51 protein-coding genes, 3 tRNA genes and 1 pseudogene (2 of these 55 cut by a window edge) are annotated in these 57671 nt (G+C 53.7%); 21 read left to right on the forward strand and 34 right to left on the reverse strand.

Translation table 11 applies throughout. The annotated features are described in order from the left end of the window. From sucD to sdhC, 8 genes are all read right to left on the reverse strand, one after another. Nucleotides 1-556, reverse strand: partial view of a succinate--CoA ligase subunit alpha gene (gene sucD, locus AC07P6_RS21410; protein ID WP_110277304.1) — the 5' portion only. 314 nt of this gene lie to the left of the window's left edge; the window shows 556 of its 870 coding nt (coding positions 1-556); it begins with the start codon at nt 554-556; the stop codon falls past the left edge of the window. Beyond that, entirely contained in the window at nt 556-1722 is a 1167-nt protein-coding gene (sucC, locus tag AC07P6_RS21415; RefSeq protein WP_110277305.1) for an ADP-forming succinate--CoA ligase subunit beta, read from the reverse strand. Before sucC ends, sucD begins: the two co-directional genes overlap by 1 nt. 104 nt (nt 1723-1826) lie before the next feature. Continuing rightward, complete coding sequence (odhB, locus tag AC07P6_RS21420) at nt 1827-3056, reverse strand: 2-oxoglutarate dehydrogenase complex dihydrolipoyllysine-residue succinyltransferase (protein WP_182237246.1); 1230 nt, start codon at nt 3054-3056, stop codon at nt 1827-1829. A 14-nt stretch (nt 3057-3070) separates the two neighbouring features. Then, nucleotides 3071-5878: a 2-oxoglutarate dehydrogenase E1 component gene (gene sucA / locus AC07P6_RS21425; protein WP_110277307.1), complete on the reverse strand. Its 2808-nt coding sequence runs from the start codon at nt 5876-5878 to the stop codon at nt 3071-3073. Nucleotides 5879-6232: 354 nt separating this feature from the next. Next, nucleotides 6233-6949, reverse strand: a complete 717-nt coding sequence (gene sdhB / locus AC07P6_RS21430) for a succinate dehydrogenase iron-sulfur subunit SdhB (protein WP_110277308.1) — start codon at nt 6947-6949, stop codon at nt 6233-6235. 15 nt (nt 6950-6964) lie between these two features. Then, nucleotides 6965-8731 (reverse strand): succinate dehydrogenase flavoprotein subunit, encoded by a 1767-nt coding sequence (gene sdhA / locus AC07P6_RS21435; RefSeq protein ID WP_110277309.1) that lies wholly within the window; start codon nt 8729-8731, stop codon nt 6965-6967. Further along, a complete protein-coding gene (gene sdhD / locus AC07P6_RS21440) occupies nt 8731-9078 on the reverse strand; it encodes a succinate dehydrogenase membrane anchor subunit (RefSeq protein WP_041144632.1) in 348 nt (115 codons plus the stop codon). Before sdhD ends, sdhA begins: the two co-directional genes overlap by 1 nt. Next, nucleotides 9072-9476, reverse strand: coding sequence for a succinate dehydrogenase cytochrome b556 subunit (gene sdhC / locus AC07P6_RS21445; protein WP_004130523.1), 405 nt, complete (start codon nt 9474-9476; stop codon nt 9072-9074). Before sdhC ends, sdhD begins: the two co-directional genes overlap by 7 nt. A gap of 322 nt (nt 9477-9798) precedes the next feature. Between sdhC and AC07P6_RS21450 the strand changes: the two genes are divergently transcribed. Next, nucleotides 9799-9903, forward strand: coding sequence for a hypothetical protein (locus AC07P6_RS21450; protein WP_420915780.1), 105 nt, complete (start codon nt 9799-9801; stop codon nt 9901-9903). Between the two features lie 211 nt (nt 9904-10114). Continuing rightward, nucleotides 10115-11398 (forward strand): citrate synthase, encoded by a 1284-nt coding sequence (gene gltA, locus AC07P6_RS21455; RefSeq protein ID WP_110277311.1) that lies wholly within the window; start codon nt 10115-10117, stop codon nt 11396-11398. Nucleotides 11399-11524: 126 nt separating this feature from the next. On the opposite strand, the gene nei is transcribed toward gltA, so the two are convergent. From nei to AC07P6_RS21495, 8 genes are read right to left on the reverse strand one after another with little or no spacing between them, the layout of a single operon-like run. Continuing rightward, nucleotides 11525-12316 (reverse strand): endonuclease VIII, encoded by a 792-nt coding sequence (gene nei, locus AC07P6_RS21460; protein ID WP_478314569.1) that lies wholly within the window; start codon nt 12314-12316, stop codon nt 11525-11527. A gap of 16 nt (nt 12317-12332) precedes the next feature. Next, nucleotides 12333-12977 carry a pyroglutamyl-peptidase I gene (gene pcp / locus AC07P6_RS21465; protein ID WP_304257069.1) on the reverse strand — a complete coding sequence of 215 codons (645 nt, stop codon included), beginning with the start codon at nt 12975-12977 and terminating at the stop codon, nt 12333-12335. Nucleotides 12978-12986: 9 nt separating this feature from the next. Further along, complete coding sequence (locus AC07P6_RS21470) at nt 12987-13982, reverse strand: DUF979 domain-containing protein (RefSeq protein ID WP_142512013.1); 996 nt, start codon at nt 13980-13982, stop codon at nt 12987-12989. Next, entirely contained in the window at nt 13979-14704 is a 726-nt protein-coding gene (locus AC07P6_RS21475; protein ID WP_112214482.1) for a DUF969 domain-containing protein, read from the reverse strand. Before AC07P6_RS21475 ends, AC07P6_RS21470 begins: the two co-directional genes overlap by 4 nt. A gap of 59 nt (nt 14705-14763) precedes the next feature. Further along, nucleotides 14764-15510: a 5-oxoprolinase subunit PxpA gene (pxpA, locus tag AC07P6_RS21480; RefSeq protein WP_304257065.1), complete on the reverse strand. Its 747-nt coding sequence runs from the start codon at nt 15508-15510 to the stop codon at nt 14764-14766. Continuing rightward, nucleotides 15500-16432, reverse strand: coding sequence for a 5-oxoprolinase subunit PxpC (gene pxpC / locus AC07P6_RS21485; protein ID WP_478314571.1), 933 nt, complete (start codon nt 16430-16432; stop codon nt 15500-15502). The genes pxpA and pxpC overlap by 11 nt, the downstream gene beginning before the upstream one ends. Further along, nucleotides 16426-17082 (reverse strand): 5-oxoprolinase subunit PxpB, encoded by a 657-nt coding sequence (pxpB, locus tag AC07P6_RS21490; RefSeq protein WP_110277318.1) that lies wholly within the window; start codon nt 17080-17082, stop codon nt 16426-16428. The genes pxpC and pxpB overlap by 7 nt, the downstream gene beginning before the upstream one ends. Nucleotides 17083-17097: 15 nt before the next feature. Then, a complete protein-coding gene (locus AC07P6_RS21495) occupies nt 17098-17841 on the reverse strand; it encodes a type 2 GTP cyclohydrolase I (RefSeq protein WP_110277319.1) in 744 nt (247 codons plus the stop codon). Nucleotides 17842-18111: 270 nt separating this feature from the next. Between AC07P6_RS21495 and dtpD the strand changes: the two genes are divergently transcribed. Beyond that, complete coding sequence (dtpD, locus tag AC07P6_RS21500) at nt 18112-19593, forward strand: dipeptide permease DtpD (RefSeq protein WP_478314573.1); 1482 nt, start codon at nt 18112-18114, stop codon at nt 19591-19593. Here dtpD and phrB read toward each other — a convergent pair. From phrB to AC07P6_RS21515, 3 genes and pseudogenes are all read right to left on the reverse strand, one after another. Further along, nucleotides 19562-21004, reverse strand: coding sequence for a deoxyribodipyrimidine photo-lyase (gene phrB / locus AC07P6_RS21505; RefSeq protein ID WP_478314575.1), 1443 nt, complete (start codon nt 21002-21004; stop codon nt 19562-19564). The two genes, dtpD and phrB, sit on opposite strands and share 32 nt — an antisense overlap. 24 nt (nt 21005-21028) lie before the next feature. Then, nucleotides 21029-21487 (reverse strand): annotated as a pseudogene (locus AC07P6_RS21510) (DUF1722 domain-containing protein); the annotation flags it as partial. Between the two features lie 137 nt (nt 21488-21624). After that, nucleotides 21625-21831: a YbfA family protein gene (locus tag AC07P6_RS21515; RefSeq protein WP_110277323.1), complete on the reverse strand. Its 207-nt coding sequence runs from the start codon at nt 21829-21831 to the stop codon at nt 21625-21627. A 309-nt stretch (nt 21832-22140) separates the two neighbouring features. Between AC07P6_RS21515 and kdpF the strand changes: the two genes are divergently transcribed. The 6 genes from kdpF to kdpE are packed head-to-tail and all read left to right on the forward strand — an operon-like array spanning nt 22141 to nt 29928. Further along, nucleotides 22141-22230 (forward strand): K(+)-transporting ATPase subunit F, encoded by a 90-nt coding sequence (gene kdpF / locus AC07P6_RS21520; protein ID WP_049250631.1) that lies wholly within the window; start codon nt 22141-22143, stop codon nt 22228-22230. Further along, nucleotides 22230-23909 carry a potassium-transporting ATPase subunit KdpA gene (kdpA, locus tag AC07P6_RS21525; RefSeq protein ID WP_478314577.1) on the forward strand — a complete coding sequence of 560 codons (1680 nt, stop codon included), beginning with the start codon at nt 22230-22232 and terminating at the stop codon, nt 23907-23909. The genes kdpF and kdpA overlap by 1 nt, the downstream gene beginning before the upstream one ends. A gap of 21 nt (nt 23910-23930) precedes the next feature. Further along, complete coding sequence (gene kdpB / locus AC07P6_RS21530; protein WP_478314579.1) at nt 23931-25979, forward strand: potassium-transporting ATPase subunit KdpB; 2049 nt, start codon at nt 23931-23933, stop codon at nt 25977-25979. A gap of 10 nt (nt 25980-25989) precedes the next feature. Next, nucleotides 25990-26565, forward strand: a complete 576-nt coding sequence (gene kdpC / locus AC07P6_RS21535; RefSeq protein WP_478314581.1) for a potassium-transporting ATPase subunit KdpC — start codon at nt 25990-25992, stop codon at nt 26563-26565. A gap of 1 nt (nt 26566) precedes the next feature. Continuing rightward, nucleotides 26567-29254 (forward strand): two-component system sensor histidine kinase KdpD, encoded by a 2688-nt coding sequence (gene kdpD / locus AC07P6_RS21540; RefSeq protein WP_478314583.1) that lies wholly within the window; start codon nt 26567-26569, stop codon nt 29252-29254. After that, on the forward strand, nt 29251-29928 hold the full coding sequence (kdpE, locus tag AC07P6_RS21545) for a two-component system response regulator KdpE (protein ID WP_304257050.1): 678 nt from the start codon (nt 29251-29253) through the stop codon (nt 29926-29928). Before kdpD ends, kdpE begins: the two co-directional genes overlap by 4 nt. Before the next feature lie 231 nt (nt 29929-30159). On the opposite strand, the gene araD is transcribed toward kdpE, so the two are convergent. The 11 genes from araD to seqA form a co-directional block, all read right to left on the reverse strand. Then, a complete protein-coding gene (gene araD / locus AC07P6_RS21550) occupies nt 30160-30855 on the reverse strand; it encodes an L-ribulose-5-phosphate 4-epimerase (RefSeq protein ID WP_434659754.1) in 696 nt (231 codons plus the stop codon). Then, the gene (locus tag AC07P6_RS21555; RefSeq protein ID WP_434659755.1) at nt 30845-31744 is read right to left on the reverse strand and encodes an L-ribulose-5-phosphate 3-epimerase; all 900 of its coding nucleotides are present in this window, start codon (nt 31742-31744) and stop codon (nt 30845-30847) included. The genes araD and AC07P6_RS21555 overlap by 11 nt, the downstream gene beginning before the upstream one ends. Then, on the reverse strand, nt 31741-33219 hold the full coding sequence (locus tag AC07P6_RS21560) for an FGGY-family carbohydrate kinase (protein WP_478314586.1): 1479 nt from the start codon (nt 33217-33219) through the stop codon (nt 31741-31743). The genes AC07P6_RS21555 and AC07P6_RS21560 overlap by 4 nt, the downstream gene beginning before the upstream one ends. A gap of 27 nt (nt 33220-33246) precedes the next feature. Further along, nucleotides 33247-34233 (reverse strand): ABC transporter permease, encoded by a 987-nt coding sequence (locus AC07P6_RS21565; RefSeq protein ID WP_478314588.1) that lies wholly within the window; start codon nt 34231-34233, stop codon nt 33247-33249. 10 nt (nt 34234-34243) lie between these two features. Then, entirely contained in the window at nt 34244-35728 is a 1485-nt protein-coding gene (locus AC07P6_RS21570) for a sugar ABC transporter ATP-binding protein (RefSeq protein ID WP_478314590.1), read from the reverse strand. Between the two features lie 105 nt (nt 35729-35833). Then, on the reverse strand, nt 35834-36700 hold the full coding sequence (locus tag AC07P6_RS21575; RefSeq protein WP_228727529.1) for an ABC transporter substrate-binding protein: 867 nt from the start codon (nt 36698-36700) through the stop codon (nt 35834-35836). 282 nt (nt 36701-36982) lie between these two features. Then, nucleotides 36983-38056, reverse strand: a complete 1074-nt coding sequence (locus AC07P6_RS21580) for a zinc-binding dehydrogenase (protein WP_434659757.1) — start codon at nt 38054-38056, stop codon at nt 36983-36985. Nucleotides 38057-38172: 116 nt separating this feature from the next. Then, nucleotides 38173-38970, reverse strand: coding sequence for a DeoR/GlpR family DNA-binding transcription regulator (locus AC07P6_RS21585; protein WP_478314592.1), 798 nt, complete (start codon nt 38968-38970; stop codon nt 38173-38175). Nucleotides 38971-39303: 333 nt separating this feature from the next. Then, nucleotides 39304-39723, reverse strand: coding sequence for an arginine:ornithine antiporter (locus AC07P6_RS21590; RefSeq protein WP_478314594.1), 420 nt, complete (start codon nt 39721-39723; stop codon nt 39304-39306). Nucleotides 39724-39779: 56 nt separating this feature from the next. Continuing rightward, on the reverse strand, nt 39780-41420 hold the full coding sequence (gene pgm / locus AC07P6_RS21595; RefSeq protein WP_304257036.1) for a phosphoglucomutase (alpha-D-glucose-1,6-bisphosphate-dependent): 1641 nt from the start codon (nt 41418-41420) through the stop codon (nt 39780-39782). Between the two features lie 32 nt (nt 41421-41452). Next, nucleotides 41453-42001, reverse strand: coding sequence for a replication initiation negative regulator SeqA (seqA, locus tag AC07P6_RS21600; RefSeq protein ID WP_181483032.1), 549 nt, complete (start codon nt 41999-42001; stop codon nt 41453-41455). Nucleotides 42002-42184: 183 nt separating this feature from the next. Between seqA and ybfF the strand changes: the two genes are divergently transcribed. The 4 genes from ybfF to fur all read left to right on the forward strand — a co-directional run bounded on the left by ybfF (nt 42185) and on the right by fur (nt 44810). Further along, a complete protein-coding gene (gene ybfF, locus AC07P6_RS21605; protein WP_478314596.1) occupies nt 42185-42958 on the forward strand; it encodes an esterase in 774 nt (257 codons plus the stop codon). A gap of 133 nt (nt 42959-43091) precedes the next feature. Next, nucleotides 43092-43385, forward strand: coding sequence for a LexA regulated protein (ybfE, locus tag AC07P6_RS21610; protein ID WP_110273365.1), 294 nt, complete (start codon nt 43092-43094; stop codon nt 43383-43385). Between the two features lie 150 nt (nt 43386-43535). Beyond that, complete coding sequence (gene fldA, locus AC07P6_RS21615; RefSeq protein ID WP_434659762.1) at nt 43536-44066, forward strand: flavodoxin FldA; 531 nt, start codon at nt 43536-43538, stop codon at nt 44064-44066. Nucleotides 44067-44357: 291 nt separating this feature from the next. Then, nucleotides 44358-44810 (forward strand): ferric iron uptake transcriptional regulator, encoded by a 453-nt coding sequence (fur, locus tag AC07P6_RS21620; protein WP_004885952.1) that lies wholly within the window; start codon nt 44358-44360, stop codon nt 44808-44810. Between the two features lie 70 nt (nt 44811-44880). Here the strand turns inward: fur and AC07P6_RS21625 are convergent, their stop codons facing one another. The 4 genes from AC07P6_RS21625 to nagE form a co-directional block, all read right to left on the reverse strand. Beyond that, nucleotides 44881-45213 carry a ChiQ/YbfN family lipoprotein gene (locus tag AC07P6_RS21625; RefSeq protein WP_181483034.1) on the reverse strand — a complete coding sequence of 111 codons (333 nt, stop codon included), beginning with the start codon at nt 45211-45213 and terminating at the stop codon, nt 44881-44883. A 47-nt stretch (nt 45214-45260) separates the two neighbouring features. Then, a complete protein-coding gene (gene chiP / locus AC07P6_RS21630) occupies nt 45261-46664 on the reverse strand; it encodes a chitoporin ChiP (protein WP_304257032.1) in 1404 nt (467 codons plus the stop codon). Between the two features lie 445 nt (nt 46665-47109). Beyond that, the gene (gene glnS, locus AC07P6_RS21635; RefSeq protein WP_434659765.1) at nt 47110-48777 is read right to left on the reverse strand and encodes a glutamine--tRNA ligase; all 1668 of its coding nucleotides are present in this window, start codon (nt 48775-48777) and stop codon (nt 47110-47112) included. A 179-nt stretch (nt 48778-48956) separates the two neighbouring features. Next, complete coding sequence (nagE, locus tag AC07P6_RS21640) at nt 48957-50909, reverse strand: PTS N-acetyl glucosamine transporter subunit IIABC (protein ID WP_182237202.1); 1953 nt, start codon at nt 50907-50909, stop codon at nt 48957-48959. Between the two features lie 313 nt (nt 50910-51222). On the opposite strand from nagE, the gene nagB reads away from it, so the two are divergent. The 8 genes from nagB to AC07P6_RS21680 form a co-directional block, all read left to right on the forward strand. Beyond that, nucleotides 51223-52023: a glucosamine-6-phosphate deaminase gene (gene nagB / locus AC07P6_RS21645; RefSeq protein ID WP_110273359.1), complete on the forward strand. Its 801-nt coding sequence runs from the start codon at nt 51223-51225 to the stop codon at nt 52021-52023. 60 nt (nt 52024-52083) lie between these two features. Further along, nucleotides 52084-53232: an N-acetylglucosamine-6-phosphate deacetylase gene (gene nagA, locus AC07P6_RS21650; protein ID WP_182237200.1), complete on the forward strand. Its 1149-nt coding sequence runs from the start codon at nt 52084-52086 to the stop codon at nt 53230-53232. Between the two features lie 8 nt (nt 53233-53240). After that, nucleotides 53241-54461 carry a DNA-binding transcriptional regulator NagC gene (gene nagC, locus AC07P6_RS21655; RefSeq protein ID WP_110273357.1) on the forward strand — a complete coding sequence of 407 codons (1221 nt, stop codon included), beginning with the start codon at nt 53241-53243 and terminating at the stop codon, nt 54459-54461. Nucleotides 54462-54506: 45 nt separating this feature from the next. After that, nucleotides 54507-55259: an HAD-IIA family hydrolase gene (locus AC07P6_RS21660; RefSeq protein WP_110273356.1), complete on the forward strand. Its 753-nt coding sequence runs from the start codon at nt 54507-54509 to the stop codon at nt 55257-55259. Between the two features lie 278 nt (nt 55260-55537). Next, a complete protein-coding gene (gene asnB / locus AC07P6_RS21665) occupies nt 55538-57199 on the forward strand; it encodes an asparagine synthase B (protein WP_478314601.1) in 1662 nt (553 codons plus the stop codon). A 229-nt stretch (nt 57200-57428) separates the two neighbouring features. Further along, nucleotides 57429-57505, forward strand: a tRNA-Met gene (locus AC07P6_RS21670). A 6-nt stretch (nt 57506-57511) separates the two neighbouring features. Further along, nucleotides 57512-57596 (forward strand) — tRNA-Leu (locus tag AC07P6_RS21675). A gap of 35 nt (nt 57597-57631) precedes the next feature. Then, nucleotides 57632-57671 (forward strand) — tRNA-Gln (locus AC07P6_RS21680); it runs 35 nt beyond the window's last position.

Genomic DNA, 57671 nt, shown 5'->3' on the forward strand with positions numbered 1-57671 from the left:
AGCCCGGGATCGGGTCGCCGCCGATGCCCACGCAGGTGGACTGGCCGAAACCGTAGTCAGTAGTCTGCTTAACCGCTTCGTAAGTCAGGGTACCAGAGCGGGAAACGATGCCCACTTTGCCCGGCTTGTGAATGTGGCCCGGCATGATGCCGATTTTGCATTCGCCTGGGGTGATAACACCCGGGCAGTTCGGGCCAATCATGCGCACGCCCGCTTCATCAAGTTTCACCTTCACGGTCAGCATATCCAGCGTCGGGATACCTTCGGTGATGGTGATGATCAGTTTGATGCCTGCATCGATCGCTTCCAGAATGGAGTCTTTGCAGAACGGAGCCGGAACGTAGATAACCGATGCAGTCGCGCCGGTCGCGTCTACCGCTTCACGCACGGTGTTAAACACCGGCAGGCCCAGGTGAGAAGTGCCGCCTTTGCCTGGCGTCACGCCGCCAACCATTTGGGTACCGTAAGCAATCGCTTGTTCAGAGTGGAAAGTCCCCTGGCTACCGGTGAAGCCCTGGCAGATAACCTTGGTATCTTTATTAATTAAAACGGACATTATTTCCCCTCCACTGCGGCAACAACCTGCTGAGCTGCATCCGTCAGACTTTTCGCTGCAATAATATTCAGGCCGCTGTCAGCCAGTTTTTTCGCGCCCAGTTCGGCGTTGTTACCTTCCAGACGAACAACCACCGGGACGTTAACGCCCACTTCGGCAACCGCGCCGATGATACCGTCAGCAATCAGGTCACAACGAACGATACCGCCGAAGATGTTAACCAGAACCGCTTTCACGTTGTCATCAGAGAGGATGATTTTGAACGCTTCGGTCACGCGCTCTTTGGTCGCACCACCGCCAACGTCGAGGAAGTTAGCTGGTTCGCCGCCGTGCAGCTTAACGATGTCCATGGTACCCATCGCCAGGCCTGCGCCGTTAACCATACAGCCGATGTTGCCGTCCAGCGCGACGTAGTTCAGTTCCCACTGTGCTGCCTGCGCTTCGCGCGGGTCTTCCTGAGACTGGTCGCGCATTTCGCGCAGATCAGGCTGGCGGAACAGCGCGTTGCCGTCAGCGCCCAGTTTGCCGTCGAGGCAGATCAGGTCGCCCTGCTTAGTGATAACCAGCGGGTTGATTTCGATCAGCGCCAGGTCACGCTCAAGGAAAATGGTCGCCAGGCCCATAAAGATTTTGGTGAACTGCTGAACCTGCTTACCTTCCAGACCCAGTTTGAACGCCAGCTCACGACCCTGGTAAGGCATCGGGCCCGCCAGCGGATCGATAGCAATTTTGTGGATCAGGTGCGGGGTCTCTTCCGCCACTTTTTCGATTTCCACGCCGCCTTCGGTAGAGGCCATAAAGACCACGCGACGGGAGCTACGGTCAACCACAGCGCCAAGGTACAGTTCTTTAGCGATATCGGTCGCCGCTTCAACCAGGATCTGGTTAACCGGCTGGCCGTTGGCATCTGTCTGGTAGGTCACCAGGCGTTTGCCCAGCCAATGTTCAGCAAAGGCGCGAATGTCTTCTTTGCTGTTAACCACTTTCACACCGCCCGCTTTGCCGCGGCCACCAGCGTGAACCTGACATTTCACTACCCACGGACCCGCGCCGATTTTTGAAGCGGCTTCTTCTGCTTCACGCGGAGTAGTACAGGCATAACCCACCGGCGCCGGTAAGCCATAGCGGGCAAAGAGTTGTTTTGCCTGATATTCATGTAAGTTCATGTGTTCAGTCCATCCTTCAGGTAATCGTTATCATGTAGCCGACAAAACTGCAGGCTGATGATGTTTTTATTGGCCCGGGCCTGGGCACCGGGCCATTGGGACTACTACACGTCCAGCAGCAGACGAGTCGGGTCTTCCAGCAGATCTTTAATCGCCACCAGGAAGCCTACCGATTCACGTCCGTCGATCAGACGGTGGTCGTAGGAGAGCGCCAGGTACATCATCGGCAGAATTTCTACCTTACCATTGACCGCCATCGGACGGTCTTTAATGGCATGCATACCCAAAATAGCGCTCTGCGGTGGGTTGATGATTGGCGTGGACATCAGAGAACCGAATACGCCGCCGTTGGTAATAGTGAAATTACCGCCGATCAGGTCATCTACGGTCAGCTTGCCGTCGCGGCCTTTCAGTGCCAACTCTTTAATATTCTTCTCGATGTCCGCCATGCCCAGCAGGTCGACATCGCGCAGGACCGGGGTCACCAGGCCGCGCGGCGTGGAGACCGCCATGCTGACATCGAAATAGTTGTGGTAAACCACGTCATCGCCATCAATGGAAGCGTTCACTTCCGGATAGCGTTTCAGCGCTTCAACGACCGCCTTCACGTAGAAGGACATGAAGCCAAGGCGGATACCGTGACGTTTTTCAAACGCGTCGCCGTACTGCTTACGCAGATCCATAATCGGCTTCATGTTGACTTCGTTGAAGGTCGTCAGCATGGCGGTAGAGTTCTTCGCTTCCAGCAGACGCTCAGCAACGCGTTTGCGCAGACGGGTCATCGGCACACGTTTTTCAGAGCGATGGCCCAGTTGTGCTGCCGGAGCCGCTGCGGTGGTGGCTGCTGCCGGGGCTTTCGCTTCCGCTTTAGCCGGAGCGCTTGCCAGATGTTTCTCAACATCTTCACGGGTCAGGCGGCCGCCAACGCCGGTGCCTTTAATGGCCGCCGCGTCGAGGTTGTGTTCAGCCAGCAGGCGACGAATCGCCGGGCTCAGCGCGTCGTTGCTTTGTTCTTCTAGAGACGCTTGCTGACGCTGAGCCGGGGTAGACTCTTTGGCGTCGGCTTTCTCGCCGGACTCTTTGCCCGCGCTGTTGCCTTCACGCAGGCGACCGAGGATCTGACGAGACAGCACGGTGGCGCCTTCATCTTCCAGCACTGCTTCCAGAATGCCGTCCGCTGATGCCGGTACTTCCAGTACCACTTTGTCAGTTTCGATTTCTACCAGCACTTCATCACGCTGGACGCTATCGCCCGGTTTTTTATGCCAGGTCGCAACCGTCGCGTCAGCTACGGACTCAGGCAGATCGGGAACCAGAATATCTACGCTACTCATTATGTATCCTTTAATTAATCGACGTTCAGCGCGTCATTGACCAGATCTTGTTGCTGTTTCTGGTGAACGGACAAGTATCCTACCGCCGGAGAGGCGGAGGCCGGGCGGCCTGCATAACGCAGAGAAGCCCCAAACGGAATCACTTCGCGGAAGTGATGCTGGCTGCAGTACCACGCGCCCTGGTTGAGCGGTTCTTCCTGGCACCAGACAAATTCATGCACGTGCGCATAAGGTTTCAGCGCTTCCTGTACCGCCTGATGCGGGAACGGATAGAGCTGCTCTACGCGAACGATAGCAACATCTTTTTGGTCGTTCTTGCGGCGCTGTTCCAGCAGGTCGTAGTAAACCTTACCAGAGCACAGCACAACGCGCTTCACCGCTTTCGGGTCGAGGTCGTCGATTTCTCCGATAGCCGGTTGGAAGGTGCCGTTCGCCAGTTCGTCCATGCTCGACACCGCCAGTGGGTGACGCAGCAGAGATTTCGGTGACATTACGATCAGCGGACGGCGCATACCGCGCAGCGCCTGACGACGCAGCATATGGTAAACCTGCGCCGGAGTTGAAGGCACGCAGACTTGCATATTTTGCTCAGCGCAAAGCTGCAGATAACGTTCCAGACGCGCGGAGGAGTGCTCCGGACCCTGGCCTTCGTAGCCGTGCGGCAGCAGCATCACCAGGCCGCACATACGACCCCACTTCTGCTCACCGGAGCTAATGAACTGGTCGATAACTACCTGCGCGCCGTTGGCGAAGTCACCAAACTGCGCTTCCCAGATGGTCAGGGTGCGCGGCTCAGCGGTGGCATAACCGTATTCAAACGCCAGAACGGCTTCTTCAGACAGGACGGAGTCCCAAACCTTGAAGTGACCCTGACCGTTGTGAACGTGCTGCAGCGGCGTATAAGTCGAACCATTTTTCTGGTTATGGATCACTGCATGGCGGTGGAAGAAGGTGCCGCGCCCGGAGTCTTCACCCGACAAGCGCACGGAAATTCCTTCATCAACCATGGTGGCGTAGGCAAGGTTTTCCGCGCCGCCCCAGTCGAACAGCTTCTCGCCGGCGGCCATTGACTGGCGATCGCCGTAAATCTTCGCCACGCGGGACTGCATTTCAATGCCTTCCGGCACGGTGCTGATGCGCTTAGCCAGCTCCTGCAGACGCTTAGGCTCAACTTTGTCCGGGTAGCTCTCATCCCACTCGTGGTTGAGGTACGGGGACCAGGTAAAGGAGTGCATGTTCATCGGACGCCACTCCTGCACCACGCATTCGCCAGCATCCAGCGCGTCGCGGTAGAGGTTAACCTGCTCGGTAGCGTCTTCCAGCGTCGCGACTTTATCGGCTTCCAGCTTGTCAGCATAGATTTTGCGCGGGGTCGGATGCTTTTTGATTTTCTGATACATCAACGGCTGAGTTGCACTCGGCTCATCGGCTTCGTTATGGCCATGACGGCGATAGCAGAACAGGTCGATAAAGACATCGCGCTTGAAGGTGTTGCGGAAATCCAGCGCCAGTCGGGTAACGAAAGCGACAGCTTCCGGGTCATCCGCATTAACGTGGAAAATCGGCGATTGCACCATTTTACCGATATCGGTGCAGTACGGGGTAGAACGCGCATCCAGTGGGTTGGAAGTGGTGAAGCCCACCTGGTTGTTAATAACGATGCGAACGGTACCGCCCACTTCATAGCCGCGCGCTTTGGACATGTTCAGGGTTTCCTGAACCACGCCCTGCCCGGTGACTGCGGCGTCACCGTGAATGGTAATCGGCAGAACTTTGTTGCTGCTCGGCTCGTCCAGACGGTCGAGGCGAGCACGTACGGAACCAATAACTACCGGGCTGACGATTTCCAGGTGCGATGGGTTAAACGCCAGCGCCAGGTGCACCAGACCGCCTTCGGTTTCCATATCGGAAGAGAAGCCCATGTGGTACTTCACGTCGCCGGTGCCGAGGTGTTCTTTATGTTTGCCAGCGAACTCGTCGAACAGGTCCTGTGGTTTTTTACCCAGCACGTTGACCAGTACGTTCAGACGACCACGGTGCGCCATACCCAGCACCACTTCGCGGGTGCCGCTCTTACCCGCGTGGCGGATAATCTCTTTGAGCATTGGGATTAACGCATCGCCGCCTTCCAGCGAGAAACGTTTTGCGCCGGGGAATTTAGCCCCGAGGTAGCGCTCCAGGCCTTCCGCTGCGGTCAGCTCGCTCAGGAAGCGTTTTTTCTCTTCTGCGCTAAAGCTCGCTTTGCCAGCTACCGACTCGATGCGCTGCTGGATCCAGCGTTTTTCTTCGGTAGAGGTAATGTGCATGTATTCCGCGCCGATGGAGCCGCAGTAGGTTTGCTTGAGGGCAGAAACCAGATCGCCCAGCTTCATCGTATCTTTACCGATGGCAAAAGAACCTACGTTATAGATTTCCTGGAAATCGGCCTCGGTCAGATCGTGGTAAGCCGGATCAAGATCCGCCACTCTCTCTTGCTGCCACAGCCCCAGCGGATCGAGATTCGCATGCTGGTGACCACGGAAGCGGTATGCGTTGATGAGCTGCAGGACTTTAACCTGCTTCACATTGGTGTCAGGGTCGGAAATCGAAGAAGTGTAACGTGAGGCATCCTTCGCCAGGCGGCGGAAATAATCACGCGTTTTGGAATGAAATTGATCCGGTTTGACTCCGGTGCCAGGTAACTGCTGGAACATAGAACGCCAGTTGGCGTCAACAGAGTCAGGATCGGTTAAGAAGTCTTCATAGAGCTGTTCTATCCAGCTCTGGTTAGAACCAGAGAGGTAAGAAGAGTCCAGCCAGGCTTTCATTGCGCCGTTCTGCATCGTGATCCCTTAAGCATTTATATGCTTATTTCGCCGTAGAAACTACCACGCACAGAAGTTGTACGTGCCGGGGTTCACTTTTTGCGGAGGAGTTGTGGTTTCTTCCGCTAAGGAACCTTTAAAAACTGCCATTAATCTTCGGCGTTCAGGCTGCGGTTGCGTTAGCTGCCTTCACTTACCCCGGTCACATAGTTCACTATGCTCCCGGGGATACGTTCAGTTGCCGCCTTACCTCGCTCTGAACGCCTTGATTACTGGTACATATTTGGCGGTTTTTAAAGATTTCCTGCTATCTGTCCCCTCTCCCATTGGGAGAGGGTTAGGGTGAGGGGAACAGCGCTCCCCTCTGACTACTTATGCACTGCGCTGCAATAGCATCGACTTGATGTGGCCGATGGCGCGCGTCGGGTTCAGACCCTTAGGACAAACACTGACGCAGTTCATAATGCTGTGACAGCGGAATACGCTGAAAGCATCGCTCAACCCTTCAAGACGGCTGTCGGTTTCGGTATCGCGGCTGTCAATCAAGAAGCGATACGCCGCCAGCAGACCGGCCGGGCCGACAAACTTATCAGGGTTCCACCAGAACGACGGGCAAGACGTCGAACAACATGCGCAGAGAATACACTCGTACAAACCATCAAGTTTCTCACGCTGCTCTGGCATCTGCAGATGCTCGCGAGCCGGAGGATTTTGCCCATTATTCAACAAGTAAGGCTTAATCTTCTCATATTGTGCATAGAATTGCCCCATGTCTACAACCAAATCGCGAATAACTGGCAACCCTGGTAGCGGACGGATAACAATTTTCTTACCTGGCTTATTCAGCGCGGAGATCGGCGTGATACAGGCCAGACCATTTTTGCCGTTCATGTTCAGGCCGTCGGAGCCACAAACCCCTTCACGGCAGGAACGACGGAACGACAACGACGGATCTTTTTCTTTCAGCTGCATCAGCGCATCGAGCAGCATCATGTCGCGACCTTCTTCCGCTTCCAGGGTGTAATCCTGCATATGCGGAGCATCGTCTACGTCCGGGTTATAACGATAAACTGAAAACTCGAGTTTCATATTCCTGTCTCCGCATTAATAAGTACGAATCTTCGGCGGGAATGCCGGACGCAGTTTCGGTTCCATATTGACTTGACGTCGCGTCATGGATTCCGATTCTGGCAGATACAGGGAATGACACAGCCAGTTCGCATCATCACGATCCGGATAGTCGAAGCGGCTATGCGCGCCACGGCTTTCAGTACGGAAGTTTGCAGATACCGCAGTTGCGTAAGCGGTTTCCATCAGGTTATCCAGCTCCAGGCACTCAACGCGCTGGGTGTTGAACTCGCTGGAAGTGTCATCCAGACGGGCATTTTTCAGACGCTCGCGGATAGCTTTCAGTTGCTCAAGACCTTTCGCCATCGCATCACCTTCGCGGAATACCGAGAAGTTGTGCTGCATACATTCTTGCAGCGCTTTGCGGATTTCGACCGGGTCTTCACCGTTACGGTTGCCGTTCCAGCGGTTCAGGCGCTCCAGAGAAGCATCAATCTCTTCTTCTGTTGCATCGCGAAGTTCGCCCTGCTCAGCAATAGATTCTTGCAGATGCAGACCGACCGCGCGGCCAAATACCACCAGGTCAAGCAGCGAGTTGCCGCCCAGACGGTTAGCGCCGTGGACCGATACGCAGGCGATTTCACCCACTGCGAACAGCCCCGGAATCACCACGTCTTCACCCTGCTCGTTCACGGTCAGCGCCTGGCCGCTTACGCGGGTCGGAATACCGCCCATCATGTAGTGGCAGGTTGGAATAACCGGAATCGGCTCTTTCACTGGGTCAACGTGGGCGAAGGTACGGGAGAGCTCAAGGATACCCGGCAGACGGGATTCGAGAACTTCTTTACCCAGATGGTCGAGCTTCAGTTTCGCGTGCGGGCCCCACGGACCGTCGCAGCCGCGGCCTTCGCGGATTTCGATCATGATGGAACGCGCCACCACGTCACGACCCGCCAGGTCTTTCGCATTCGGGGCATAGCGCTCCATAAAGCGCTCGCCGTGTTTATTCAGCAGGTATCCGCCTTCACCACGGCAGCCTTCGGTGACCAGAACCCCTGCCCCGGCGATACCGGTTGGGTGGAACTGCCACATCTCCATATCCTGTACCGGCACACCGGCGCGGATTGCCATACCAACGCCGTCACCGGTATTGATATGCGCGTTGGTGGTGGACTGGTAAATACGGCCTGCGCCGCCGGTCGCCAGCACGGTTGCGCGGGCTTTGAAGTAGACCACTTCACCGGTTTCGATACACAGGGCGGTACAACCGACCACGGCGCCATCGGCGTTTTTCACCAGATCCAGCGCATACCACTCAGAGAAAATAGTGGTGTGGTTTTTCAGGTTCTGCTGATACAGCGTGTGCAGTAAGGCGTGACCAGTACGGTCAGCCGCCGCGGCGGTACGTGCCGCCTGCTCGCCGCCGAAGTTTTTCGACTGGCCGCCAAACGGACGTTGATAGATGGTGCCATCGTCGAGACGAGAGAACGGCAGGCCCATATGATCCAGTTCAAGAATCGCTTCCGGACCGGTTTTGCACATATATTCAATGGCGTCCTGGTCACCAATATAGTCCGACCCTTTTACGGTGTCGTACATGTGCCATTCCCAGTTATCTTCATGGGTATTACCGAGCGCCACGGTGATGCCACCCTGTGCGGAAACGGTATGGGAACGGGTCGGGAAAACTTTGGAGAGCAGCGCACAGGTCTGGCCGCTCTGGGAAATTTGCAGCGCCGCGCGCATACCTGCGCCACCGGCACCAATCACAACTGCATCAAATTCTCTGACAGGCAATTTCATTACACACCCCACACCACAACAAATCCATAAAGGACGTAAGCCACCAGCGCAACCACGATAAGCAGTTGCAGAACCAAACGTACAGCCAGTGGTTTAACGTAGTCCGTTAACACCTGCCACATACCGATCCAGGCGTGGATCAGAATGGAGACGAGAGCCAGCAGGGTGAAGACTTTAGTGAACGCGGAGGAGAAAAAGCCCGTCCAGACTTCCCATGAAATTTCACCAGTGGTGGCAAAGAAGCCGACCATATAGATGATGTATAGGGTGAGGACGATGGCGGTAGCACGGACCAGAATAAAGTCATGTACGCCGTTGCGTCCTAGTGCTGAGGCGTTGCTTACCATACGAGTACTCCTGCGAGAAGTGAAAGCACGACAGTAATAACAAAAGAAATCTTGGCGGAGCGTGTCCCTACTTCGAGGGTTTCTTCAAGATAGCCAAAATCCATCAGCAGGTGGCGAATACCCACCACTGCGTGATAAGCCAGCGCGGTTAAAATGCCCCACATGATGAACTTCACAAAGAAGCTATCCATGATGGATGCCGCCGTGAGGAAACCTTCGGGAGAGGAAAGGCTGGTGCCCAACAACCAAAGCAGAATCCCGACCGCCACAAAAGTGATCACTCCGGATACGCGATGGAGAATGGACGCTATCGCCGTGATTGGGAACCGGATCGTTTGTAGATCCAGATTGACAGGTCTTTGTTTTTTCACATTTCTTACCATGAATAACGCCCACATGCTGTTCTTATTGTTTCCTTCCTCCGGTCTGCTTGCGGGTCAGACAGCGTCCTTATCTATAACCTGAAGTCATATTAAAACCCCTTTTCAAGAGTTCAAATCTGACAAAATAACGCTGGGTGGCTCGGGATTGCAGGGTGTTCCGGAGACCTGGCGGCAGTATAGGCCGTTCACAAAATCATTACAATTAACCTACATATAGTTTGTCGGGTTTTCTCCCGAACAGTGATCAATGTCACGATAACAACATATTTTTAAAATTTAATCATCTGATTTGACAAATATTAAACATTATTGTTACAACCATTACCAGATAAATGCGATGATAGGCAAAAGTTATGGGGTCACTCTTTTACCTGCGAATAAGTTATGTAACAGTGAGAGAGTATTGACCGATGTAATCAGGACAGTTATTAGTGGTATATAGTTTATAAAATTCGGGCTGCTAAAACGCTGATTTGCTGTTGTTTCAACGTAGACTGAAGACTTACCATCAAGCGCCCTTGCTCTGTACCCTGCCCTTTTCGCGACGCAGAGCGATGTGCAACATAACAAACTGGTAACGTCATCCGCTACGGGCCGAATGCAAATCCACCACCCGGCAGCCTTAAGCAATAAAGGCGCTAAGGAGACCATAAATGTCTGATGCTAAAGCAAAAATCACCCTGGGTGGTGATACTGCTATTGAACTGGATGTGCTAAAAGGCACTCTCGGTCAGGATGTTATTGATATTCGTAGTCTTGGTTCAAAAGGCGTATTTACTTTTGACCCTGGTTTCACCTCAACCGCATCATGTGAATCTAAAATCACCTTTATCGACGGTGATGAAGGTATCCTGCTGCACCGCGGTTTCCCGATCGATCAGTTAGCGACCGATTCCAACTACCTGGAAGTGTGCTACATCCTGCTGAACGGCGAAAAACCGACCCAGGCTCAGTACGACGAATTCAAAACTATCGTTACCCGCCACACCATGATTCACGAGCAGATCACCCGTCTGTTCCACGCATTCCGTCGCGACTCTCACCCGATGGCCGTGATGTGCGGTATCACCGGTGCGTTGGCTGCGTTTTATCACGATTCGCTGGATGTGAATAACCCACGCCACCGCGATATCGCCGCATTCCGCCTGCTTTCCAAAATGCCGACTATGGCGGCGATGTGTTACAAGTATTCAATCGGCCAGCCTTTCGTTTATCCGCGCAATGACCTCTCCTACGCGGGTAACTTCCTGAATATGATGTTCTCCACGCCGTGTGAAAAGTATGAAGTGAACCCGATACTGGAACGCGCCATGGACCGTATCCTGATCCTGCATGCCGATCACGAACAGAACGCCTCAACATCCACCGTGCGTACCGCAGGCTCTTCTGGCGCGAACCCATTCGCCTGTATCGCTGCGGGTATTGCTTCCCTGTGGGGACCGGCACACGGCGGCGCCAACGAAGCAGCGCTGAAAATGCTGGAAGAGATCAGCTCGGTTAAACACATTCCGGAATTTGTGCGTCGTGCGAAAGACAAAAATGACTCTTTCCGCCTGATGGGCTTTGGTCACCGTGTTTATAAAAACTATGACCCGCGCGCCACCGTGATGCGTGAAACCTGCCATGAAGTGCTGAAAGAGCTGGGTACCAAAGACGATCTGCTGGAAGTGGCAATGGAGCTTGAGCACATTGCGCTCAACGACCCGTACTTCATCGAGAAGAAACTTTACCCGAACGTCGATTTCTACTCCGGTATCATTCTGAAAGCGATGGGCATCCCATCTTCCATGTTTACCGTTATCTTCGCGATGGCGCGTACCGTGGGCTGGATTGCACACTGGAACGAAATGCACACCGATGGCATGAAAATCGCCCGTCCACGTCAGCTGTACACCGGCTACGAAAAACGCGATTTCAAAAACGATATCAAATACTAAGCCTGATATTTCGAAGATAAAAAACGCGCCTGATGGCGCGTTTTTTTATGGCTGACAAATTTTACCTGGCTGGAATTGCCCGGTGCCGGCTAGCGCCTTACCGGGCCTACGAAAACAGGCATATAGCTAATTCTGACACCCCGGGCACCAGTAAAACGGTCGCGACGACAGCATGGTTCTCTCGATAATCCCGCCGCAGCGCTCGCAGGCCTCCCCTTCACGATGGAAAACCTTAAAACGAAACAGCGCGCCGTGATGTTTATTTTCATCCACCAGACCGCGCGTGTTGTAAGACAAACGCGGGATATCGAGCAGCGCGTGGGCCAGCGCATCAAGCTGTTTGTCATCCAGCTCAGAGGCTTTATGACGCCCGGTTAATCCCACCTGCCAAAGGATCTCAACGCGCAGATAATTCCCCAATCCCGCAAGAAACGCTTGATCCAGCAGCAGCCCGGAGAATTGACGGTTGCGAAATTTCGTCGATAGAAGCCGCTCTTTGACCTGTTCAACAGTGAGGGTCATATCGAGCACATCCGGCCCCACCCGCAGCAAAAACGGATGCTGAGCGAGCTGTTCCGGGGTCAGCATCTCAATATCGGAGGCGCTATAGAGCAAAATGGCCTTGTGCGCCGTCTGTAGCCTGACGCGCAGAATGCGGGTCGTCTCTGGCTGAGACTCAGCCTCGACCACCCGCCAGACGCCGTACAGCTGATTATGGCTATAAAGCGTCAGCCCACCGGAGAAATGAGTCAACAGCGCCTTACCGCGAGTTTCAATGCGCGTTACCTGCTGACCGACCAGTTGAGATTGATAAGATTGTAATTGCGGAAAGGCGAACCACGCTCGCGTGAGGGGTTCGCCTTTGATCGCCGCCTCCAGGCTATCCGCCGCGCGGCGGATTTCCGGGCCTTCCGGCATAATCATGTCCTTCTGTTTAGTGCGTGGCGCCGCCACCGATTTTCACGTCATCGCCCTGTTGCAGGGCGACAGCGATAGCCGTTTCCAGCGCTACACGCACCGTTTCTACCGCCATACTCGCTTCACCAGGATGGGCCGCAGCCTGCTCCGGCAGATAGGGAATATGGATAAAGCCGCCCTTTGCGCCTGCCTTTGCACGCAGTCCATGCAGCAGACCGTACATCACATGGTTGCAGACAAAGGTTCCCGCCGTTTGCGACACCGATGCAGGGATCCCACGACCACGCAGCGCGGAGACGATCGCTTTGATCGGCAACGAGCTGAAGTAGGCCGCCGGACCATCGGCAACAATCGGCACGTCGATCGGCTGCAAACCTTTATTGTCCGGGATCCGCGCATCATCGACGTTAATCGCCACCCGTTCGACGGTAATATCGACGCGCCCTCCCGCCTGACCAACGGCAAGGGTCAAGACGGGATCCAGCTCATCCAGCGCGGCATTTAATACCGTGAGAGCTTCGCCAAAAACGCACGGCAGCTGCCGTGCCACCACAGGCTGTCCGGCAATGATAACGCCATCCAGTTGCTTTACCACTTCCCACGAAGGGTTAACCGCCTCGCCGCCAAACGGCTCGAAACCGGTAATCAATACGCCAGCCATGATCCCTCCTTACAGGAACATCAGGAAATAGAGCAAAAAGACGTTAACGGTAAGCAGTAGTACGCCAGTCGGTATCTGCGCCTTAATGACCGCATTTTTATCCGGCAGATCCAGTAACGCTGCCGGAACGATATTAAAGTTGGCCGCCATTGGCGTCATCAGGGTGCCGCAATAGCCGGAGAACATACCAATCGCCGCCATCACCGCCGGGTTACCGCCATGCTGAAGCACCAGAATGGGAATGCCGACCCCTGCGGTAATAATGGGGAACGCGGCAAAAGCGTTACCCATGATCATCGTCAGCAGCGCCATGCCAATGGTATAGACGGCAACGGCGATAAACCGGCTGTCTACCGCCAGATAGTTCTGCGTCAGCCAGGAGATGCTATTGCCAACGCCCGCAGCGGTAAACAGCAGCCCGAGAACCGCGAGGATCTGCGGTAAAATAAACGCCCAGCCGACCGAATCCAGCAGACGACGCGCTTCCTGTAACGGTTGCGCTGCCGTTTCATGGGTCATTCGAATAGCCATCGCCAGACCGATCAACGTTCCGAGCGTCATTGAGAAGAGAGTAATCAGCGTAGAGTGGTTACCCGCGCCAAATACCATCACTTGTAACGACGGCAAATTGTTAAACAATAAAACACCGACGACCGTCACCACCGGAATCGCCAGTGCCGGATAGAACAGCCGGTTACCGAGGCGGGTCGCGCTCTCAGTACGCTCTTCAGGCGAACGTTGATGATATTTTCCCAGCTTCACGCCGCCAAAACCGGCAATCAGCGCCAGCACCACGACCACGCAGCCAACGGCAATATTAACGGTGCGTTTATCGCCGAACAGTTGGTATGTCCAGTCACCAAACAGGAATACAACACCGTACAGACCCCAGAACAAACCGGTAGTCAGACGGCGCGGATTCGCTTTATCCCGCCATGACATCACCGCCACAATCAGCAAAATGACGCCCGCAAGCCAGTAGAGATAGTTTTGTTGGAAATTCATGCCGCACCGCCTTCAGTCCGGCCAGCATTGATCTTCTTCAATTCACGCTGTATCTGATGATCCAGCCGCCACAGGCGCGCGGAGTGAATCAAGAAGGCGCAGACCGCCGTCGGGATCCCCCACAGGGCGATATGCAGCGGTTCGGTCTGAATACCGCCCGACTCCAGCATGAAGTTATGCATAAAGATAATCGCACCGAAGGCGACGAAAATATCCTCACCGAAAAATAAGCCGACGTTATCGGTCGCGGCCGACATGGCGCGTAAACGATAGCGAATTGCGCCGGGCAGCGGCCCGTGGACTTTCTCCGCAGCCCCCTCCGCCATCGGCGCCAGCAGCGGGCGCACCATTTGGGGATGACCACCCAGGCTGGTCAACCCGAGCGCGGCGGTCACTTCACGGATAAACAAGTAGACGATCAGCAGACGACCAGACGTAGCGCTTTGGATCTTCGCGATCCACGCCTGCGCACGTTCTTTCAGGCCGTGCCGCTCCAACAGGCCAATAACCGCCAGCGGCAACAGCAGGATAAGCGGTAGGTTGCGGGTATTAAGGAACCCTTCACCCAGCTTTTCAAGAATGGTGGCAACCGGCATATGGGCCGCCAGACCGGTGACGATGCCGGAGATAATCACCACCAGCACCGGGTTAAAACGCAAAACGAATCCGACCACGATCGCGGCAATACCGATCAACGGCCAGAGGGATACTGACTCTCCCATAGTAACATCCTGTATGTTGTGAATTGTTGTTTGTTGTTAACTAACTGATAATATTGTTTTTATTCTTCTATTTCAGCGCTGACCTGTATATTGCGCCCGGCAAACGCCGCACGCAAGCGGCGCGCAAAAACTAATGCATGTTCCCCATCTCCATGTAAACAGACGGTTTCTGCCATCACATGCGCCCACTCTCCGGTAACGCTGCGTACCCGATTGTGTTGGACCATTTCCAGGGTCTGCGCCAGCGCCTGCTCTTCGCTATCGATAAGCGCTCCCGGCTGCGTGCGCGGTACCAGGTTGCCATCAGCCTGATAGCCGCGATCGGCAAAAACTTCCTGCCGCGTGGTCAGGCGATAGTGCTGCCCGGCGCGGATCAGTTCACTGCCCGCCAGCCCCACCAGCACCAGCGCCGAATCGAGATCGCGGACAGCTCTGGCGATAGCGTCCGCCAGCTGCGGATCTTTTGCCGCCTGGTTGTAGAGCATACCGTGAGGTTTGACGTGCTGGAGCGTGCCACCTTCCGCACGAACCATCGCCGCCAGCGCACCAACCTGATACAGCGTCTGTGCATAAACCGTCTCCGGCGGCAACTGCATGGCCGTACGGCCAAAATTCTCCCGGTCAGGAAAGCTGGGATGCGCTCCCACGGCAACGCCGTACTTTAGCGCTTCCCGGACACACTTATGCATTATCACGGCATCCCCTGCGTGGAAGCCGCAGGCAATATTGGCGGACGAGACCAGTTGTAATAACGCGCTGTCGTTACCACAGCCTTCGCCGAGGTCGGCATTCAAATCAATTTTCATCGTTTAGTCTCCACGCCAGTTGCTCCAGATAACGCTGCTGATCGGCGCGGGCTTTCAGCGCCTCTTCCAGCGTACAGGGGACAAAGTGAATAGGTTGGCCGAGCGGTATTTGCGCCAGCTGATACATATCGGCTTCGATAATGCTGGCAATGCGCGGATAGCCGCCGGTAGTCTGCGCATCGTTCATCAGCACGATAGGCTGGCCGTTATGCGGAACCTGCACCACGCCGGGCAGCAGGCCGTGGGAAAACATCTCCCGATTGGTGGTACGCACCAAAGGCTGCCCTTGCAGGCGATAGCCCATCCGGTTGCTCTGCGGGCTAAGCTGCCACGGCGAGCGCCAGAAAGCTTGCTGCGACACGCTATCAAACTCATGGTACTCCGGACCCGGCAAAGCACGGATCCAGTTACCCACAGGCAACTGTTTTACACCACGCGGTGTGCTGAACTGCTTCGTCGATTTCCCCAGTTTTAGCTGGTCACCGTCCTGCAATCGTCGCCCCTCAAGGCCGCCAATTCCCACTTTCAAATCGGTACTGCGCGAGCCGAGGACTTTCGGTACCGCAATCCCTCCCGCCACCGCCAGATAGCTGCGAATGCCGATCCGCGGCGTTTTGAGCACCAATCGTTGACCCGCTTTTGCTGCCACGCGCCAGCCCAGCCAGACCGGTTGACCATCCAGCGTCGCTTCACAGGCGGCACCGGTCAATGCAAACCAGGCATCGCGGGCAAACTGAATATCCACCTGGCCCAGGGTGATTTCCAGCGCTGCGGCGTTGGCCCCATTACCGACCAGCAGATTGGCGATAACCAGCGCCGGTTTATCCATCGCGCCGCAGCGGCTGATACCCAGCTGGCGTAACCCTTCACGCCCGCCGTCCTGTACCGAGGTATACATCCCGGCACGGATAATCTTCAACATACGCCCTCCTTTTGCGGCACGAAACGCACCCGGTCACCGGAACGCAGCAGCACCGGTTCCTTGCGCTTCGGATCAAACAGCGCCAGCGGCGTATGGCCCAGAAGCTGCCAGCCGCCCGGCGTAGCCAGCGGGTAGATCCCGGTTTGCGCCCCGCCAATACCGACAGAACCGGCGGGTACCAGCAGACGCGGCTCCGCCCGGCGCGGCATCGCCAGCTGCTCCGGCAGGCCGCCAAAGTACGGGAACCCAGGCTGGAAGCCGAGGAACCACACCACGTACTCCACCGACGAGTGCAGTTCAACCACCTGCTTTTCGCTCAGGCCGCTGTGGCGAGCCACCTCTCCCAGATCCGGCCCCCCTTCGCCGCCGTAAACCACCGGAACCGAAATCTCCCGCGATTGCGGCTCAAGCGTGTCGCACTCCTCCCACCAGAGCTGCAAACGCTCAATCGCATCCCACGCCGTTCGCTGGGGGTTACGCAATATCACGGTAATGTTGTTCATGCCCGGAACGGCTTCCACCACCTCGGTATGACCAATCAGCCGCTGGGCTAAACGCCAGATCCGTTTCTGACTCTCCAGTGTCACCGGAGGTTCAAGCTCCAGTACGACTGCCGTTTCACCTAACAAATAACAACGCGCTCGCTGCACTTTTGCCTCCGTTCATCAAGCCGGGTTCGGAATATCAATAAACGTGACATCCAGTTCGGTGTTTTCCGTCAACCATTCGCTTAACGCGCGAATACCGCCGCGCTCGGTGGCATGATGGCCGGCGGCATAGAAATGCAGCCCCTGTTCGCGCGCCGAGTGGATGGTTTGCTCCGAAACTTCACCGGTAATAAACGCATCAACGCCAAAACGGGCCGCGCTATCGATAAAGCTCTGGCCGCCGCCGGTGCACCACGCCACGCGGGTCACTTTGTCCGGCCCGGTATCACCGCTCCACAGCGGTTTACGCCCCAGCCGTGCTTCAATCCACGAAGCCAGCTCCAGCCCGGATACCGCCATCGACAGTTCGCCCCACGGCACCAGCGGTTCGATTTCGCCCATCACATTAATGCCAAGTAATGAAGCCAACTGAGCGTTATTACCCAACTCCGGATGAGCGTCGAGCGGAAGGTGCCAGCCATAGAGGTTGATATCGTTAGCCAACAGCGTTTTAAGACGGTTGCGCTTCATGCCGCGAATAATGGGCGATTCGCCTTTCCAGAAATAACCATGATGAACAATCACCGCATCTGCCTCCAGGCGCACGGCTTCATCAAGCAGCGCCTGGCTGGCGGTCACGCCGGTCACGATTTTTTGCACCGTCTCGCGCCCTTCCACCTGTAACCCATTGGGTGCGTAATCGCTGATGGCCGCGCTATTCAGTTTTTCATTAATCAGTTGTTCCAGTTCGCTATTTTTCATTATCGCTCCATCAGGTCTTCGTGTAATGCAAAGGAATAACATAGCGTTATCCGCCCGCTCCGTCGATAGTTCTGCCGCTTCGGGGTCTGTTTTGACTTTTAGCAAAATCCCGCGATTTGTCTACTCCCCTCTTCGCGCATTCGTGTATATTTATGCACTATTACAGCATATTAAATAACCAGAAAGCCTATAAGGCCATGAATATCACTAGCTAATGGCTATTCATGCAGAAAGATCGACTTTCCTTTTTATGGCAGGACAGAACGTTAAATGAACACATCATCTTCACAGCCGCGGGCGATTTATTACGTCGTCGCGCTGCAAATCTGGGAATATTTCAGTTTTTACGGTATGCGCGCACTGCTGATTTTGTATCTCACCAATCAGCTTAAGTATGACGATAACCATGCGTACGAACTGTTCAGCGCCTACTGTTCTCTGGTTTACGTTACCCCTATTCTCGGCGGCTTTCTGGCCGATAAGCTGCTCGGCAACCGCATGGCGGTGATGATTGGCGCCCTGTTGATGGCTGTCGGTCATCTGGTGCTCGGGGCCAGCGAAGTCGCTCCCACCTTCCTTTATCTGTCGCTGGCGATTATCGTCTGCGGCTACGGGCTGTTTAAATCCAACGTCAGCTGTCTGCTCGGCGAACTGTATGAACCCACCGATCCGCGTCGCGATGGCGGCTTCTCGCTGATGTATGCCGCGGGTAACGTGGGGTCGATCATTGCGCCAATCGCCTGTGGCTACGTGCAGGAAGAGTACAGTTGGGCAATGGGCTTCGCCCTGGCGGCGGTCGGGATGATCGCCGGGCTGGTCATTTTCCTTTGCGGTAATCATCACTTCCGTCACACCCGGGGCGTGAATCGCGAAGCGCTGCGGGCGCGGAATTTCGTGTTGCCAAACTGGGCCTGGCTGCTGGTACTGCTGGTCACGGCGCCGTTGTTGATTACCGTGCTGTTCTGGCAGGAGTGGTCGGTGTATGCGCTAATTGTGGCGACGATTATTGGCCTGACGGTTCTGGCGCGTATCTACCTGCGCGCAGAGACTGCCAAACAGCGTAAAGAGCTGCGCCTGATTATGGTGCTGACCTGCTTCAGCCTGCTGTTTTGGGCATTTGCGCAGCAGGGCGGCAGCTCAATTAGCCTGTATATCGACCGCTTTGTGAACCGCCATGTTATGAGTTACGAGATACCGACGGCGATGTTCCAGTCGGTCAACGCCTTTGCGGTCATGCTCTGCGGGGTCGTGCTGGCGTGGCTGGTGAAAGAAAATATCAACGGCAACCGTACCGTGCGTATCTGGGGCAAGTTCGCGCTGGGCCTCGGTCTGATGAGCGCCGGTTTTTGTATCCTGACGCTGAGCGCGCGCTGGTCGGCGGCTTACGGGCAATCCTCAATGCCGCTGATGGTGCTGGGGTTGGCGGTAATGGGTTTCGCCGAGCTGTTTATCGACCCGGTGGCGATGTCGCAAATTACCCGTATTGAGATCCCCGGCGTGACCGGCGTACTGACCGGCATCTATATGCTGCTCTCCGGGGCCATCGCCAACTATCTGGCGGGGGTGATTGCCGACCAAACCTCGCAGGGTTCGTTCGATGCCGCCGGGGCCGTCAACTACTCCATTAACGCCTACATCGAGGTGTTCAGCCAGATAACCTGGGGCTCGCTGGCCTGCGTCGGCCTGGTGCTGGTTATCTGGCTGTACCACTCCGTGAAGGTCAGGGCTCGTCGCCTGGCGCTGGAGTCTTAATTTCTCTGGCGGCCTCCCAGGCCGCCAGCGTCTCCAGCCGCGCCTGTTTGTGATTGACAATCGGGCGCGGGTAATCCAGCATCACGCCATTTTTCTCCGCCCACAGCCACGGTTGATGCACCGCTTTCTCCGGTACATTGGCCAGCTCCGGCAACCAGTGACGAATAAACTGCCCGGATTTATCAAACCGCTCTCCCTGGGTCGTCGGGTTAAAAATGCGGAAATAGGGCGCAGCATCGGTACCGGTTGACGCCGCCCACTGCCAGCCGCCATTGTTCGCCGCCAGGTCGCCATCAATCAGCTGTTCGATAAAGTAGCGCTCCCCCAACCGCCAGTCGATTCGCAGGTCTTTCACCAGGAAGCTGGCGACAATCATCCGCAAGCGGTTATGCATCCACCCAGTAGAATTAAGCTGACGCATGGCGGCATCAACGATCGGGAAACCGGTTTGCCCGCGCTGCCAGGCCTGCAGCGCGGATTTATCATCCAACCACGCCACGTTATCGGTCCAGGCGATAAAAGGTCGTCCTTTACACAAATTCGGGTAGTAAACCATCAGATGGCGATAAAACTCGCGCCAGATAAGTTCGTTGAGCCAAACCGCCCCCGCTTCCCCCTCCAGCGCTCGCGGCTGCTCCACCAGCAGGCGATGCAGGCACTGACGCGGTGAAAGCACGCCGACCGCCAGGCACGGCGACAGTCGGCTGGTCCCCTCGATGGCCGGAAGGTCGCGCTGCTCATCATAATCGGCGGCCTTCTGCTGGCAAAAACGGCGTAGCTGATTGATAGCGGCTTTTTCATCCGCAGCAAACAGGTCGCTATCAAACGGTGTCTGCGAATAGTCTAACTTCACTTCAGTCGTTGAATCTATTGCCCCACCGACGCGGGCTTTCGGCGCAGCAACGCACTCCGGCAGCGCCTCCTTTAAGCGGCGAATAAAGGCATTTTTAAACGGCGTAAAAACCTTATACATTTCGCGATTGCCGGTCAGCACGCTGCCGGGCGGTAACAGCACACTGTCATCAAAGCCCTGACATATCACGCCTTGTAAGTTTTTCTCGACTAACGCATCGCGCTGGCGTTCATTAATTTCATACTGGTAATTGTAGAAAAGATGGCTGACCTGCTGCTGCTTACAGACTTCAGATAGCAGCGTCACGCTGGCGGCGAAGTCCTCCGCATGTTCAATGAGCAGCGGGATCCCCCGCTCGGCCAGCGCCATTTGTAAGCTATCAAGATGGCTGACAATAAATGCCGCCTGACGCGACGCCATGCCGTGCTGACGCCATTGTCCCGGCGTGGCGATAAACAACGCCACCACGCGAGCATGAGGATCGCGACAGGCAGCAGCAAGCGCCAGGTTATCGTGAACGCGCAAGTCCGCGCGAAACCAGACCAGATGGGTGGCCATAAAACTCCTGCAATCAGTGATTTTTTATTCGTCCAGCGCTTGCGGCCAGCCGGTGAAGTAGCGCTGGCCGGAGAGATAAGCGTCCGGGAACACGGTCAGATAGTGTTTGAGCTGATTCACCGGCGCAAGCAGCGGCTCTTTTCCCAGCCGATAGTCATCAATCAGCGTCGTCAGTTCCTGCTTCTGTTGGGCGTTAAGATGTTCGCGGAAATAACCCTGAACGTGCATCAGGACATTGGTGTGATTTTGCCGGGTAGACGGATGGGCCAGCAACTTCTCCAGACGCTCACGATAGGCGTCAAAGAAGGCGTCCAGCGAAGGCCAGTCGGCCATGGCTGCCACAAAAGGGCCAATCTGGCGGTATTCCGGCTGTGAATGCGCCAGCAGTATCAGCTTGTAGCGGCTATGAAAATCCACCAATTTGCCCCGGGTCAACCCATCGCGGCGCAGATTATCCAGTTCACGTAAGGTGTAAATGCGGGTTTTGTTATCGTCTTCCAGCCAGGTGTCGCTCATCACTTCTCCTTGTATCATCAGAAGTAATAAGTGTAAGCCACAACAGGCAAAAAAAACCGCCGGGGGAAACCGGCGGCTTACAGCGTTCAGACGATATGTGGATATCAGTAAAAATCTGCGGAGGCTTTTTCCGCCTGCGCCATCCATACCGGCTGGTCGCTGGTTTTTGACCACACGCGGTGCAGCCAGCTGTAAAAACGGGCACGATCTTTCCAGAACAACATCACCGGAAGCGCCGCCACGCCAGCCACAACGGCGAAAGTGCGACGCGCGAAGATTACGTGAGCAGGATAAGTTTTGTACAACGCCATAATTTCTCTCCCCTTTGTCAGGCCGGCAATCAACGCCGGTAAAGTATCAATGTGTCTCTGGTTAAAATAGTACCGCTTTGGCTGTAATTTTACTACTCATCCGACCACTAAAAAGCACTTATTTAGCCTTTATTTACATTCATCCGGTAACTTAGTTACATAAAAGTTAAAATAATACTAACCATTAGTTAAATTAAGGGATTGGTGATTTTTATATTTTTTTTACACCCTTGCAGCTAATTTTTGCGAAATCTTTGCGCCCGACTTCCTATCCTCCTCGTAAATCAAAAAGACACCCGGAGGTGGATTGTGACTGCAGGCGTAATCGCTGGCGTAGCGCTGGTGTTCCTGTTGCTGGTTTATCTGGTTTATGCCCTGATACATGCGGAGGCATTCTGATGGCCGCTCAAGGATTTTTACTCATCGCGAGCTTTATTCTGCTGCTGATGCTCTTGGCTCGTCCGCTGGGAACAGCGCTGGCGACCATGATCAACGATGTCCCGTTACCGGGACTTGCCGGTATCGAACGCGGATTATGGCGGGCTGCAGGCATTCGTTCGCAGGAGATGAACTGGTATCAATACTTACTCGCCATCCTGCTGTTTAACGCGCTGGGTCTGGTGGCGCTGTTTGCGTTGCTTATGTTCCAGGGCTCCCTGCCGCTTAATCCGCAGCATCTGCCCGGCTTGTCCTGGGATCTGGCGCTGAATACGGCGGTGAGCTTTGTCAGCAACACCAACTGGCAGGCCTACGGCGGGGAAGCCACCATGAGCTACCTCAGCCAAATGGCGGGGCTGGCAGTACAAAACTTCCTCTCCGCTGCCACCGGCATCGCGGTAGTCTTTGCCCTTACCCGCGCTTACGCCCGGCAAAAAGTCAGCACGCTTGGCAATGCCTGGGTCGATCTAACTCGTATCACCCTCTGGCTGCTGCTGCCCATTTCACTGCTGATTGCGCTGTTCTTTATTCAGCAGGGTGTGCCGCAGAGCTTCGCGCCGTACCAGGGTTTTACCTCGCTTGAAGGGGTACGCCAGATGCTGCCGATGGGGCCGGTCGCCTCGCAGGAAGCGATTAAAATGCTCGGTACCAACGGCGGTGGCTTCTTTAACGCCAACTCGGCGCACCCGTTTGAAAACCCGACCGCGCTGACCAACATGGTGCAGATGCTGGCGATCTTTTTGATCCCGGCGGCGCTGTGTTTTGCCTTCGGTGAGGTAGTGGGCGACCGCCGTCAGGGACGGGCAATTCTGTGGGCAATGACGCTTATCTTTATCGTCTGCGTGGCGGTCGTCATGTGGGCCGAAACTCGCGGCAACCCGCACCTGTTAAGCCTTGGTGCTGACAGCAGTCTAAATATGGAAGGCAAAGAGAGCCGCTTCGGTATTCTCGCCAGTAGCCTGTTCGCCGTGGTCACTACCGCCGCCTCCTGCGGGGCGGTCAACGCGATGCATGACTCCTTTACCGCACTGGGCGGGATGGTGCCAATGTGGTTAATGCAGATTGGCGAAGTGGTGTTCGGCGGCGTTGGCTCGGGACTATACGGCATGCTGCTGTTCGTCATGCTGGCGGTATTTATCGCCGGGCTGATGATTGGCCGCACGCCAGAGTACCTCGGTAAGAAAATCGATGTCCGCGAAATGAAGATGATTGCGCTGGCCATTCTGGTTACGCCAACGCTGGTGCTGCTCGGCACAGCGCTGGCGATGATGACCGAGGCCGGGCTCGCGGGGATGTTTAACCCCGGTCCGCACGGTTTCAGCGAAGTGCTGTACGCAGTCACCTCAGCGGCGAATAACAACGGCAGCGCCTTCGGTGGCTTAAGCGCAGCAACGCCGTTCTGGAATCTGCTGCTGGCATTCTGCATGCTGGTCGGTCGCTTCGCGGTCATTATCCCAGTGATGGCGATTGCCGGTTCGCTGGTGAACAAGAAAATTCAGCCCACCGGTACCGGTACGCTCGCCACGCATGACGTGCTGTTTATCGGCCTGCTGATCGGCACCGTACTGCTGGTTGGCGCACTGACCTTTATTCCCGCGCTGGCACTCGGCCCGCTGGCGGAACACTTTTCCTTACTTTAAGCGATTGCGGAGCAACCTGTTATGAGTCGCAAACCATTAGCCCTGCTGGAGCCGACGCTGGTGCGCCAGGCGCTGCTGGACGCAGTGAAAAAACTTAGCCCGTCAGTACAGTGGCGTAACCCGGTGATGTTTATCGTCTGGATTGGCAGCTTGTTAACCACCCTACTCGCCATCGCCATGGCCAGCGGGCAGATCGCGGGTAGCGCCGGGTTTACCGCCACCGTCAGTATCTGGCTGTGGTTCACCGTACTGTTTGCCAACTTCGCCGAAGCGATGGCTGAAGGCCGCAGTAAAGCGCAGGCCAATAGCCTTAAAGGGGTACAAAAGACCTCGTTTGCCCGCAAGCTACGCGCCCCACAGCACGATGCGCAAATTGATCACGTTCCCGCCGAAGAGCTGCGCAAAGGCGACGTGGTGCTGGTCGAGGCGGGGGATATTATTCCCTGCGATGGCGAAGTTCTCGAAGGCGGCGCGTCGGTAGATGAAAGCGCCATAACCGGCGAATCAGCGCCGGTTATCCGTGAATCTGGCGGCGACTTCGCCTCGGTGACCGGCGGGACGCGTATTCTTTCCGACTGGCTGGTGATCCGCTGTAGCGTTAACCCCGGCGAAACCTTCCTTGACCGGATGATCGCTATGGTTGAGGGGGCCCAGCGTCGCAAAACGCCAAACGAAATCGCGCTGACGATCCTGTTGATCGCCCTGACGATTGTGTTCCTGTTAGCCACCGCCACGATCTGGCCGTTCTCAGCATGGAGCGGTAATGCGGTCAGCGTCACGGTACTGGTGGCGCTGCTGGTGTGCCTGATCCCAACCACCATCGGCGGCCTGCTGTCAGCCATCGGCGTCGCCGGGATGAGCCGGATGCTCGGCGCTAACGTGATCGCCACCAGCGGGCGCGCGGTCGAAGCGGCGGGCGATGTCGACGTGCTGCTGCTGGACAAAACCGGCACCATCACCCTTGGTAACCGCCAGGCCTCGGCGTTCCTGCCCGCCCAGGGCGTGGAGGAAAAAACCCTTGCCGATGCCGCCCAGCTCTCTTCGCTGGCAGATGAAACCCCGGAAGGCCGCAGTATCGTGGTACTGGCGAAGCAGCGCTTTAATCTGCGCGAGCGCGATCTGCAATCACTGCACGCCACCTTCGTGCCGTTTACCGCCCAGACCCGGATGAGCGGTATCAACATCGACCAACGCATGATCCGCAAAGGTTCGGTGGATGCCATTCGTCGCCACGTGGAAGCCAACGGCGGTCACTTCCCGGCCGATGTCGAAAAACAGGTTGAAGAGGTCGCACGCCTCGGCGCAACGCCGCTGGTGGTTGCCGAAGGCGAGCGGGTGCTGGGAATTATTTCACTCAAAGATATCGTCAAAGGCGGCATTAAAGAACGTTTTGCTCAACTGCGCAAAATGGGGATTAAAACGGTGATGATCACTGGCGATAACCGCCTGACCGCCGCCGCCATTGCCGCAGAGGCCGGAGTGGACGACTTCCTTGCCGAAGCCACGCCGGAAGCCAAGCTGGCGCTGATCCGCCAGTATCAATCCGAAGGACGACTGGTGGCGATGACCGGTGACGGTACCAACGATGCCCCGGCGCTGGCGCAGGCCGACGTGGCGGTGGCGATGAACTCCGGCACCCAGGCGGCAAAAGAGGCTGGCAACATGGTTGACCTCGACTCCAACCCGACCAAATTGATTGAAGTGGTGCATATCGGCAAACAGATGCTGATGACCCGTGGCTCTTTAACCACCTTCAGTATCGCCAACGACGTGGCGAAATATTTCGCCATTATTCCGGCCGCGTTTGCCGCCGTCTATCCACCGCTGGCGATGCTTAACGTGATGCATCTGCACTCGCCCTCCTCGGCGATTTTAAGCGCGGTGATTTTTAACGCGCTGATTATCGTCTTTCTGATCCCGCTGGCGCTGAAAGGCGTGAGCTATAAGCCGCTGTCGGCCTCGGCGATGCTGCGCCGTAATCTGTGGGTCTACGGTCTCGGCGGGCTGCTGGTGCCGTTTATTGGTATCAAAGCCATCGACCTGTTACTGACCCTGACCGGGATGCTGTAAGGAGATAATCATGTCAATAATTCGTCCGGCCCTTGTGCTTTTTATTCTGTTAACGCTCATCACCGGCGGCGCCTATCCGCTATTAACCACCGCGCTGGGACAGTGGTGGTTTCCGCAGCAGGCCAACGGCTCGCTAGTGCGCATTGAAGGCGAAGTGCGTGGTTCCCGCTTGATCGGGCAGAACTTTACCGCTGCGGGCTATTTCCAGGGCCGCCCTTCCGCCACGGCGGAGGTAGCGGATAACCCGTTGGCTTCCGGCGGCAGCAACCTTGCCGCTAGCAATCCGGCGCTGGATAAAGCCATCAGCGAACGGGTGCAGGCCCTGCGCGACGCCAACCCGGATGCGAATCCGACGGTGCCGGTTGAACTGGTGACCGCTTCAGCGAGCGGGCTGGATTACAGCCTGACCCCGGCCGCCGCGCTGTGGCAGGTACCTCGCGTCGCCAAAGCACGACAGCTCAGCGTTGAACAAGTCAGCCAGTTGGTTAATGAGGCAACGCAAAAACCGTTGCTCAGTTTTCTCGGCCAACCTGTGGTAAATATACTGCAGCTGAATATGTCGCTGGATGCCCTGAAGGATAAGTGAAATGAGTGACGAGCCGCTGCGTCCGGACCCTGACCGCCTGTTACAACACACCGCCTCTGCGCATCGCGGAAAACTGAAGGTGTTTTTTGGCGCCTGCGCGGGGGTGGGTAAAACCTGGGCGATGCTGGCGGAAGCGCAGCGGCTGCGCGCCCAGGGGCTGGATATTCTGATTGGCGTGGCGGAAACCCACGGGCGTAAAGAGACGGCGGCAATGCTTGAGGGGCTGAGCACCCTCCCCCTGCGCCGCCTTTCCCATCGCGGGCGCTACGTTAAAGAGTTTGACCTTGATGGCGCGCTGGCCCGCCGTCCGGCGCTGATCCTGGTGGATGAACTGGCGCACAGCAACGCGCCCGGCTCGCGCCATCCCAAACGCTGGCAGGACGTTGAAGAGCTGCTCGAAGCCGGCATTGACGTTTTTACTACCGTCAACGTCCAGCATCTGGAAAGCCTTAACGACGTGGTCAGCGGCATCACCGGCGTACAGGTCCGCGAAACCGTCCCCGACCCGTTTTTTGACGCCGCCGACGATGTGGTGCTGGTTGACCTTCCCCCCGACGATCTGCGCCAGCGGCTTAATGAAGGAAAAGTCTATATCGGCGGTCAGGCCGAGCGGGCAATTGAGAACTTCTTTCGCAAGGGCAACCTGATTGCCCTGCGCGAGCTGGCGTTGCGCCGCACCGCCGATCGGGTTGATGAGCAGATGCGCGCCTGGCGCGACCGTCAGGGACAGGAAAAGGTCTGGCACACCCGCGACGCCATTTTGCTGTGCATTGGCCATAATACCGGCAGCGAAAAGCTGGTTCGCGCCGCCGCCCGACTGGCGGCTCGCCTGGGCAGCGTCTGGCATGCAGTTTACGTTGAACCCCCCTCTCTGCACCGACTCCCGGAAGCCAAACGGCGGGCGATTCTTGCGGCGCTTCGGCTGGCGCAGGAGCTGGGCGCAGAAACCGCCACGCTCTCCGATCCTTCGGAAGAGAAGGCCGTTCTGCACTACGCCCGCGAGCATAACCTCGGCAAAATAGTGATTGGCCGCCAGCAAAAAAGACGCTGGTGGGATCGCAGCGGTTTCGCCGATCGTCTGGCCCGGCACGCGCCGGATCTCGATCTGGTCGTCATCGCGTTGGATGAAAAAACCGCCCCTCTGCCCGCTCGCGCCAGCGATGGCCGCACGGCAATGGAAAAATGGCGTTTGCAGGTTCAGGGCTGCGTGGTCGCCATCGCGCTGTGCGCGGTCATTACCGTCGTCGCGATGCAGTGGCTAATGGCCTTCGAAGCCGCCAACCTGGTGATGCTGTATCTGCTCGGGGTGGTGATTATCGCCCTCGTGTATGGCCGTTGGCCGTCGGTACTGGCGACGGTGATTAACGTGGTCAGCTTTGACCTGTTCTTTGTTGCGCCGCGCGGTACGCTGGTGGTTTCCGATGTGCAGTATCTGCTGACTTTTGGCGTGATGCTGACCGTCGGACTGCTTATCGGCAACCTAACCGCTGGCGTGCGCTATCAGGCGCGTGTGGCACGCTATCGCGAACGACGCACCCGTCATCTTTACGAAATGTCAAAAGCGCTGGCGGTGGGCCGCAGCCATGAGGATATCGCCACCACCAGCGAGCGATTTATTGCCTCGACGTTTCAGGCGCGCAGCCAGCTGCTGCTGCCCGATGATGCCGGAAGACTCTCGCCGCTAACCCAGCAAACCGCAGCCATCACCTGGGATGACGCCATTGCCCGCTGGAGCTTCGATAAAGGCCAGCCCGCCGGAGCCGGTACCGACACCCTGCCCGGCGTGCCCTATCAGATTCTGCCGCTAAAAAGCGCCGCCCGCACCTGGGGGTTACTGGTGGTAGAACCGGATAATTTGCGCCAGCTCATGATCCCCGAACAACAGCGTCTGCTGGAAACCTTCACCCTACTGGTCGCCAGCGCGCTGGAGCGGCTGACGTTAACCGCCAGCGAAGAGCAGGCCCGGATGAACAGCGAACGCGAAAGCCTGCGCAACTCGCTGCTGGCAGCGCTGTCACATGATTTGCGCACCCCGCTGACGGTGCTGTTTGGTCAGGCGGAGATCCTGACGCTCGATCTCGCCAGCGAGGGTTCGAAACATGCCCCGCAGGCCAATGAGATTCGCCAGCATGTGCTGAACACCACCCGGCTGGTCAATAATCTACTCGATATGGCGCGGATCCAGTCCGGCGGCTTTAATTTGCATAAAGAGTGGTTAACCCTGGAAGAGGTGGTCGGCAGCGCTTTGCGTATGCTGGAGCCGGGACTCGGCGGGCGGCATATTCAGCTTGTGCTGCCGGACCCGCTGCTGCTGGTGCACGTCGACGGGCCGCTATTTGAACGGGTGCTAATTAATCTGCTGGAAAATGCGGTGAAATACGCCGGGCCGCAAGCACAAATCGTCATTGCGGCGCATACCGACCCGCATAATTTGTTTCTGGAGGTGTGGGATAACGGGCCCGGTATCCCAGCGGGGCAGGAACAGGCTATCTTTGATAAGTTCGCTCGCGGCAATAAGGAGTCGGCAATTCCCGGCGTGGGGCTGGGGCTGGCGATTTGTGAGGCCATTGTCGAAGTCCACGGCGGGACGATCAGCGGCGCGACGCGTCAGGAAGGCGGTGCCTGTTTCCGTGTTACACTGCCGCGAGAAGCGCCCCCTGAACTGGAAGAGTTAGCCGAGGAAATGTGATTAACGTTTTGATCATCGAAGACGAAAACGCTATCCGCCGCTTTCTGCGCACCGCGCTGGAAGCCGACGGCATGCGGGTATTTGAGGCAGAAACGCTGCAACGCGGGCTGATTGAGGCCGCCACCCGCAAGCCGGATTTAGTCATTCTCGATCTTGGTCTGCCCGATGGTGACGGCAACGCGTTTATTCGCGAGGTTCGCCAGTGGAGCCAAATGCCGATTATCGTGCTGTCGGCACGCACCGAGGAGCAGGATAAAATCGCCGCTCTCGACGCCGGTGCCGATGACTATCTAAGTAAACCTTTTGGTATTGGCGAGCTGCAGGCGCGTTTACGCGTGGCGCTGCGCCGCCATGCTGGCGCTCAGGCCGACGAGCCGCTGGTGCGCTTTGCCAATATCGAAGTTGATATTCCCGCCCGCCGCATCGTACGTGGCGACGAAGAGATCCATCTGACGCCAATTGAGTTTCGCCTGCTGGCAGTATTGTTAAATAATCCCGGTAAGGTGCTGACCCAGCGGCAGTTGCTCAATCAGGTTTGGGGACCGAATGCGGTGGAGCACAGCCACTATCTGCGGATTTATATGGGACACCTGCGGCAAAAGCTGGAGGTTGACCCGGCGCGACCGCAGCATTTGCTGACCGAAACGGGGATCGGCTACCGGTTTATGCCGTAGTCGTTGCCCCAGGTTGCGATCGCGTGTCGATTGTTTCCCGGCGGCGCTGCGCTTGGCCGGGCTACGGGTTCACCGCCGTCTGGCGATCAGGTTGCCCGGACAGGCGCATCACGCCGCCTCCGGGGGTTCAACCCGGCGGCGCTGCACTTGGCCGGGCTACGGATTCAACGCCGTCTGCCGATCAGGTAGCCCGGACAGGCGCATCGCGTCGCCTCCGGGAGATTCCCACGATTATTGCCCGTAATAGGCTCCTGCCCCATGCTTACGTAAATAGTGCTTATCCAGCAGCGTCGTAGATACCGGCTGCTCCTCGCTCACCAACTGCCGGGTCCACATATTCATGTAGGCAATCTCTTCCAGCACCACCGCATTATGCACTGCATTCGCCGGATCTTTTCCCCACGCAAAAGGGCCGTGACCATGCACCAGCGCGGCAGGCACGCTGAGCGGTTCGATATCCTGCTTCCTGAACGTTTCAATCATCACATAACCGGTATTGGTTTCATAATCGCCGCGAATTTCATCATCGCTCAAGGGACGGGTACAGGGTATCGGCCCATAAAAATAGTCCGCATGCGTCGTCCCCATCGCCAGCAGCGGCCTGCCCGACTGCGCCCAAATCGTCGCGTGGCGCGAATGGGTATGCACGATCCCGCCCACGCCGCTAAACGCTTTATACAGTTCAAGATGCGTCGGGGTATCGGATGAGGGTTTATAGCGCCCTTCCACCACTCGCCCGGTCGCCAGTTCAACCACCACCATATCGTCAGCCGACATCACATCATATTCCACGCCGGAAGGCTTAATCACCACCAGCCCCGCGTCGCGATCGATGCCGCTGACGTTGCCCCAGGTAAAGGTGACAAGATTAAATTTCGGCAGCGCCAGATTGGCGTCAAGAACCGTCTGCTTGAGTTTATCCAGCATACTTCACTCCTGAATTCACATTAACTTCATACTGCGGGGCAAGAAAACCCTGCTGGTATTTATCCGTTAACCACGCTTTGGCCTCGGCAATTCTCTCGCTATCCAGCCCGTCATTTTTGGCCCACATCTCAATCAACCATGCGCCGCGATAGTTCAGCGCGGCAAGCGAGCGGAAGGTCTCGATGAAATCCACGCAGCCGGTGCCGAACGGCACATCGCGGAACTGCCCCAGCGAGGCGTGTGAAACGGGCTGGGTGTCTTTCAAATGGATGGCGCTGATTTTATGAATACCCTTACTCAACTCTTCAGGAACATCGTTTTGCCACGCGCTTAGGTTGCCAACGTCCGGATAGACGCAGAACCACGGGCTACATACCTTGCGCTCCAGATCCAGCCAGCGGGAGATATTGCTCATAAAGGCGGTGTCCATGATCTCCATCGACAACATGATTTGCGCCTTCGCCGCTTCAGCCACCGCCCAGTTAATCCCTTCAATAAAATATTCGCGAGTTTGCGCGGAGGAGGATTCGTAGTAAACGTCATAGCCTGCCAGTTGGATATTGCGGATCCCAACGTGGCTGGCAAAGTCCAGCGCATCAAGCATCAGTTCGCGCGCCTTTAGCCGGGTGTCACGGTTGACGCTGCCAAAAGGATGGCTGCGATGCGCGGAGAGGCACATGCTCGGCACATCGATGCCGCTGTTGATTTTGTCGGCAACGAACGCCAGCCTCTGGCCCCGATTCCAGCGCAGTCGGGCCTGGCGTTCCGGACTCTCATCGACAGAGATTTCGAGGAAATCAAACTCCAGATTTGCTGCCAGTTCGAAGCGTTTTGACCAGTCCAGCGCAGCGGGCAGCGCTTTTTCGTAAATACCAAGTCTGGGTTTCATCGCGCAGCTCCCGTCGCATTGGCCAGGCTCTGTGCGACCTGCAAGTAGCGGTCATAGCCTTCGCGCAGCTGCTGATGTCGTTTGGCATCCGGCTGGTAACAAACGACTTCCGGCTGCGTCGCCTGGATAGCTTCGCTGAAGTTGGCATAGGCACCGGTTCCGGCAGCCGCGCACAGTGCAGCCGCGCGACATCCGGCCTGTTCAATATCCACCACTTCCAGAGGGAGGTTGGAGGCATCGGCGTACATCTGCGTCCAGCCTTTCGACTGGCTCGGGCCGCCGGTGAAGCGGATTTTTTGAATATCCTGATTGAGTTCAATAATGCGGTCCTGGTGCACCAGGTGGGAAAAGACGATCCCGCGATAGATGGCCGCAATAATGTCTTTTTTGGTGTGATGACCCGCCAGGCCGACCAGCGCACCGGGGAGATCCATCGCCAGATTGGAACCAAACAGATACGGTAAAAAGACCAGATCGCTGTCGGTCTCTTCTGCGATCCAGCTTTCGAAATGCTCATAGCAGCGGTCATCGTCAGGAAAGAACTGTTTCACAAACCAGGAGAGATTACTTGCCGAGGTAGGGCTGCCTTCATGAACAAAATATTTCCCCGGAATGCAGTATTTCCCCCAGATATAGGGAAAGTCGCTGGCAATAATATTATCCGTCACAGAGGTGGCAATACTCCACGTTCCTGCCACCGCGCTGAGGGTATCGGCCCGATCAATCCCCGAAGAAACGGCGGAGGCAACCACATCGAAAAAGCCGCCAAAAACTGGCGTGCCTGGACACAACCCGCAGTCCAGTGATGCCTGCAGGGTAATGTGACCCACGCAATCCGTTGAGTTCACCACCGGCGCGGTTTTATCCACCACTTCCTCAATACCAAAAAGCGCCATCATGTCGCTGTCGTAGCGGGAGGTAAACTGGTTATAAAAATTACTGCCGGAAATATTGGTGATTTCTGCCGTCGCTTCGCCGGTCAGGCGGAAACGGATGTAGTCGTGGACCATCAAAACGGCATCAATTCTGTCGTAATTGGCCGGCTCATACTCTTTTAGCCAAGCCAGCAGCGACACCGGATGTCCGGTCCACAGCTGCTGCAATCCTTTTGGATAGGCCAGTTTGTCGATACCTTCGCGGTACCATTTTTTGACAAACTCAAGCGCCCGGGTATCAGATGAAATAATCCCATTGCGTACCGGCTCGCCTTTTTTATCAATCGCGTAAAGCCCCTTACCGTGCGAGGAAAAACCGATCCCGCCAATACTTAACGGTGGCACCTGGCTTTCATACATCACTTTTTTAATCACGTTACATACGGTATCCCAAAGCTCATGCATATTTCGCTCGGTAAAACCCGGTTGATCGGATAACACCTGCGCATATTGCGACGCGACGTGGATCTCTTGCCCTAGTTCATTATAGATACCGGCTTTGGTCACCGTCCCGCCGATATCGACTCCGATAAAATTCATATCCCTTCACCCCACAATGAAAATGATTTAGCGTCTGGCAGAGCTAATAAAAGTGGCACCCCAAATAATGAGCCCTTTCACTACATACTGGACATAAGGCGAGATCCCCAGAAGATTTAAGCCATTATTCAGTACCCCGAGCATCATCGCGCCAATTAACGTACCAATAATCATTCCTCGCCCACCGGCAATAGACGCGCCGCCGAGCACAACTGCGGCAATAGCATCCAGTTCAAAACCAACGCCGGCATTAGGCTGACCGCTCATGACGCGCGAGGTAAAAATAAGCCCGGCGAAACTGGCGGTAAAACCACTAATAACGTAGACCAGCGACTTATAATATTTAACCCGCAGACCGCTCAGGCGTGCCGCCTCTTCATTACCCCCCAGGGAGTAGACATAGCGACCGAACGGCATATGGTTCAGGACGATATAAAAGATGATATATAAAACCACCATCAGAATAATCGGCACCTGAATACCGAACAGATATTCACGGCCCCAAAAGGCAAATGAATCAGGTAATCCAGAGATGGGATAGCCACCGGTATAAATCAGCGCCAGGCCCTTGGCAATAATCATCGCCCCGAGAGTGACGATAATGGGCGGCATCTTGCCATAAGCGGTTAAAAAGCCGTTAATCGCGCCAAAAGCCACGCCGGAACACAAGCCGATAAGGATGGCTAACCATGGGTCTAAGCCATAATACTTCATTAACCCCGCCATCAGCGTACCGGCCAGCGCCATCACCGCGCCGACTGAGAGGTCGATACCACCGGTCAGAATTGCAAACGTCATTCCGATGGCGATAATGGCATTAATTGAAACCTGGCGGGCGACGGTCGAGAGGTTATCTACTGTTAAAAAGTAATCATTAAAAATTGCCATACAGGAAAACAGTAATACCAGACCGACAAACGGCAGGAACGCGGGCATCTTTAATAATCCATGGAGGATTTTTTTATTTTTATCAGGAGATGCAACTGGCGCTAATGATGCATTTTCATTACTCATTTAAGACTCCCTAAATAATATTACCGGCGGCATGCAGCATAATGACCGTGGAATTGATATTTTCATTTTCAAGTTCGGCAACGATATCGCCATCGCGGAAAACCATGACGCGGTCGCTAACGCCAATCACTTCCGGTAACTCCGATGAAATCATAATTATCGAAATACCTTGCTCGGTAAGATTGCGCATAATTTGATAGATTTCAGATTTAGCCCCTACATCAATACCGCGAGTTGGCTCATCAAAAATCAAAATATTGACATCATGATTTAACCAGCGGGAAATAACGACTTTCTGCTGATTACCACCGCTTAATGTTCCGACCGCGGTAAAGGCATCCGGCGTTTTTACCCCAACGTGACGAATTAAATGCTCAGCCGTTTTACGCTCTTCGCCATCGCGAATAAGCGAATAGTGGCAACTATGCTTGTTGAGCCAGATATTATCTTTTACTGAAAAACCTAGCACCAGCCCCTGAGTTTTACGGCTTTCAGGCAATAGGCCAATGCCCAGCCGCAGAGCCTGATCGGTGGACTTTATCGAGACCTCTTTCCCCGCCAGACGGACATGTTTTTTAAAGCATTTGTCCGCGCCGGTCAGCGCCAGAATCGCTTCTGAACGCCCTGACCCCACCAGCCCTGCGAGGCCTAAGATTTCGCCTTTGCGCAGCGTTAATCGGTTCACTTTGCTGCTTTCGGTAAGCTGAATTTCCGCATCCAGCAGAAGATCATGATTCTCCAGCGTCCGTCGCTCCGGATAGATATTCTCCACCTCGCGGCCAACCATCATCTGGATCATCTCCGCGAGATCGATATCATCAACCTTCGCTGAACCGATGTATTTCCCATCACGCAAGATGCTCAGGCTGTCGCAAATCTCGTAGATTTCCTCAAGATGGTGAGAGATGAAGAACATGCCCACGCCTTTCGCTTTTAAATCGCGCATCACGCGAAAAAGGTGTTCGGCTTCGCTTGGGGTTAAGGTGGCAGTCGGTTCATCGAGGATCAGAATACGGGCATCCAGCGAGAGCGCTTTGGCAATTTCCACGAACTGCTGCTCAGCCACGCTGAGATGGCAAATTTGCTCATCGGGATCCAGCGTCACGCCGAGCTCTTTAAAGATCCTGAGTGCCTCGCGGCGCATGGTTTTACGGTCTAATAAACCAAATGGATTCACTTTTTCGCGATTGAGAAAAATATTCTCATAGGCATTAAGATAGGGAATAAGAGAAAATTCCTGAAAAATAATCCCAACACCGCACTGAATGGCATCGCGATAATTATGAAAATGCTGCTGCTTGCCATCAATAAAAATGTTGCCGGTATCCGGTTGATATATCCCACAGAGGATTTTCATCAACGTGGATTTACCCGCACCATTTTCACCAAGTAAAGCATGCACCTCCCCTCGCCCAAGGGTAATATTGACATTATCGAGCGCCTTGACTCCGGGGAAGCTTTTACTGACATTTTTGACTTCCAGTAAGCTGGGCATGAACATCGCTCCATGACGGCACGATAATATATCGTGCCATACTTTAATAAGAATCCACGACGGCCCACGAACTCAATCGCGAGCCGTTATGGAGTAATAACGCTCTTACCAATGGAAATCTTTGGCGTTTGTTTTATCAATAAGCTTCACATCAACAGGGATCTCTTTCGGAATATTCGCGCCCCAGTGTTTAGCCAGAGCAATACCTAAACCAATACGTAACTGGTCGCGCGGGAACTGCGCGGCGGTCGCAATAAATGGCGTAGTGCCTTTGGCAATTTCAGCTACCGCTTCCGGCGAACCGTCAACGCTAACTAATTTCACATCACGACCGGAAGACTGAATAGCCGCCAGCGCACCAAGAGAGCCAACGTCATTAACGCTGAAAATACCGTTGAGCGTTGGATTGGATTGCAACATATTTTCCGTCACGCTCATGGAGGTATCGCGTTCTTGCTTGCCGTTCAGTTTGGTAATGACTTTAATATTAGGATGCTTCTTCATCGCATCTTCAAAACCACGAACGCGTTCCAGAATAGGCACCACGGGAATACCATCGAGAATCGCTACATTGCCTTTATCACCCAGTGCTTTGGCTAAATGCTCACCGGCAATAAAGCCCGCGTCATAGTTTTTGGAACCGACAAATGAGTCAATAGGCCCGTTTGCCTGAGCATCAATCGCTACCACCACCACACCTGCTTTTTTCGCCGCCAGAACCGCCGTTTCCGCGCCTACACTGTCAGCCGGGTTGATCAGCAGAATATCAATTTTCTTCTGCAGCATATCCTCAACGTCGCTAATCTGCTTGGAGACATCATGCGCAGCATCCGCAGTATATACAGTGGCATTAATATCTTTTGCCGACTGTTCAAGCGACTCTTTCATGGTGACAAAATATTCGTTATTCAATTCCTGGAACGACATGCCGATAGTTAGCGGCTTAGCATTAACGCAGGCGACCATACTCATCGCCAGAAGTCCTGAGAGTAATGCTTTCGTATTCAATTTTACAGGCATTCAATATCTCCTTTTTGAGTTATGCGCTAAAGGATCAAGATTATCCTTTAGCGTTTTCATGGTACGAATGTTGCCTGATAGCCTGAGCAATAAATTAATGACCGGTAGACTTCACCTGGCCACCGATATTTACCCCAGTTATCACCATGATACAAATCCAGTATTTATTTAGCCGCCATCCATTTCAAAGCGGATGATAATTAAAATAAATGGCGTCATTTAAGAATTACGTTTTTATGGCTTAATAACGACCTTGATAGAATCGAGCGATTTTGCCATTTCAAATGCCGCTTTCCACTCATCGATGGAATAGAAATGAGTGACGACGCCTTTTGCAGTCAGCAGGCCGCGCTCAAAGAGATCGATGGCGATTTCATAGCTGTACGGGCCAAGATGCGCACCGCGAATATCCAGCTCTTTGCGGTCGCCAATGATCGACCAGTCGGCGGTGGTTTCTTTACCAAACACGCTGAACTCGACAAAACGACCTAGCTTACGAATCATCTCCAGTCCCTGGGTAACACCAATCGGCGCGCCGGTAGCTTCAATGTAGACGTCGCAACCGTAGCCTTCAGTCATGGCTTTAACAATGGCAATGGCGTCTTCTTTGCCCGCATTGATAACCACATCCGCCCCAAACTCTTTCGCCAGCGCCAGACGGTCTTCCATGGTGTCGATCACTACCAGCTTTTTCGGCGTCTTAAGATGCGCGACCTGCACCATGCACAGACCCAGCGGGCCGGCACCAGCGATAACAACAACATCATCCAGATCGATATCCCCACGGCGTACCGTATGGATAGCACAGGCCATCGGTTCGATAAGCGCTGCATCTTCTTCGCTTAATGACTCGGGAATTTTGTGAATAATCGCTCTTTCGGAGAAGCGCATATATTCAGCCATACCGCCATCGGCAACATCCTTTTGAAAACCATAAATATCATGGGTTTCACACATCCAGTATTTCCCGGTTTTACAGAAACGACATTCATGACAAGGTACTATCTGCTCCGCCAGAATACGATCGCCAATTTTTAATTTATATTTTTCTGCCGAGCCGGGGCCTAATTCAGCAACCCGGCCATAGAATTCATGTCCTGGCACCACTGGCGTTTTCACCCACGGGTTTTCACCCCAAAACATCGGTGCGCCGTCCTGGGCTTTGCAATCACCAGCACATATTCCACAGCCATCAACTTTAATAACCACTTCTTTTTCTTGTGCTACCGGGCGCGTAATCTTTTCGAAGCGATAATCCTGGGGACCATGGCACACAACAGCTTTCATATCTTCAGGTAATTGTTCCATCGTAAACCTCATTTTCGGATAAGTAATGAAGATGGATAGTATTGCTGACGCAATTATCCTCCACCTGGCACAAGAGTCGTGAGATGATGATGCAAATGTATTATTACGTAGAGAGTTTAACTGGTCTCTACGATTTCAAGGCATTCCTGACGATAGATATCCTTTGGTAGCTTATTAGTAATAAGAATATCAATATCTGCGAGGTCGCAGATTTTATATAATGAATAGCGCTCAAACTTACTGCTATCGACCATCAGAATTTTTTGGTCGGCCACTTTCAGCATTTCTTGTTTCAGACGCACGTTGACTTCATTGCTATCTTTGATTTCCAGGCCAGAATCAAGGCCCTGACAAGAAAAGAACAGTTTATTGACCTTAAAGTTATTAATAATAAATTCAGCTACCGGCCCATGAAAATCGCCGTGTCTTTCAGAATACTCACCACCCACGCTGACAATTCTTATTTTCTTTCGGCAGGCTAATGTCTGAATAATGTTTAATGAATTGGTAATTACCGTCAGTTCGATATCGGGCAACTGCCGTGCTAAAAACCAGCATGAACTACTATTATCCATAATAATGCATTCATGCTCATGAATGTACTGTAATGCGCTTTTGGCAATGCGCATTTTTCGCTCTGGTTGCTCTTTTGTTCGCTTAATAAATGCTTCAGCTTTATCGACAAAATTCCCATTATTTGTGGGATTATCCACATCTAAAAAAGATGCGTTATTTTCTGAAATCATCGCGCCGCCAAAGCTACGGACTAATTTTTTATTTTTGGCGAGCACCGTTAAATCTCGACGAATAGTTTCCGGAGACACGCCAAATATTCGCGACAATTCATTGACTCTAGCGCAACCATTTTCAACGACAAATTCCAGAATTAATGAGTGACGTTTAACTTGTAACATATAAGTTCTCAAGAAAGCATCCAGGATTTAATGACATAAATGTAACAAAATCATCCATATCATTAAGTGATTCAAATCATACAAAATCAAAACAAGCGTTCAGCTTTTTTTAATTTGAAGTTAGTCATACATTTAAAGTAAGTTGCATTTTTTAAGGTGGGATTTTGTGACAAAGGTGGCAAAATATAACTTCATTGATGCCCCGGCACTCAACGTCAATCTATAGAATGGGCAAACCCGGTCAAAAAAATAATACCCGTTTGTGCCCGATTCAGTCACCGCAGGATGCACATCATCTGTATTGTCGTAATAACAGGTCAAATAACCTCGTGGTCAAACCTTACGGCAGCGCCATAGTGTCACCACTTTCGCCGCTTCCGAGAGCAGTAAGAGCCCGATAAAGAACGCTATCCCCTTGAACCCCATTTCACGCAGCATCCATAACACTAGCGAAAGCGACGGCAGCATAAAGACCAGCCGCAATGGCGTTTGCGCCCACGTCAGCCACAGGGCATAACGGCTCTGACGCAAGAAAAGAACCATCGACACGGGAATGCTGGTTATCAACAAGAAATTAAGCGGAAACAGCCACGCGGCGGCGGAGCCGTAGGTATGCAGAAGTTGGAGATATGCGAGGATATCGTCGTAGAACGGTACGCGCCGGTGATAGAGATTCCAGCCGACAAACTCAATGAGATAAAAAAGATCCATCCCAGCCCAAAACCAAAAGACTTTTTTGCGTTCCAGTTTCATCGCACTCCTTGCGAAAAAAACAGGCCCTAAAAGGGCCTGATTATCATGGCTAATAATTACGCGTTTTTCAGCACTTCACTGACAATCTCCACCGCTTCTTTCTCAATCTGCTGACGGTGCTCAGCGCCGAGGAAGCTTTCACAGTAGATTTTGTAAGCGTCTTCAGTACCTGACGGACGCGCGGCAAACCAGCCGTTCTCGGTCATCACCTTCAGGCCGCCAATTGCCGCACCGTTGCCCGGAGCCGCAGTCAGGCGCGCGGTGATCGGGTCGCCTGCCAGCGTGCTGGCGCTTACCATTTCCGGAGAGAGCTTAGACAGCGCTGCTTTCTGGGCTGAAGTTGCAGAAGCCTGCAGACGGTTGTAGCTTGGCGCACCGAAGCGCGCTGCCAGTTCATCATAGTGCTGCTGCGGGTTTTTCCCGGTTACGGCGGTGATTTCCGCCGCCAGCAGGCACATGATGATGCCGTCTTTGTCGGTAGACCACGGCGTGCCGTCGAAGCGCAGGAACGAAGCCCCCGCGCTCTCTTCGCCGCCGAAGCCGAAGCTACCGTCAAACAGACCATCAACGAACCATTTAAAACCAACCGGTACTTCCACCAGCTTGCGGCCCAAATCATTCACTACGCGATCGATCATTGCCGAGGAGACCAGAGTCTTACCGACAGCAACATCTTTGCCCCACTGCGGACGATGCTGGAACAGGTAGTTAATCGCCACTGCCAGGTAGTGGTTCGGGTTCATTAACCCGGCAGGCGTCACGATACCGTGACGGTCGTAATCCGGGTCGTTAGCGAAGGCCAGGTCGAACTTGTCGCGCAGCGCCAGCAGGCCAGCCATGGCGCACTCGGAGGAGCAGTCCATACGGATCGCACCGTCTTTATCGAGGTGCATAAAGCGGAAAGTCTGATCGACATTATCGTTAACGATAGTCAGGTTCAGCTTGTAGTACTCAGCAATGCGTTTCCAGTACTCAATACCGGAGCCACCAAGCGGATCAACACCCAGCGTCAGGCCCGCTTTCTGGATAGCCGCCATATCGACGATATCCGCCAGCCCTTCGATAAACGGCTGCACCAAATCCTGCTCTTTCACATGACCTGAGGCCAGCGCCGCATCAAGAGAAATACGCTTCACGCCCTGCAGGCCAGCAGCCAGCAGTTCGTTAGCGCGATTTTCAACAACTTTAGTCACGTTGGTATCAGCCGGGCCACCGTTCGGCGGATTGTACTTAATGCCACCGTCTTCCGGCGGGTTATGGGACGGAGTGATGACGATGCCGTCAGCCTGTGGGCCGCCTTTCTTGTTGTGCACCAGAATCGCATTAGAAATCGCCGGCGTCGGGGTGAAACCGTTATTTTCCTGAACGATGACATCAACACCGTTCGCCGCCAGCACTTCCAGTACGGAAATGAAAGCAGGTTCGGATAGCGCGTGGGTGTCCTTCCCGACGTAGCATGGGCCGGTGATCCCGTTCTTTGCGCGGTCTTCAGCAATTGCCTGGGCAATCGCCAGAATATGCTGCTCGTTGAAGTTGTGGCGCGCCGCGCTGCCGCGGTGGCCAGAGGTGCCAAACTTCACAGCATGTTCCGCATTGCCCACTTCTGGCTTCAGCACATAGTACTGGGCGGTCAGTTGGGCGACGTTAATCAAATCACTCTGTTGCGCAGGTTGACCTGCGCGCTTATCGATTGCCATTGCCTGATCCTTCTGGTGCAAAAGTTAAATGACTAGATCGTACCGCAAACCTTTTCGATCAATTCAGCAGGGAACTGCATTGACTGCATGATATGTTCAATCATGCTGCATTTGCGGCCGGTATTGGTATTTGTAATAACCCACCACGGCGTGCCCGGAACCTGCTTAGGTTTTGTCTGATTACCATTTTTCTGTAGCGTCCGCTCATCTTCAGCGAAATAGACGCGAGTGCGCCCATGCAGAGACTCGGTCGCCTCCGCAAAGCCTTTGCTGTCTAAGGAGTAGAGGGTAGTCAGAACCAGCATGAAACGGTTTACCGCGCGTTTTTGTTCGGCGTACTCATCAGATAGCAGCAGCTCGCGCATGGCGCGAACTTTATCCTTCAGAGGATTGGCGGGTTTCACTTCAACGACAGGCGTTGGCGCCGGAGCCGGAACGACTTTCGCTACCGGTGCGGCAGGCTGGGAAACGGCGGAAAACTTCAACATGCGCCGTAAAATGTCGGATGCACTCTCGCCAATATGCTTGGTGTGGCTGGCAATATAGCTATAGAGTTCATCATCAACTTCAATTGTTTTCATCTTAATCCAGTACGATATCTTTTCTGAATACAAGTTGTCGGGATTATAAGGACAAATCCCAACCGCGGATAGCGTCAAACCAGGATGGCGGTAAAACTCGGAAATCTTCCGGGTCTTGCAGCCGGATGGCAGAATGTCCAACATAATACCCTAACCCGACGGAGCGAAAAAAAGAACTTTGCCATGAAATTAAATAGCCGAGCGCAATCTGCACAGAATCCGCACAATAATCCCCCTATCGTCCTGGTCCATGGTCTTTTTGGCAGTCTGGATAACCTTGGGATCCTCGCCCGCGATCTGGTCGCTGACTACGATATTTTACAGGTCGATATGCGAAATCACGGTCTTTCCCCGCGCGCACCAGAGATGACCTATGCCGCGATGGCTCAGGATTTGATTGATACTCTCAATGAATACCAAATAGAAAAAGCGACCTTTATTGGTCACTCAATGGGCGGCAAGGCGGTCATGGCGCTGAGCGCGCTGGCCCCGGAGCGCATTGCGGGCCTGGTTGCGATTGATATTGCCCCTGTGGATTATCACGTTCGTCGCCATGATGAAATCTTCGCCGCCATCAATGCCGTGACCGACGCCCACGCGGCCACTCGCCAGCATGCAGCGACGGTTATGCGCGAACACCTTCATGAAGAAAGCGTCATTCAGTTCCTGCTGAAATCCTTTGTGGACGGTCAGTGGCGGTTTAACGTGCCGGTATTGTGGGAGCAATATGACAATATCGTCGGCTGGCAAACCATCCCCGCCTGGCCGCATCCGGCGCAGTTTATCCCCGGCGGTAACTCACCCTACGTAACCGATGCCTACCGTGAGGCTCTGCTGGCTCAATTCCCCCAGGCGCGGGCCCATGTGATTGCCGGAGCCGGACATTGGGTACATGCAGAAAAACCAGAGGCCGTTTTACGGGCAATACGCCGTTATTTGACCTCCATAGCCGCGTAACTGGCTAAAATCTGCCCGACCGCGCGGCAGAATGCCCGCGGTCGTTGGCGCAGCCCCTCGCCTGATGTATTATGGCGGGCTATCTGCGTCGGCTATGCCCGACAGCTTGTTTCCCCCGAAGTCACTCTGAATCATGGCAAAAGAACAAACGGACCGTACGACATTAGATTTGTTCGCAACCGAGCGTCGGCCGGGTAGACCGAAAACCAATCCGCTTTCACGCGACGAACAGCTGCGTATCAACAAACGCAATCAGCTCAAGCGCGATAAAGTTCGCGGTTTGAAGCGCGTTGAGCTGAAGCTCAATGCCGATGCGGTTGATGCGCTCAATGAGCTGGCCGAAGCCCGCAACATGAACCGCAGCGATCTGATTGAAGAGATGCTGATGAACCAACTGGCGGCCCTGCGCAGCCAGGATAAAGCCTAAAACCCTCAAAAAATAAGCTTTCATGTAGCAGAGTGTGCAGTCGGGCGTGATTGCTGTTTCCGCGCCCTTCTTAGTTCTGCTATCATTGCCCCTATCTGTGGGCATTTAAGTCCCTACCACATCATTAAGTTTCAAGAGGTTATTTTACTCATGGCAATCATCGGCATCTTTTTTGGCAGCGACACCGGCAACACCGAAAATATTGCAAAAATGATTCAAAAGCAGCTTGGTAAAGATGTTGCTGATGTTCGCGACATTGCCAAGAGCAGCAAAGAAGATCTGCAAGCTCACGATATTCTGCTGCTCGGCATTCCAACCTGGTACTACGGTGAAGCACAGTGTGACTGGGATGATTTCTTCCCGACGCTGGAAGAAGTCGATTTCGACGGCAAACTGGTCGCGCTGTTTGGCTGCGGTGATCAGGAAGACTACGCTGAATACTTCTGTGATGCGCTGGGTACCATTCGCGACATCATCGAACCGCGCGGCGCCACTATCGTTGGTCACTGGCCGACTGCTGGATATCATTTCGAAGCATCTAAAGGTCTGGCAGATGATGACCACTTCGTGGGTCTGGCCATCGACGAAGACCGTCAGCCAGAACTGACTAACGAACGCGTGGAAAAATGGGTAAAACAGATTTCTGAAGAGCTGCACCTCGAAGAAATCAAGAATGCCTGAGTCTAAACGGCGTTATCGTCAGATTTCGCCGAATTAATAGATAAAAGCAATCAAAGTTATAGCTACAAGTTTTTAACTTTTAATCACATATCTGTACAATGTCCTCTGATTTAACGAGGTCACGTGAAGCACTTTGTAGCCAGTGCCTCGTTTTTGACAGCATACAAGGCCCGATGCTTGCAGTTTTCATTTCACCATGGCAGTTCTATAATGAGACGCATTACATCGGGTGATTCTCTGTATTACTTCCGCTGATGGAAGTAGATCGTTTAGCAACAGGACAGATTCCGCATGACTGACAACAATACCGCATTAAAGAAGGCTGGCCTGAAAGTAACACTTCCACGATTAAAAATCCTGGAAGTCCTGCAGGAACCGGATAACCATCATGTCAGTGCGGAAGACTTATATAAACGCCTGATTGATATGGGTGAAGAGATTGGCCTGGCCACCGTCTACCGCGTACTGAACCAGTTCGACGACGCCGGCATCGTCACTCGTCATAATTTCGAAGGTGGTAAATCCGTTTTCGAACTGACGCAGCAGCATCATCATGATCACCTGATTTGCCTCGATTGCGGCAAAGTGATCGAATTTAGCGATGACTCAATTGAAGCTCGTCAGCGTGAGATTGCCTCCCGACACGGTATTCGCCTCACCAACCACAGCCTGTACCTGTACGGTCACTGTGCAGAAGGCGATTGCCGCGAAGATGAACATGCCCACGACGCGGTGGAAAAGTAATTCCCCGTTGCGTAAGCAGCAAAAAGCCAACCTGATGGTTGGCTTTTTTTATGGCTACGAAAAGTAAAAATCAGGGTTTCGTGTTGTTGCTACGAATCTCTTTCCAAATCTGGTCACAGCGCGACTGTACAGCCTGATCGTTACCGGTTTTACGCGCCTGGATACATTGCTGGTAATCCAGTACTCGCACGCTTTCCTGGGTGGCGAACTGCTGATGCTGCTTCTCTTGCTTCAGAACGTCTAATACGCTCTGGCAGGCTTCGACTTTATCTGGGTTACCTTCAGCAGTATTAATACAGGCGCTGTAGGCATCTTTTAACTTTGAATCCTCTTTCGGCGCTGGCGACTGCGTGCAGGCAACCAGACCTGCCGCCATAATAGCGACAAGCAATAGCTTCTTCATAATCGACCTCGGGAAATTGCGGCAGGCTCATGCCCGCCGCACTGGCATCAGAAAATGGTGAATGGAGCAATAACCATGAACTTCACGTCGCGCTCATCCTGGAAGATGTTGCCGTAGCCGCCGCTCCAGCTTGGGATATCGGAGTGGTTGTCGTATTGAGTAAAGTGCAGTTTAAACAGCGTACCCTTCGCACGTCCTTCCTGTACGGTGTACATCGCATCCAGGCTGTAGGCTGACTCTTCCAGACGTTTGTCAGGGTTGTAGTAAGCATCAGGAGAAGACATTTTTCCTGGTTTTGCATCCCATGCATAAACGTAGGACGCGCCGAAGGCCCAACCCGGCATATTCCAGTTCTTCATGTCATACATCGCCCCGAAGAACACCGCTTTTTCACCGTTGGCGTTGAAGTCAGAGCGGTTATCCCACCAGACATCGAGACGACCGTTAGATGAGGCGTAAGTCGGCGTCATACGTTGCAGGAAGTAGCCCTGCTGACCATCGGCTTTAACCCAGGTTCCTTCCAGGCGCAGGTCGAGAACATCGGCAACTTTATAGCCAAAGGTCAATGCCTGCAGCCAGGCGGTACCATCATAAATATCGTTCGCCCCGCCGTTACTGACTTTATCGCGAGTACCGTAGAACTGGTAGCTGGTGTTTAGCGGCGTGCCTGCGATATCAAATTTGTAGCTGGCCTTAGCGAAATACTGGTCGATGTAACCCTGTGCCTGGCCAAATGCGGCTTCCAGCACGAGGTCATTTTTAAAATCATACTTGGCGCCGAGAGAGTGGAGATAATCAACCTTGGTTTTCTTATCGTTCTGGTAGAACTCGTCCATTTCAATGTGCCACGGTGCTTTATATTCGTTTGTCCACATATAGGAGAAACTCAGCGCGCCCGTATCACCATAATCAAAGTTGGCACCGGCTTCAGCACCCTGGTAAGTACCCGGCATAAAGCTCCAGTGCGGAGCCAGCAATGTTTGACCGGTAGGCTGGATATAGCCTGCACGTGCCCATGCCGGGCCAAATTTAAATTTGGCGGCTGCTTTGTACAGACTGATCCCGCTCTTATCACCGGAATAGTCTTCATCGTAAGTTTTATTGCGCGAGGAGAAAGCGATTTCGTTCGGGTGGCCGCTGTCACTGCTTTCGCCCATTTCGATGGCGGTAAAGGCGGCAACATCAATACCGAACATGTCGGCAGCATAGCCAGACTGGAAATCCAGGTTGGCGTTCCAGGTGGAGTGAGAAAGGTTAGTTTTGTATTTGTCACCGTCGGTCACATCTTTACGGTCACGCTCACGCTGCCAATAATAGATGCCGCCGGTTAACGTTGAATCATCAATGAACCCTTCTGCTTTCGCATCCGGTACCATTGCAAAACCTGACAGTGCTGTCACACCGGCGATAGCCAGCGCCAGCGTACTACGTTTGCCACTAAACGTACGCATATGCATATCCTCTTTGACTTTTTAAAAACGCAGTTACCAAGGGCAACTAGCGAAAAAAAATAAAATAAAATAAAACTGCTAAAAAAGTGGAGCGGTAAAATCCGCATAACCACTGGGTATAGACTATTTTTCGTGACGCGAATTATCAATCTCTTTCGGTGACAAAAGATGAAGATTATGACAAAGCGCACATAATCTATGTCTTTTTGTTTCAGTCGTAGAAGTCATGCATTTGACGTGGAAGTGCTTGCTATATCAGAAAAAACAGGCGTAATGAAAGCGATTACATGTTTTTATAGTGGATGACCAAAGGGATAAACAGTCGTAATTTTTACAATCTGTAAACAAGATTAATTCGCATCGCGAAAATATGACAATTTAATCCCCTGATTCTGAAATAAAAAAAAACGCCGCTGTTTGCGGCGTTCTCATTGATGGCGGATAACTACGCGCCGACTTTCGCCCAGGTGTCGCGCAGACCAACAGTACGGTTAAATACCAAATTGGTTGCGGTTGCATAGCGGCTGTCGAGGCAGAAGTAACCTTCACGCTCGAACTGGTATGCTTTTTCAGGCTGCGCCTGCGCCAGGCTTGGTTCAGCAAAACCCTGCTTGATAATCAGCGATTCCGGGTTCATGACCGACAGGAAATCATCAGCAGCACCGGGATTTGGCACGCTGAACAGACGATCGTACAGACGAATCTCTACCGGCAGCGCATGTGCTGCGCTCACCCAGTGAATCACGCCCTTAACCTTGCGACCATCGGCCGGATCTTTGCTCAGGGTGTCAGCATCGTAGGTACAGAAGATAGTAGTGATATTACCTTCCACGTCCTTCTCTACGCGCTCGGCTTTGATAACGTAAGCATTACGCAGACGGACTTCTTTGCCCAGCACCAGACGCTTGTACTGCTTGTTCGCCTCTTCACGGAAATCCGCGCGATCGATCCAAATTTCGGCGCTGAATGGCACTTCACGGCTACCCATATCCGGTTTGCTCGGATGATTCGGCATCGTTACCTTTTCGCTGCCGCCCTGCGGATAGTTTTCGATAACCAATTTAACCGGGTCGATAACGGCCATCGCGCGCGGAGCGTTTTCGTTCAAATCCTCACGAATGCAGGATTCCAGCGAAGCGATTTCAATGGTGTTGTCTTGTTTGGTCACGCCGATGCGTTTGCAGAACTCACGGATGGATTCAGCGGTATAACCGCGACGACGCAGACCGGAGATCGTCGGCATACGCGGGTCATCCCAACCTTCAACGTGCTTCTCGGTCACCAGCTGATTCAGCTTGCGCTTGGACATCACGGTGTATTCGAGGTTAAGACGCGAGAATTCATACTGACGCGGATGCACGGGGATGCTGATGTTATCCAGCACCCAATCGTACAGACGGCGGTTATCCTGGAACTCAAGGGTGCACAGGGAATGAGTAATCCCTTCCAGCGCATCACTGATGCAGTGGGTAAAGTCGTACATCGGATAGATGCACCACTTGCTTCCGGTCTGATGGTGATCGGCAAACTTAATGCGGTACAGCACCGGATCGCGCATGACGATAAACGGAGAAGCCATATCAATTTTTGCACGCAGGCAGGCTTTACCTTCTTCAAAACCGCCGGTACGCATTTTTTCAAACAGCGCCAGGTTCTCTTCTACGCTGCGATCGCGATACGGGCTGTTTTTACCCGGCGCTTTCAGCGTGCCGCGATATTCGCGAATCTCTTCCGCCGACAGTTCATCAACATAGGCAAGGCCTTTGTTGATCAGCTCAACCGCATACTGATGCAGCTGATCGAAATAGTCAGACGAGTAGCAAACGTCCCCGGACCAGTGGAAACCTAACCACTGCACGTCGTTTTTAATCGACTCAACGTACTCGATATCTTCCTTCACCGGGTTGGTGTCATCGAAACGCAGGTTGCATTGACCCTGGTAATCCTGGGCGATACCAAAGTTCAGACAAATAGACTTCGCATGGCCAATGTGCAGATAACCATTCGGTTCCGGTGGAAAACGGGTATGAACAGTGGTGTGCTTACCAGTAGCCAGATCTTCATCGATTATCTGACGAATAAAGTTAGTCGGGCGGGCTTCTGCCTCACTCATCGCGGGTTCCTCAAAGCGTAAACAACGTATAACGGCGTATGATCTTATAAGCCGAAGAGGCTGACAACCTTTAGTTACGCAAAAAAGGTATCAAACGGAAATATTGAGGTTATTTGCACTAAAAAAAAGCGGCGCAGATTTCGCTGCGCCGCTTGAGGCATAAACTCTACTCAGGAGCCTTACTTGCCTTTAATTTCGTACAGCGGTGTCTGACCTGCTACAACCTTACCAGTTGCCTGAATAACCAGCGCGCTGTAGTCGTCGCTGTTGCTGCACACCACCGGGCTAATCATGGAGCGCGCATTAGCGTTCAGGAACTCAAGATCCAGTTCCAGAATCGGCTGACCCGCTTTCACTTCCGCGCCCTCTTCCACCAGGCGTTTAAAGCCCTGGCCGTTAAGCGCAACGGTATCAATACCCATATGGACAACGATTTCCGCGCCATTTTCAGTTTCCAGGCAGAATGCATGGTTGGTGTTAAAGATCTTCACCACCGTGCCAGCAGCCGGAGCAACAACAATCTTGTCCGTCGGTTTCACCGCCACACCGTCGCCGACGGCTTTGCTGGCAAACGCTTCGTCCGGAACCTGCTCAAGAGCCACAATGTCACCGGTAATTGGCGAAACCAGCGTTTCCACGGTCTTCGCATTCGCCACGGCCTGTGGTTTAGCAACTGATGCAACAGGTGCGCTATGAGCAGAAGAGGCAGATGTCGCAGCAACCGGGCCACGCGCAACCACTTTCTTCATTTCATCACCAACGGATTCAGCTTTCGCACCCACGATAACCTGAATGGTCTGTTTGTTCAGTTTAACCACACCCGAAGCGCCCAGGCGCTTACAGGCCGCATCGTTAACCAGTGCAGAGTCTGCAACGGTCAGACGCAGACGAGTAATACACGCATCAATCGCTTTCAGGTTATCCGTACCGCCAACCGCTGCGATGTAGTTGGTTGCCAGTTGAGTCAAACCTTCTTCGGTATTGCTGTTTGCTTCCTCAGTCACCACGTCATCGGTTTTATCTTCACGACCCGGCGTTTTCAGGTTGAACATACGGATAACCGCACTGAACAGCAGGAAGTAAATGACGAAGAACACCACGCCCATAACAATCAGCATCCAGACGTTTTTACTGGCTGCTGGCAGGCTGTACATCAGAACATAGTCGATAGCACCTGCGGAGAAGGAGAAGCCCGCATGGATGCCCAGCGCTGTCGCAACGAACAGGCTGATACCGGTCAGGATGGCGTGCAGGAGATACAGCAACGGCGCCAGGAACATGAACAGGAATTCCAGCGGCTCGGTAACACCGGTCAGGAATGCGGTAATTGCGACAGACAGCAGCATACCGCCGACCATTGGACGACGTTCTTTAGGGGCCGCGAAGTACATCGCCAGCGCAGCACCCGGCAGGCCGAACATCATGATCGGGAAGAAGCCGGACATGAACATCCCCGCCGTGCCGTCACCCGCGTAGAAGCGGTTGATGTCACCGTGGAATACCGCACCTGCGGCGTTAGTGAATTCACCAATCTGGAACCAGGCAATGGTATTCAGAACCTGATGCAGACCGGTTGGGATCAGCAGACGGTTGATGAAACCGAAGATACCAGAACCCAGCGCGCCAGCGCCGACGATCCATTCTCCGCCTGCATGAATGGCGTTCTGCACCGGAGGCCATACATAACCGAAGATAGCCGCCAGCACCAGACAGAAGAAGCCAGTAGCGATTGGTACAAAGCGTTTGCCACCAAAGAAGCTCAGGAAGTCAGGCAATTTGATGCCCGACCAGCGGTTGTAAGTCGCACCCGCCACCAGACCAGTAATAATACCCGCCAGGACACCCATGTTAATAGCAGGGTTAATGGTGACCATCGCTTTGGTCAGGACGAAGTAACCTACTGCACCGGCCAGCGCTGCTGCACCCGCGCTGTCTTTAGACCAGCTGGAGGCAACACCGATAGCAAAAATCAGCGCCAGGTTATCAAAGATTGACCCGCCCGCCTGTGCAATGAACGGTATGTTAAGCAGATCGGGCTGACCGAATCGCAGCAGCAGCGCGGCGACTGGCAGCACTGCAATAGGGAGTTGTAACGCCCTACCGAGTCGCTGAAAAAAACCTAAAATATTCATCTTATTCCCCCTATGAGACCCCGATAAGGCTCATTCAAAGCCACTTTATTATTGTGTAACTTGGTTAAATTTTTAACTTACCTGCAAAGTGTCTGAAAAATTAATTCGTCTCGCAAATTAAATGGGCATTTTTTGTGACAATAGTCACCAAATATCGTATTAACCCCCGCCTTTTACTGGCTAACAACGAAAACTTATTTTATTATTCAAAAAATCAACACGGATTGACCCCAGCCGACGCAGTTACTGCAATACTCTTAATAGTATGCTGGCGCCAATCCGCCAGGTTCTAATTTAACTATAGAGGTGAACAATGAGACTGATCCCCCTGGTAACAGCTGAGCAAGTCGGTAAATGGGCTGCCCGCCACATCGTTAATCGCATCAATGCGTTCAATCCTACGGCGGATCGTCCGTTTGTACTGGGTCTGCCAACCGGCGGCACCCCGCTGACGGCTTACAAAGCGCTGGTTGAGATGCACAAAGCAGGCCAGGTCAGCTTTAAGCATGTCGTCACTTTTAACATGGATGAGTATGTTGGTCTGCCGAAAGAGCATCCGGAAAGCTATCATAGCTTTATGCACCGCAACTTCTTTGATCACGTTGATATTCTGGCAGAAAACATTAACTTGCTGAATGGTAATGCGCCTGATATCGATGCTGAATGCCGTCGTTATGAAGAAAAAATTCGTTCTTACGGCAAAATCAACCTGTTCATGGGCGGCGTAGGCAACGATGGGCACATCGCGTTTAATGAACCGGCCTCTTCGCTGGCTTCCCGTACCCGCATTAAAACCCTGACTCATGATACCCGTATAGCAAACTCCCGTTTCTTTGACGGTGACGTAGACCAGGTGCCTAAATACGCGCTAACCGTTGGCGTAGGTACTCTGCTCGATGCAGAAGAAGTGATGATTCTGGTGTTGGGGGGTCAGAAAGCGCTGGCGCTGCAGGCAGCGGTTGAAGGCAACGTTAACCATATGTGGACCATTACCTGTCTGCAACTACACCCGAAAGCGGTTGTGGTCTGCGACGAGCCGTCTACGATGGAACTGAAAGTTAAGACCTTGAAATATTTCAACGAATTAGAAGCTGAAAACATCAAAGGTCTGTAATGTAGTCTCGTCCCGCGGCCGCCCCCGCGGGACAACCATTTTTGACAACCGGGGGTCGTAATGTATGCATTAACCCAAGGCCGGATTTATACCGGTCATGAAATTCTGGATGACCATGCGATCGTTATCGCCAATGGCCTTATCGAACGTATCTGTCCGCTGACTGATTTACCCACCGGGATTGAACAACGCTCGGTTGATGGCGCCATTCTTGCTCCCGGTTTTATCGACGTACAGCTGAACGGCTGCGGCGGCGTGCAGTTTAACGACACACCCGATGCCGTCACCGTTGAAACGCTGGAAATTATGCAGGAGGCTAACCAGCGCTCCGGCTGCACCAGCTACTTACCCACGCTCATTACCGCCAGCGATGACCTGATGAAACAGGGCGTACGCGTAATGCGCGAATATCTGCAAAAGCATCCGAACCAGGCTCTGGGCCTGCATCTCGAAGGTCCGTGGCTGAACATTGTTAAGAAAGGCACGCATAACCCGGACTACGTACGTAAACCGGATGCCGCGCTGGTCGACTTTCTGTGCGAAAACGCGGATGTGATTACCAAACTCACGCTCGCCCCAGAGCGCGTTGAGCCAGAAGTGATCCGCAAGCTGGTCGCTGCAGGTATTATCGTTTCCGCGGGCCATTCCAACGCCACGCTGAAAGAAGCGAAAATCGGCTTCCGTTCTGGCATTACTTTCGCCACCCATCTGTTTAACGCGATGCCTTATATTACTGGCCGCGAGCCGGGTCTGGCGGGCGCGATTTTCGACGAACCGGATATTTACTGCGGCATTATCGTGGATGGTCTACATGTCGATTACGCCAACGTCCGTCTCGCTAAGCGCCTGAAAGGCGACAAACTGTGCCTCGTGACCGACGCGACAGCACCGGCCGGTGCCAATATTGAACAGTTCATTTTTGCTGGTAAAACAATATACTACCGGAATGGATTGTGCGTGGATGAAAACGGCACCCTTAGCGGTTCTTCGCTGACCATGATTGAAGGGGTACGTAACCTCGTCGAACATTGCGGCATAGCGCTGGACGAAGTGTTGCGTATGGCAACTCTCTATCCTGCTCGCGCGATTGGCGTGGACAAACAATTAGGCAGCATTGCTCCGGGGATGGTCGCTAACCTGACCGCATTCACCCGCGATTATAAAATCACCAAGACCATCGTTAATGGTAACGAGGTCGTCACTGAGTAAGTAAAAGTATGACAGCAGGCGGACAAGCTCAAATTGGTAACGTCGATCTCGTAAAACAGCTGAACAGCGCGGCCGTCTATCGGTTGATTGATCAGCACGGCCCAATCTCGCGTATTCAGATTGCGGAACAAAGCCAGCTTGCCCCTGCCAGCGTAACCAAAATTACGCGTCAACTGATTGAACGCGGCCTGATCAAAGAAGTCGATCAGCAGGCCTCCACCGGGGGCCGTCGCGCGATCTCGATTATTGCCGAAACCCGCAATTTCCACGCAATTGGCGTGCGCCTTGGCCGCTATGACGCCACCCTGACGCTGTATGATTTAAGCAGCAAAACCCTCGAAGAAGAGCATTACCCACTTCCGGAAAGAACCCAGGAAACCCTGGAGCATGCGCTGCTGAACATCATCGCCTCCTTTATGGAAAGCTGCCAGCGTAAAATCCGTGAGCTGATTGCTATCTCGGTCATCCTACCGGGCCTGGTTGACCCTGAAAGTGGCGTTATTCGCTATATGCCCCATATTCAGGTTGAAAACTGGGGGTTAGTTGAGGCGCTAGAAGCACGTTTTAAACTAACCTGCTTCGTTGGTCACGATATCCGCAGTCTCGCGCTGGCAGAGCACTATTTTGGTGCGAGTCATGATTGCGAGGACTCCATTTTAGTGCGAGTACACCGCGGGACCGGTGCGGGAATTATTTCCAATGGTCGTACCTTTATCGGCCGCAATGGCAACGTTGGTGAAATCGGACATATCCAGGTCGATCCGCTGGGCGAGCGCTGCCACTGCGGTAACTTTGGCTGTCTGGAAACCATTGCTGCCAATGCCGCCATCGAGCATCGCGTTCGTCATTTACTGGAACAGGGCTATCAGAGCAAAATTTCAATAGATGACTGCACCATCAAAACTATCTGTAAAGCGGCGAATAAAGGTGATGCGCTGGCCTGTGAGGTTATCGAACATGTCGGTCGCCATCTGGGTAAAACCATCGCCATTGCGATTAACCTGTTTAATCCGCAAAAAGTGGTCATTGCCGGTGAGATCGTCGAAGCGGAAAAAGTCCTGCTGCCAGCGATTGAAAGCTGCATCAATAATCAGGCGCTAAAGGCATTTCGTAAAAATCTGCCGGTGGTGCGATCCACTCTCGATCATCGCTCAGCGATCGGCGCTTTTGCTCTGGTCAAGCGCGCGATGCTCAATGGGATCCTGCTCCAGCATTTGCTGGAAAGTTAAAGCCGCTTTATAGTTTCGCCTTTCTCCAACGATGTCGGACTGTCCATGACCATTCAAAACGTAATTTGTGATATTGACGGCGTGCTGATGCACGACAATGTGGCTGTGCCGGGCGCCGCTGAATTTATCAAGCGCATTCTCGAAAAAGAGATGCCGCTGGTGATGCTGACCAACTACCCTTCACAAACCGGTCAGGATCTGGCGAACCGCTTTGCGACTGCGGGAATTGATGTGCCGGATACCGCTTTTTATACCTCAGCCATGGCCACGGCGGATTTTCTGCGTCGCCAGGAAGGCAAGAAAGCCTACGTGGTGGGTGAAGGCGCGCTGATCCATGAACTGTATAAAGCCGGCTTTACCATCACCGACGTTAACCCTGACTTCGTTATCGTCGGCGAAACCCGCTCCTTTAACTGGGAGATGATGCACAAGGCCGCCTTTTTTGTCGCCAACGGAGCTCGTTTTATCGCCACCAACCCGGATACTCACGGTCGCGGCTATTATCCAGCCTGCGGTGCGCTGTGCGCCGGCATCGAGAAAATCTCAGGCCGTCAGCCGTTCTATGTCGGCAAACCCAGCCCGTGGATTATCCGTTCAGCGCTAAACAAAATGCAGGCGCACTCTGAGCAAACAGTCATCGTCGGCGATAACTTGCGCACGGATATTCTGGCAGGCTTTCAGGCGGGCCTGGAAACCATTCTGGTGCTTTCTGGGATCGCCACGCTCGACGATATCGACAGCATGCCATTCCGACCATCATGGATTTACCCCTCCGTCGCAGAAATTGATATTTTCTGATCAAAACCACGTCCCCGGGCGTGGTTCTTCATTTCTAAGCGACAAAAAAACACCTTCCTCTAATAAAAATGCATTATTACTAAACATTCATCAATAAAATCGCTCAAAACATAATCTTTTTTCATTATTCAGCAACAGTAGTTGCATTATTTCTTTTCTCGACCGTAAACCCCTTGCGCGCTCCGCTCCTTTGCGGCATTTTCTTAAGCATGCACTAAGGCTTCGCAATAAGACGCAGCCTGCACAACATCAAACAAGACAGGGTAACGGAGAAGGCTATGTGTTCAATTTTTGGCGTACTGGATATTAAAACTGACGCGGTCGAACTGCGTAAAAAGGCACTGGAACTTTCCCGCCTGATGCGCCACCGCGGTCCAGACTGGTCCGGTGTTTACGCATGCGATAAAGCCATTCTGGCGCATGAGCGTCTGTCTATCGTTGACGTTAACGCTGGTGCGCAGCCGCTATACAACGCCCAAAAAACTCACGCCCTGGCCGTCAATGGTGAAATCTACAACCACCAGGCGCTGCGCGCAGAATACGGCGATCGCTATGAATTCCAGACCGGTTCAGACTGTGAAGTCATCCTGGCGCTGTATCAGGAAAAAGGGCCGGACTTCCTGGACGACCTGCAGGGGATGTTTGCATTCGCTCTGTATGACAGCGAACAAGACACATATCTGATTGGCCGCGACCATATCGGGATCATCCCGCTGTATATGGGTCATGACGAGCACGGTAACTTCTACGTCGCTTCAGAAATGAAAGCACTGGTTCCGGTCTGCCGCACCATTAAAGAGTTCCCGGCGGGCAGTTACCTGTGGAGCAAAGATGGCGAAATCCGCCAGTATTATCAGCGTGACTGGTTCGACTATGACGCGGTCAAAGACAATGTTACTGATAAAAATGAACTGCGTCAGGCGCTGGAAGAATCGGTAAAAAGCCACCTGATGTCAGATGTTCCTTACGGTGTACTGCTGTCCGGCGGCCTTGATTCATCGGTTATTTCCGCTATCACAAAAAAATATGCCGCTCGCCGCGTTGAAGATCAGGAAAAATCAGAAGCCTGGTGGCCGCAGCTTCACTCCTTCGCCGTGGGCCTGGAAGGCGCACCTGACCTGAAAGCTGCGCAGGAAGTCGCTAACCATCTGGGTACCGTGCACCACGAGATTCACTTTACCGTACAGGAAGGTTTAGACGCGATTCGTGATGTTATTTATCACATCGAAACCTACGATGTGACCACCATTCGCGCTTCAACGCCAATGTATCTGATGTCACGTAAAATCAAAGCGATGGGCATCAAGATGGTACTGTCCGGCGAAGGTTCTGATGAAGTGTTTGGCGGTTACCTCTATTTCCATAAAGCACCAAACGCCAAAGAATTGCATGAAGAGACCGTGCGTAAGCTGCAGGCGCTGCATATGTTTGACTGCGCCCGCGCCAACAAAGCGATGTCAGCCTGGGGCGTTGAAGCACGCGTACCGTTCCTGGATAAGAAGTTCCTCGACGTGGCAATGCGCATTAACCCGCAGGATAAAATGTGCGGTAACGGCAAAATGGAAAAACATGTTCTGCGTGAATGTTTTGAATCCTACCTGCCGGCAAGCGTCGCCTGGCGCCAGAAAGAGCAGTTTTCTGACGGTGTAGGTTACAGCTGGATCGATACGCTCAAAGAAGTCGCGGCAGAACAGATTTCCGATCAGCAGCTGGAAACGGCCAGCTTCCGTTTCCCATACAACACGCCATCGTCAAAAGAAGCGTATCTGTATCGTGAGATCTTTGAAGAATTATTCCCGGTACCCAGCGCTGCGGAATGTGTACCCGGTGGCCCGTCCGTTGCCTGTTCTTCAGCGAAAGCCATTGAGTGGGATGAGTCGTTCAAAACCATGAACGATCCATCAGGACGCGCAGTCGGCGTGCACCAGTCGGCTTACTAAATAACCATCAATATCTAAAACGGATCCTACGGGGTCCGTTTTTTTATGCCTTATGCAAATCATTAAAAACGATAAATAACCAATAATTGCCGATTATTACATCACGCTGTTCGCAACCTAACCAAACAGTCGTTTTCAGCCCATTTTCGATGAAAAAGGGGTTGACGCTTTAAGGCTCAATACGCATAATGCGCCCCGCAACGCCGATAAGGTAGCGCGAAAAAAAGATGGCTACGTAGCTCAGCTGGTTAGAGCACATCACTCATAATGATGGGGTCACAGGTTCAAATCCCGTCGTAGCCACCATATTTTGCGGGAGTGGCGAAATTGGTAGACGCACCAGATTTAGGTTCTGGCGCCGCAAGGTGTGCGAGTTCAAGTCTCGCCTCCCGCACCATTTACTCTTTCGCGTTGCAAGTAAAAGTTTTTTGTTGGGGTATCGCCAAGCGGTAAGGCACCGGTTTTTGATACC

It is taken from the genome of Klebsiella sp. GFKo11, assembly GCF_056490265.1.

Excerpts from the sequence above, each read along its gene's own strand:
- sucC (WP_110277305.1), bottom strand. The coding sequence starts at position 1,722 with ATGAACTTACATGAATATCAGGCAAAACAACTCTTTGCCCGCTATGGC.
- odhB (WP_182237246.1), bottom strand. The coding sequence starts at position 3,056 with ATGAGTAGCGTAGATATTCTGGTTCCCGATCTGCCTGAGTCCGTAGCT.
- sucA (WP_110277307.1), bottom strand. The coding sequence starts at position 5,878 with ATGCAGAACGGCGCAATGAAAGCCTGGCTGGACTCTTCTTACCTCTCT.
- sdhB (WP_110277308.1), bottom strand. The coding sequence starts at position 6,949 with ATGAAACTCGAGTTTTCAGTTTATCGTTATAACCCGGACGTAGACGAT.
- sdhA (WP_110277309.1), bottom strand. The coding sequence starts at position 8,731 with ATGAAATTGCCTGTCAGAGAATTTGATGCAGTTGTGATTGGTGCCGGT.
- sdhD (WP_041144632.1), bottom strand. The coding sequence starts at position 9,078 with ATGGTAAGCAACGCCTCAGCACTAGGACGCAACGGCGTACATGACTTT.
- sdhC (WP_004130523.1), bottom strand. The coding sequence starts at position 9,476 with ATGTGGGCGTTATTCATGGTAAGAAATGTGAAAAAACAAAGACCTGTC.
- AC07P6_RS21450 (WP_420915780.1), top strand. The coding sequence starts at position 9,799 with ATGATAGGCAAAAGTTATGGGGTCACTCTTTTACCTGCGAATAAGTTA.
- gltA (WP_110277311.1), top strand. The coding sequence starts at position 10,115 with ATGTCTGATGCTAAAGCAAAAATCACCCTGGGTGGTGATACTGCTATT.
- nei (WP_478314569.1), bottom strand. The coding sequence starts at position 12,316 with ATGCCGGAAGGCCCGGAAATCCGCCGCGCGGCGGATAGCCTGGAGGCG.
- pcp (WP_304257069.1), bottom strand. The coding sequence starts at position 12,977 with ATGGCTGGCGTATTGATTACCGGTTTCGAGCCGTTTGGCGGCGAGGCG.
- AC07P6_RS21470 (WP_142512013.1), bottom strand. The coding sequence starts at position 13,982 with ATGAATTTCCAACAAAACTATCTCTACTGGCTTGCGGGCGTCATTTTG.
- AC07P6_RS21475 (WP_112214482.1), bottom strand. The coding sequence starts at position 14,704 with ATGGGAGAGTCAGTATCCCTCTGGCCGTTGATCGGTATTGCCGCGATC.
- pxpA (WP_304257065.1), bottom strand. The coding sequence starts at position 15,510 with ATGAAAATTGATTTGAATGCCGACCTCGGCGAAGGCTGTGGTAACGAC.
- pxpC (WP_478314571.1), bottom strand. The coding sequence starts at position 16,432 with ATGTTGAAGATTATCCGTGCCGGGATGTATACCTCGGTACAGGACGGC.
- AC07P6_RS21495 (WP_110277319.1), bottom strand. The coding sequence starts at position 17,841 with ATGAAAAATAGCGAACTGGAACAACTGATTAATGAAAAACTGAATAGC.
- dtpD (WP_478314573.1), top strand. The coding sequence starts at position 18,112 with ATGAACACATCATCTTCACAGCCGCGGGCGATTTATTACGTCGTCGCG.
- phrB (WP_478314575.1), bottom strand. The coding sequence starts at position 21,004 with ATGGCCACCCATCTGGTCTGGTTTCGCGCGGACTTGCGCGTTCACGAT.
- AC07P6_RS21515 (WP_110277323.1), bottom strand. The coding sequence starts at position 21,831 with ATGGCGTTGTACAAAACTTATCCTGCTCACGTAATCTTCGCGCGTCGC.
- kdpA (WP_478314577.1), top strand. The coding sequence starts at position 22,230 with ATGGCCGCTCAAGGATTTTTACTCATCGCGAGCTTTATTCTGCTGCTG.
- kdpB (WP_478314579.1), top strand. The coding sequence starts at position 23,931 with ATGAGTCGCAAACCATTAGCCCTGCTGGAGCCGACGCTGGTGCGCCAG.
- kdpC (WP_478314581.1), top strand. The coding sequence starts at position 25,990 with ATGTCAATAATTCGTCCGGCCCTTGTGCTTTTTATTCTGTTAACGCTC.
- kdpD (WP_478314583.1), top strand. The coding sequence starts at position 26,567 with ATGAGTGACGAGCCGCTGCGTCCGGACCCTGACCGCCTGTTACAACAC.
- araD (WP_434659754.1), bottom strand. The coding sequence starts at position 30,855 with ATGCTGGATAAACTCAAGCAGACGGTTCTTGACGCCAATCTGGCGCTG.
- AC07P6_RS21555 (WP_434659755.1), bottom strand. The coding sequence starts at position 31,744 with ATGAAACCCAGACTTGGTATTTACGAAAAAGCGCTGCCCGCTGCGCTG.
- AC07P6_RS21560 (WP_478314586.1), bottom strand. The coding sequence starts at position 33,219 with ATGAATTTTATCGGAGTCGATATCGGCGGGACGGTGACCAAAGCCGGT.
- AC07P6_RS21565 (WP_478314588.1), bottom strand. The coding sequence starts at position 34,233 with ATGAGTAATGAAAATGCATCATTAGCGCCAGTTGCATCTCCTGATAAA.
- AC07P6_RS21570 (WP_478314590.1), bottom strand. The coding sequence starts at position 35,728 with ATGCCCAGCTTACTGGAAGTCAAAAATGTCAGTAAAAGCTTCCCCGGA.
- AC07P6_RS21575 (WP_228727529.1), bottom strand. The coding sequence starts at position 36,700 with ATGAGTATGGTCGCCTGCGTTAATGCTAAGCCGCTAACTATCGGCATG.
- AC07P6_RS21580 (WP_434659757.1), bottom strand. The coding sequence starts at position 38,056 with ATGGAACAATTACCTGAAGATATGAAAGCTGTTGTGTGCCATGGTCCC.
- AC07P6_RS21585 (WP_478314592.1), bottom strand. The coding sequence starts at position 38,970 with ATGTTACAAGTTAAACGTCACTCATTAATTCTGGAATTTGTCGTTGAA.
- AC07P6_RS21590 (WP_478314594.1), bottom strand. The coding sequence starts at position 39,723 with ATGAAACTGGAACGCAAAAAAGTCTTTTGGTTTTGGGCTGGGATGGAT.
- pgm (WP_304257036.1), bottom strand. The coding sequence starts at position 41,420 with ATGGCAATCGATAAGCGCGCAGGTCAACCTGCGCAACAGAGTGATTTG.
- seqA (WP_181483032.1), bottom strand. The coding sequence starts at position 42,001 with ATGAAAACAATTGAAGTTGATGATGAACTCTATAGCTATATTGCCAGC.
- ybfF (WP_478314596.1), top strand. The coding sequence starts at position 42,185 with ATGAAATTAAATAGCCGAGCGCAATCTGCACAGAATCCGCACAATAAT.
- ybfE (WP_110273365.1), top strand. The coding sequence starts at position 43,092 with ATGGCAAAAGAACAAACGGACCGTACGACATTAGATTTGTTCGCAACC.
- fldA (WP_434659762.1), top strand. The coding sequence starts at position 43,536 with ATGGCAATCATCGGCATCTTTTTTGGCAGCGACACCGGCAACACCGAA.
- fur (WP_004885952.1), top strand. The coding sequence starts at position 44,358 with ATGACTGACAACAATACCGCATTAAAGAAGGCTGGCCTGAAAGTAACA.
- AC07P6_RS21625 (WP_181483034.1), bottom strand. The coding sequence starts at position 45,213 with ATGAAGAAGCTATTGCTTGTCGCTATTATGGCGGCAGGTCTGGTTGCC.
- chiP (WP_304257032.1), bottom strand. The coding sequence starts at position 46,664 with ATGCGTACGTTTAGTGGCAAACGTAGTACGCTGGCGCTGGCTATCGCC.
- glnS (WP_434659765.1), bottom strand. The coding sequence starts at position 48,777 with ATGAGTGAGGCAGAAGCCCGCCCGACTAACTTTATTCGTCAGATAATC.
- nagE (WP_182237202.1), bottom strand. The coding sequence starts at position 50,909 with ATGAATATTTTAGGTTTTTTTCAGCGACTCGGTAGGGCGTTACAACTC.
- nagB (WP_110273359.1), top strand. The coding sequence starts at position 51,223 with ATGAGACTGATCCCCCTGGTAACAGCTGAGCAAGTCGGTAAATGGGCT.
- nagA (WP_182237200.1), top strand. The coding sequence starts at position 52,084 with ATGTATGCATTAACCCAAGGCCGGATTTATACCGGTCATGAAATTCTG.
- nagC (WP_110273357.1), top strand. The coding sequence starts at position 53,241 with ATGACAGCAGGCGGACAAGCTCAAATTGGTAACGTCGATCTCGTAAAA.
- AC07P6_RS21660 (WP_110273356.1), top strand. The coding sequence starts at position 54,507 with ATGACCATTCAAAACGTAATTTGTGATATTGACGGCGTGCTGATGCAC.
- asnB (WP_478314601.1), top strand. The coding sequence starts at position 55,538 with ATGTGTTCAATTTTTGGCGTACTGGATATTAAAACTGACGCGGTCGAA.